Source organism: Bacteroidia bacterium (assembly GCA_016218155.1).
Lineage (GTDB): Bacteria > Bacteroidota > Bacteroidia > Bacteroidales > GWA2-32-17 > GWA2-32-17.
Genome location: JACREQ010000032.1, coordinates 115,344 through 173,014, shown reverse-complemented (window position 1 = coordinate 173,014; position 57,671 = coordinate 115,344). Strand labels below are relative to the sequence as shown.

General features: G+C 30.0%; 58 protein-coding genes and 1 pseudogene (2 of these 59 cut by a window edge). 8 read left to right on the top strand and 51 right to left on the bottom strand.

What is annotated here, in order from left to right; all coding sequences use genetic code 11:
• The 3 genes from HY951_05455 to HY951_05445 form a co-directional block, all read left to right on the top strand.
• Nucleotides 1-321, top strand: partial view of a T9SS type A sorting domain-containing protein gene (locus tag HY951_05455; GenBank protein MBI5539484.1) — the 3' portion only. Its footprint begins 1,080 nt before the window's first position; only the last 321 of its 1,401 coding nucleotides appear in the window; its start codon lies beyond the left edge, outside the window; its stop codon occupies nucleotides 319-321.
• A 176-nt stretch (nucleotides 322-497) separates the two neighbouring features.
• Nucleotides 498-881: a hypothetical protein gene (locus HY951_05450; protein MBI5539483.1), complete on the top strand. Its 384-nt coding sequence runs from the start codon at nucleotides 498-500 to the stop codon at nucleotides 879-881.
• Nucleotides 878-3,712 carry a T9SS type A sorting domain-containing protein gene (locus tag HY951_05445; GenBank protein MBI5539482.1) on the top strand — a complete coding sequence of 945 codons (2,835 nt, stop codon included), beginning with the start codon at nucleotides 878-880 and terminating at the stop codon, nucleotides 3,710-3,712. The genes HY951_05450 and HY951_05445 overlap by 4 nt, the downstream gene beginning before the upstream one ends.
• Nucleotides 3,713-3,770: 58 nt before the next feature.
• On the opposite strand, the gene HY951_05440 is transcribed toward HY951_05445, so the two are convergent.
• Nucleotides 3,771-5,321, bottom strand: coding sequence for an Rne/Rng family ribonuclease (locus HY951_05440; GenBank protein MBI5539481.1), 1,551 nt, complete (start codon nucleotides 5,319-5,321; stop codon nucleotides 3,771-3,773).
• Nucleotides 5,322-5,542: 221 nt separating this feature from the next.
• Nucleotides 5,543-5,830, bottom strand: coding sequence for an integration host factor subunit beta (locus tag HY951_05435; GenBank protein ID MBI5539480.1), 288 nt, complete (start codon nucleotides 5,828-5,830; stop codon nucleotides 5,543-5,545).
• 391 nt (nucleotides 5,831-6,221) lie between these two features.
• Here HY951_05435 and ssb point away from each other — a divergent pair, with 391 nt between their 5' ends.
• From ssb to HY951_05415, 4 genes are all read left to right on the top strand, one after another.
• Complete coding sequence (gene ssb, locus HY951_05430; protein MBI5539479.1) at nucleotides 6,222-6,662, top strand: single-stranded DNA-binding protein; 441 nt, start codon at nucleotides 6,222-6,224, stop codon at nucleotides 6,660-6,662.
• A 112-nt stretch (nucleotides 6,663-6,774) separates the two neighbouring features.
• Entirely contained in the window at nucleotides 6,775-8,010 is a 1,236-nt protein-coding gene (gene gldE / locus HY951_05425) for a gliding motility-associated protein GldE (GenBank protein ID MBI5539478.1), read from the top strand.
• A 4-nt stretch (nucleotides 8,011-8,014) separates the two neighbouring features.
• Entirely contained in the window at nucleotides 8,015-8,584 is a 570-nt protein-coding gene (gene gldD, locus HY951_05420) for a gliding motility lipoprotein GldD (GenBank protein MBI5539477.1), read from the top strand.
• Between the two features lie 4 nt (nucleotides 8,585-8,588).
• Nucleotides 8,589-9,203 carry a 4'-phosphopantetheinyl transferase superfamily protein gene (locus HY951_05415; protein ID MBI5539476.1) on the top strand — a complete coding sequence of 205 codons (615 nt, stop codon included), beginning with the start codon at nucleotides 8,589-8,591 and terminating at the stop codon, nucleotides 9,201-9,203.
• A 160-nt stretch (nucleotides 9,204-9,363) separates the two neighbouring features.
• On the opposite strand, the gene HY951_05410 is transcribed toward HY951_05415, so the two are convergent.
• Nucleotides 9,364-10,323: a T9SS type A sorting domain-containing protein gene (locus HY951_05410; GenBank protein ID MBI5539475.1), complete on the bottom strand. Its 960-nt coding sequence runs from the start codon at nucleotides 10,321-10,323 to the stop codon at nucleotides 9,364-9,366.
• Between the two features lie 62 nt (nucleotides 10,324-10,385).
• Complete coding sequence (locus HY951_05405; protein MBI5539474.1) at nucleotides 10,386-14,066, bottom strand: T9SS type A sorting domain-containing protein; 3,681 nt, start codon at nucleotides 14,064-14,066, stop codon at nucleotides 10,386-10,388.
• A 357-nt stretch (nucleotides 14,067-14,423) separates the two neighbouring features.
• Between HY951_05405 and HY951_05400 the strand changes: the two genes are divergently transcribed.
• Entirely contained in the window at nucleotides 14,424-15,143 is a 720-nt protein-coding gene (locus tag HY951_05400) for a geranylgeranylglyceryl/heptaprenylglyceryl phosphate synthase (GenBank protein ID MBI5539473.1), read from the top strand.
• Nucleotides 15,144-15,424: 281 nt separating this feature from the next.
• Here HY951_05400 and HY951_05395 read toward each other — a convergent pair whose 3' ends face one another.
• The 47 genes and pseudogenes from HY951_05395 to HY951_05165 form a co-directional block, all read right to left on the bottom strand.
• On the bottom strand, nucleotides 15,425-16,315 hold the full coding sequence (locus HY951_05395; GenBank protein ID MBI5539472.1) for a J domain-containing protein: 891 nt from the start codon (nucleotides 16,313-16,315) through the stop codon (nucleotides 15,425-15,427).
• 60 nt (nucleotides 16,316-16,375) lie between these two features.
• Nucleotides 16,376-16,717 (bottom strand): hypothetical protein, encoded by a 342-nt coding sequence (locus HY951_05390; GenBank protein ID MBI5539471.1) that lies wholly within the window; start codon nucleotides 16,715-16,717, stop codon nucleotides 16,376-16,378.
• A 1-nt stretch (nucleotide 16,718) separates the two neighbouring features.
• Nucleotides 16,719-17,174: a universal stress protein gene (locus tag HY951_05385; protein ID MBI5539470.1), complete on the bottom strand. Its 456-nt coding sequence runs from the start codon at nucleotides 17,172-17,174 to the stop codon at nucleotides 16,719-16,721.
• Nucleotides 17,175-17,227: 53 nt separating this feature from the next.
• The gene (locus HY951_05380; protein ID MBI5539469.1) at nucleotides 17,228-17,716 is read right to left on the bottom strand and encodes a universal stress protein; all 489 of its coding nucleotides are present in this window, start codon (nucleotides 17,714-17,716) and stop codon (nucleotides 17,228-17,230) included.
• Between the two features lie 24 nt (nucleotides 17,717-17,740).
• Nucleotides 17,741-18,226, bottom strand: a complete 486-nt coding sequence (locus HY951_05375) for a universal stress protein (protein MBI5539468.1) — start codon at nucleotides 18,224-18,226, stop codon at nucleotides 17,741-17,743.
• Between the two features lie 30 nt (nucleotides 18,227-18,256).
• The gene (locus tag HY951_05370) at nucleotides 18,257-18,472 is read right to left on the bottom strand and encodes a hypothetical protein (protein ID MBI5539467.1); all 216 of its coding nucleotides are present in this window, start codon (nucleotides 18,470-18,472) and stop codon (nucleotides 18,257-18,259) included.
• A gap of 168 nt (nucleotides 18,473-18,640) precedes the next feature.
• Nucleotides 18,641-19,318: a hypothetical protein gene (locus HY951_05365; GenBank protein MBI5539466.1), complete on the bottom strand. Its 678-nt coding sequence runs from the start codon at nucleotides 19,316-19,318 to the stop codon at nucleotides 18,641-18,643.
• 24 nt (nucleotides 19,319-19,342) lie between these two features.
• Nucleotides 19,343-20,425, bottom strand: a complete 1,083-nt coding sequence (locus HY951_05360; protein ID MBI5539465.1) for an AI-2E family transporter — start codon at nucleotides 20,423-20,425, stop codon at nucleotides 19,343-19,345.
• A gap of 35 nt (nucleotides 20,426-20,460) precedes the next feature.
• Nucleotides 20,461-20,844 (bottom strand): hypothetical protein, encoded by a 384-nt coding sequence (locus HY951_05355; protein MBI5539464.1) that lies wholly within the window; start codon nucleotides 20,842-20,844, stop codon nucleotides 20,461-20,463.
• A gap of 8 nt (nucleotides 20,845-20,852) precedes the next feature.
• Nucleotides 20,853-21,194, bottom strand: coding sequence for a phage holin family protein (locus HY951_05350; GenBank protein MBI5539463.1), 342 nt, complete (start codon nucleotides 21,192-21,194; stop codon nucleotides 20,853-20,855).
• Nucleotides 21,195-21,295: 101 nt separating this feature from the next.
• A complete protein-coding gene (locus tag HY951_05345) occupies nucleotides 21,296-21,553 on the bottom strand; it encodes a YtxH domain-containing protein (GenBank protein ID MBI5539462.1) in 258 nt (85 codons plus the stop codon).
• Between the two features lie 23 nt (nucleotides 21,554-21,576).
• The gene (locus HY951_05340; GenBank protein MBI5539461.1) at nucleotides 21,577-21,735 is read right to left on the bottom strand and encodes a lmo0937 family membrane protein; all 159 of its coding nucleotides are present in this window, start codon (nucleotides 21,733-21,735) and stop codon (nucleotides 21,577-21,579) included.
• A 104-nt stretch (nucleotides 21,736-21,839) separates the two neighbouring features.
• Nucleotides 21,840-22,478 (bottom strand): PorT family protein, encoded by a 639-nt coding sequence (locus HY951_05335; protein MBI5539460.1) that lies wholly within the window; start codon nucleotides 22,476-22,478, stop codon nucleotides 21,840-21,842.
• A gap of 40 nt (nucleotides 22,479-22,518) precedes the next feature.
• On the bottom strand, nucleotides 22,519-22,947 hold the full coding sequence (locus tag HY951_05330) for a hypothetical protein (protein ID MBI5539459.1): 429 nt from the start codon (nucleotides 22,945-22,947) through the stop codon (nucleotides 22,519-22,521).
• 93 nt (nucleotides 22,948-23,040) lie between these two features.
• Nucleotides 23,041-23,226, bottom strand: a complete 186-nt coding sequence (locus tag HY951_05325) for a CsbD family protein (protein MBI5539458.1) — start codon at nucleotides 23,224-23,226, stop codon at nucleotides 23,041-23,043.
• Between the two features lie 106 nt (nucleotides 23,227-23,332).
• The gene (locus HY951_05320) at nucleotides 23,333-24,238 is read right to left on the bottom strand and encodes a YihY/virulence factor BrkB family protein (protein MBI5539457.1); all 906 of its coding nucleotides are present in this window, start codon (nucleotides 24,236-24,238) and stop codon (nucleotides 23,333-23,335) included.
• 12 nt (nucleotides 24,239-24,250) lie between these two features.
• Nucleotides 24,251-26,089: a hypothetical protein gene (locus HY951_05315; GenBank protein ID MBI5539456.1), complete on the bottom strand. Its 1,839-nt coding sequence runs from the start codon at nucleotides 26,087-26,089 to the stop codon at nucleotides 24,251-24,253.
• A gap of 37 nt (nucleotides 26,090-26,126) precedes the next feature.
• Complete coding sequence (locus HY951_05310) at nucleotides 26,127-26,855, bottom strand: MCE family protein (GenBank protein MBI5539455.1); 729 nt, start codon at nucleotides 26,853-26,855, stop codon at nucleotides 26,127-26,129.
• Between the two features lie 23 nt (nucleotides 26,856-26,878).
• Nucleotides 26,879-27,655 carry an ATP-binding cassette domain-containing protein gene (locus HY951_05305; GenBank protein MBI5539454.1) on the bottom strand — a complete coding sequence of 259 codons (777 nt, stop codon included), beginning with the start codon at nucleotides 27,653-27,655 and terminating at the stop codon, nucleotides 26,879-26,881.
• Entirely contained in the window at nucleotides 27,652-28,494 is an 843-nt protein-coding gene (locus HY951_05300) for an ABC transporter permease (GenBank protein ID MBI5539453.1), read from the bottom strand. The genes HY951_05305 and HY951_05300 overlap by 4 nt, the downstream gene beginning before the upstream one ends.
• Nucleotides 28,495-28,589: 95 nt before the next feature.
• Entirely contained in the window at nucleotides 28,590-30,611 is a 2,022-nt protein-coding gene (locus HY951_05295) for an OmpA family protein (GenBank protein MBI5539452.1), read from the bottom strand.
• A gap of 20 nt (nucleotides 30,612-30,631) precedes the next feature.
• The gene (locus HY951_05290) at nucleotides 30,632-31,573 is read right to left on the bottom strand and encodes a type IX secretion system membrane protein PorP/SprF (protein ID MBI5539451.1); all 942 of its coding nucleotides are present in this window, start codon (nucleotides 31,571-31,573) and stop codon (nucleotides 30,632-30,634) included.
• A 30-nt stretch (nucleotides 31,574-31,603) separates the two neighbouring features.
• Nucleotides 31,604-34,594 carry a DUF3494 domain-containing protein gene (locus HY951_05285; protein MBI5539450.1) on the bottom strand — a complete coding sequence of 997 codons (2,991 nt, stop codon included), beginning with the start codon at nucleotides 34,592-34,594 and terminating at the stop codon, nucleotides 31,604-31,606.
• Nucleotides 34,595-34,714: 120 nt separating this feature from the next.
• A complete protein-coding gene (locus tag HY951_05280; protein MBI5539449.1) occupies nucleotides 34,715-35,584 on the bottom strand; it encodes an LEA type 2 family protein in 870 nt (289 codons plus the stop codon).
• Nucleotides 35,574-36,527, bottom strand: a complete 954-nt coding sequence (locus HY951_05275; GenBank protein ID MBI5539448.1) for an MCE family protein — start codon at nucleotides 36,525-36,527, stop codon at nucleotides 35,574-35,576. The genes HY951_05280 and HY951_05275 overlap by 11 nt, the downstream gene beginning before the upstream one ends.
• A gap of 3 nt (nucleotides 36,528-36,530) precedes the next feature.
• The gene (locus HY951_05270) at nucleotides 36,531-37,316 is read right to left on the bottom strand and encodes an ATP-binding cassette domain-containing protein (protein ID MBI5539447.1); all 786 of its coding nucleotides are present in this window, start codon (nucleotides 37,314-37,316) and stop codon (nucleotides 36,531-36,533) included.
• A 4-nt stretch (nucleotides 37,317-37,320) separates the two neighbouring features.
• Nucleotides 37,321-38,114 (bottom strand): annotated as a pseudogene (locus tag HY951_05265) (ABC transporter permease).
• 20 nt (nucleotides 38,115-38,134) lie between these two features.
• The gene (locus HY951_05260; GenBank protein MBI5539446.1) at nucleotides 38,135-38,329 is read right to left on the bottom strand and encodes a general stress protein CsbD; all 195 of its coding nucleotides are present in this window, start codon (nucleotides 38,327-38,329) and stop codon (nucleotides 38,135-38,137) included.
• 193 nt (nucleotides 38,330-38,522) lie between these two features.
• Nucleotides 38,523-38,993 (bottom strand): hypothetical protein, encoded by a 471-nt coding sequence (locus HY951_05255; GenBank protein ID MBI5539445.1) that lies wholly within the window; start codon nucleotides 38,991-38,993, stop codon nucleotides 38,523-38,525.
• A gap of 38 nt (nucleotides 38,994-39,031) precedes the next feature.
• Entirely contained in the window at nucleotides 39,032-39,844 is an 813-nt protein-coding gene (locus tag HY951_05250) for a DUF4239 domain-containing protein (protein ID MBI5539444.1), read from the bottom strand.
• A 54-nt stretch (nucleotides 39,845-39,898) separates the two neighbouring features.
• Nucleotides 39,899-40,042, bottom strand: coding sequence for a lmo0937 family membrane protein (locus HY951_05245; protein MBI5539443.1), 144 nt, complete (start codon nucleotides 40,040-40,042; stop codon nucleotides 39,899-39,901).
• Nucleotides 40,043-40,049: 7 nt separating this feature from the next.
• Nucleotides 40,050-40,196, bottom strand: coding sequence for a hypothetical protein (locus HY951_05240; protein MBI5539442.1), 147 nt, complete (start codon nucleotides 40,194-40,196; stop codon nucleotides 40,050-40,052).
• Nucleotides 40,197-40,468: 272 nt separating this feature from the next.
• Nucleotides 40,469-42,085 carry a DUF3494 domain-containing protein gene (locus HY951_05235; GenBank protein MBI5539441.1) on the bottom strand — a complete coding sequence of 539 codons (1,617 nt, stop codon included), beginning with the start codon at nucleotides 42,083-42,085 and terminating at the stop codon, nucleotides 40,469-40,471.
• 138 nt (nucleotides 42,086-42,223) lie between these two features.
• Complete coding sequence (locus HY951_05230; protein MBI5539440.1) at nucleotides 42,224-42,727, bottom strand: response regulator; 504 nt, start codon at nucleotides 42,725-42,727, stop codon at nucleotides 42,224-42,226.
• A 121-nt stretch (nucleotides 42,728-42,848) separates the two neighbouring features.
• Nucleotides 42,849-45,761 carry a response regulator gene (locus tag HY951_05225; GenBank protein ID MBI5539439.1) on the bottom strand — a complete coding sequence of 971 codons (2,913 nt, stop codon included), beginning with the start codon at nucleotides 45,759-45,761 and terminating at the stop codon, nucleotides 42,849-42,851.
• Nucleotides 45,762-45,798: 37 nt separating this feature from the next.
• On the bottom strand, nucleotides 45,799-46,548 hold the full coding sequence (locus tag HY951_05220) for a DUF3494 domain-containing protein (GenBank protein MBI5539438.1): 750 nt from the start codon (nucleotides 46,546-46,548) through the stop codon (nucleotides 45,799-45,801).
• A gap of 300 nt (nucleotides 46,549-46,848) precedes the next feature.
• A complete protein-coding gene (locus HY951_05215) occupies nucleotides 46,849-47,994 on the bottom strand; it encodes a response regulator (GenBank protein ID MBI5539437.1) in 1,146 nt (381 codons plus the stop codon).
• A 44-nt stretch (nucleotides 47,995-48,038) separates the two neighbouring features.
• On the bottom strand, nucleotides 48,039-49,370 hold the full coding sequence (locus HY951_05210; protein MBI5539436.1) for a response regulator: 1,332 nt from the start codon (nucleotides 49,368-49,370) through the stop codon (nucleotides 48,039-48,041).
• A 24-nt stretch (nucleotides 49,371-49,394) separates the two neighbouring features.
• Nucleotides 49,395-49,772, bottom strand: a complete 378-nt coding sequence (locus HY951_05205; GenBank protein MBI5539435.1) for an Hpt domain-containing protein — start codon at nucleotides 49,770-49,772, stop codon at nucleotides 49,395-49,397.
• Nucleotides 49,773-49,776: 4 nt separating this feature from the next.
• Nucleotides 49,777-51,141, bottom strand: a complete 1,365-nt coding sequence (locus HY951_05200) for a response regulator (protein MBI5539434.1) — start codon at nucleotides 51,139-51,141, stop codon at nucleotides 49,777-49,779.
• A gap of 41 nt (nucleotides 51,142-51,182) precedes the next feature.
• Nucleotides 51,183-53,117: a PAS domain S-box protein gene (locus tag HY951_05195; GenBank protein MBI5539433.1), complete on the bottom strand. Its 1,935-nt coding sequence runs from the start codon at nucleotides 53,115-53,117 to the stop codon at nucleotides 51,183-51,185.
• A 226-nt stretch (nucleotides 53,118-53,343) separates the two neighbouring features.
• Nucleotides 53,344-54,129, bottom strand: coding sequence for a DUF3494 domain-containing protein (locus HY951_05190; protein MBI5539432.1), 786 nt, complete (start codon nucleotides 54,127-54,129; stop codon nucleotides 53,344-53,346).
• A gap of 215 nt (nucleotides 54,130-54,344) precedes the next feature.
• A complete protein-coding gene (locus HY951_05185; protein MBI5539431.1) occupies nucleotides 54,345-55,142 on the bottom strand; it encodes an OmpA family protein in 798 nt (265 codons plus the stop codon).
• Nucleotides 55,143-55,302: 160 nt separating this feature from the next.
• Nucleotides 55,303-56,046 (bottom strand): DUF3494 domain-containing protein, encoded by a 744-nt coding sequence (locus HY951_05180; GenBank protein MBI5539430.1) that lies wholly within the window; start codon nucleotides 56,044-56,046, stop codon nucleotides 55,303-55,305.
• Nucleotides 56,047-56,250: 204 nt separating this feature from the next.
• A complete protein-coding gene (locus HY951_05175; GenBank protein MBI5539429.1) occupies nucleotides 56,251-56,667 on the bottom strand; it encodes a hypothetical protein in 417 nt (138 codons plus the stop codon).
• A gap of 21 nt (nucleotides 56,668-56,688) precedes the next feature.
• Nucleotides 56,689-57,264, bottom strand: a complete 576-nt coding sequence (locus tag HY951_05170; protein ID MBI5539428.1) for a hypothetical protein — start codon at nucleotides 57,262-57,264, stop codon at nucleotides 56,689-56,691.
• Nucleotides 57,265-57,460: 196 nt separating this feature from the next.
• Nucleotides 57,461-57,671, bottom strand: partial view of a DNA starvation/stationary phase protection protein gene (locus HY951_05165; protein MBI5539427.1) — the 3' portion only. 263 nt of this gene lie beyond the right edge of the window; the window shows 211 of its 474 coding nt (coding positions 264-474); the start codon falls outside the window, past its right edge; the stop codon is at nucleotides 57,461-57,463.

The window sequence follows — 57,671 nt, the reverse complement described above, 5'->3', positions numbered from 1 at the left end:
CAATACGATTTAGATGGTCAAGAATCATTTTCTAATATAGTTAGTTTAAACTGCAAATCAGATAATTTCAAAGAAGATATACTTCCAGTTTCACCTTCAAACAACAATGTAGATGCTATCATACAAGGAATTCCCGGTACTTCATATGAAATTAAATTAACTAACCTTTTAGGACAGGTAATTGCAAATAAAACAATTAATTTAGTAGATTTCCAGCAAACTGCACGAATTTATGATACTAATTTAGCTATTGGTATGTATTACCTAGTAATGCAAACCGAAACAAAAAATATAAGTAAGGCTTTAATTATAAATCATTAAATATTAATTATAAAAATTAAAGCTGAATAAATACAAATTAAAAGAATACATCTAATTTATTTAATATTCTGTCAAAAAAACAACAAAATACTTGACTTCCGGTTTTTTATAGTGTAAATTTGTTAATACTCGTATTTCGCCAATCTCATACAACTAAAAATTTAAAAATATTTATTATGAAACCTCCTTTTTTAATTTCAATATTAATAATTTTTAATTTTTATAATGCTATTGGTCAAACCATAGAGCAAAACAATGCAAATACTGAAGTAAAAGAAACAATAAGTGTAATTATAGATGACAATTCATCAAAGATATCACCAAACAAATCAAATAACTCTAACACACAAAATAATACAATTACATTAAGAGAAAAATATTTAACATTAGAAGAACTATTGGAAATTGATTTGAATAAAATTGAGATTGATGTTTTAACTAGAAATACTCTTAATGAAATTTTACTTGAACGAAAACAAACATTAAATAAAGGATTATCAATAGAAGACATAGATAAGAAAATATCAAACTATCTTATTAAACTCAAAATAAAAGCATGAAATCTATCATTTTAAACATTTTATTTGTTTTAATTGTCTCATATGCTTTTGCTCAACCTGCAAATGACGAATGTGCTGGTGCTATTCCTTTAACAGTTGGAGCTACCTGCTCATATACTGCAACAACAAATGCTTTAGCAACTGCATCTGCTGGTGTTCCTGCTCCTGGTTGTGCAAATTATCTTGGCGGTGATGTTTGGTACTCAGTTGTAGTACCTGCTTCAGGACATTTAATTTTTGACTCGCAAGCAGGTGTTGTAACAGATGCAGGTATGGCAATATATTCTGGAGCATGCGGAAGCCTTAGTCTTATTAATTGTGATGATGACAATAGTAATAATGGATTAATGGCTATGATTGATCAAGCAGGCTTAACTGCTGGATCTACAATTTACATAAGAGTATGGGAATATGGAAATAACAATAATGGTTCATTTTCTATTTGTGTATACGATCCAGGCTTAGGTGCATGTGCGAGTGTAACTTCTATTGCAACTTGTGGAACTAACCAAACTGTTACTTCAGGTGGCGGTAGTGGTATTTGGAACTCAGGTTTATGTGGAAGTGGAACACCAGGCAAAGAAAAAATTTATAGCTACGTAGCTCCATCAACAAATAGTTATTATATTTCTGTTACTACAGATGGAAGTTGGATGTCTTATGCCTTTCAGGAAGGTACTTGTGAGTCATCTGGCTGGAATTGCATTTCAAGAATAAGCACCTCTGGTGCATATGGTCCTTTTAATTTAACTGCCGGATTAACTTACTATTTTTTAGTTGACGATGAGGATGCTGCTAGCTCTACTCATATTTTCAACATAGTTTGTCCAGAAACGCCTGGCAATTATCAACATTCTACAACAAGCCTACAAGGCACATATTTAGGCGACTGTATGGTAAATACATGTGCTGGTGTTTACACAGATGACGGATTGGGAGGTGCTGGTTATTATTCACCTAATATAAACGGAGTTTATAGAACATTCTGTCCGGATGCACCAGGCAAATGTTTACAGGCAACTATTACATCTATGGATATTTACTATAATGCTGGTTGGACTGATTATCTATTTATAAAGGATGGACCTACTCAGGGAAGTCCAACATTATGGGTTGGAGCCGGAACATTAGCAACTCCGATTACCGGGGGTGGTACATGGGCAAATCCTATTGTTTCAACTGATCAAAGTGGCTGTCTTACTTTTCAGTTTTATTCAAGTGCTGTAAACGAAAGACCAGGATGGTCAATAAACTTAAGCTGTAATGACTGTGGAACAACTCTTACTAATAATGACTGTATCACAGCAACACCAATCTGTGGAGCCACTAATATGTCATCCGCAAGCACAGGACCTGGAATCACATCAGTATGTGGTGGCTGTAATTTAAGTGAGAATTATTCAAGTTGGTACTATTTTGAAATTACAAATAGTGGAAGACTTTCTTTAGATTTAAAACCCGAAGATTTTTTCGAAGATTACGACTTTGCATTATACCAGGCAACAAATTGCACTTCGCTAGGAAATCCTGTAAGTTGTACTTATGCTGCTTCGCCAACATATTGCAATAATATTTCAGATGGAGCTTCTTATTATATCTCTAATGTGAGTTTTAATACTATTAATAATACATCAACTGAAAATACCGATAATCATTCAAACTACACATCAATAAGTACTAATGTAAATTCTGGATCTTCCTACAATTTAAGTGTAACTGTTGTTGGTAATGGGATGGAAGTTGTTGCTTGGTTTGATTGGGATAAAAGCCTTACATTTGATGCAGGCGAATATTATGTAATTGGAACAGGAGGGCCAGGTGTTATTGGACCAATTAGCATAACAATACCTCCAACTGCGCGGGCAGGCAAAACTGGATTTAGAATTTATACTGCTCGAGGTGGTTATCCACCAGCTGCTAATGCTTGTACTTCATATGCAAATGGCGAAATTGAAGATTATGCCATATTTATTAATGACGGTACACATTGTTCCAACAACGTTAAAGATGCTGACGAAACCGGAGTAGATTGTGGAGGTGTAGATTGTGTTTCATGTGCAGCAAGCAACTGGCCAACAAATACAGGAACTAACAATGTAGCAACAGATGTTTCTGAAGATGTAACTGGTAATAGTTGGGTATCTAGTATGCCTGTAAATGCTGGTGAATCGTATTATTTAATGGTTAATAACTGGTCACCAGGTGCAGCTGGTTTTGATTTAATTTGGAATTTTAGTGAAGGTGGAGCTATGGATTGTGCTATTACACTACCTATTGAATTATCATACTTTAATGCATTTAAGAAAAATAATTTTGTTCAGTTAGAATGGACCACAGTTTCTGAAACTAATAACGATTACTTTACTGTACTTAAATCTTACGATGCTAATATTTATAAACCTATTAGTAAAGTTAATTCTGCAGGAAATTCAAATACTGCACAATACTATTCTGCAGTTGATTTAGAAGCACTAAATCAAACTACATATTACAGATTAAAGCAAACTGATAAAGATGGCAAATTTTCTTATTCAGATGTTAAGGTATTAAATCCTGATAGTTTTACTGAAACTTTAAATTCTTTGAATGCATACTATGCAAGCTCAACACAGGAAATTTTTGTTTCTTTTAATGGTGTACCTAACGAAAATTATTATTATACAATATATGATATGACGGGTAGACCAATAAAGAAAAACGTAATCAAAGCAAGTAATTCTGCAAAAGGATATGTTGTAATAGGCACTAATGATATATCTCAAGGAATATATAGTTTTATATTAAATGACAAACAAACTGTCATTCAACAGAAACTTATTATAACAAAGTAAAAATAAAAAGAGCGATTGTTTTCACAATCGCTCTTTTTATTTAATTCCTAATTAATTTTTATATTTCAATCTCTTCCCCACCCGACTCAAAAAAATGATACTCTAAAAAGGTATATGATGGGTCTGATTTAATCTTTATTATTTTCTTATATTGTAAACTCCATTTAAATCTTTGTGACATTAGTCCTTTTCTAAGGAAAGCCGACACAAACGGATGAGTTTTTAATACTAATATCTTATTTGTTATTTTCTTAACAAGGTACTCAATATTGCTTTCAAGCTGGTCAACAAAAACTACAGATGGCGCAATTTCACCCGAACCATTGCAGGTAGGACATTTTTCTATTGTTATAATATTTGTTTCGGGGCGTACACGCTGACGTGTAATCTGCATTAAGCCAAACTTACTTAAAGGAAGGATATGATGTTTTGCATGATCTTTCTCCATCAATGTTTTAACATGATCAAAAACCTTTTGTCTGTTTTCGGAATCATGCATGTCTATAAAATCTATAACAATGATCCCACCAATATCACGCAATCTTAATTGTCTGGCTATTTCATCAGCAGAAAGCAAGTTTACCTCAAGTGCATTACGTTCCTGATTTTGCTCACTAACTGATCTGTTTCCGCTATTAACATCGATAACATGCAGTGCTTCGGTATGTTCAACAATAAGGTATGCACCAGATTTCATTGAAACTGTTTTACCAAAAAGCGACTTTATTTGTTTATCTACGCTAAAATGCTCAAAAATTGGTTTTGTGCCTGAATAATATTTAACAATCTTTTCTTTTTCAGGTTCAATACTCTTAATATAATCTTTAACCTGAGTATATAAATTTTCTTCGTTTATATGAATATTACTAAATGATGGATTTAGCATATCACGAAGTATAGCTGAAGTTCTATCAATTTCACCAATAATTAGCTTTGGTGGCTGAACTTCTTTAATGTTTTTAAAAGCATTTTCCCATTTTTGTATTAATTCACGTAACTCATTATCCAGTTCTGATAATTTCTTACCCTGAGCAACAGTTCTTACTATTACTCCGTAATTATTGGGCTTTATGCTTTGAATCAGCTTTTTTAATCTATGTTTTTCTTCGGCTGATTCAATTTTCTGCGAAACAGATACTTTATTTGAAAATGGTATCAGTACAAGGTTTCTGCCTGCTATTGAAATTTCTGAAGTTAATCTTGGTCCTTTTGTTGAAATTGGCTCTTTTGCAATCTGTACTAAAATTGTTTGGCCCGATTTTAAAATATTTCCAATTTTTCCATTCTTATCAATATCCTCACCTACACGATATGTATGTAATGAAGTATGAACTTCATTACTTGTTAATGCTTGATTTACATATTTCTGAAGGGTTAATACCTGTGGTCCTAAATCCAAATAATGCAAAAAAGCATCTTTATGATAACCTACATCAACAAAAACTGCATTAAGTCCAGTCATAATACGCTTTACACGACCAAGATAAATATCACCTACCGAAAAGCGTAAATTATTTTTTTCTTTATTTAATTCAACGAGTTGCTTATCTTCTAAAAGTGCAATCGATATCTCATTTGAAGTAACGTTTAAAACAAGTTCTCTAGTCACATCTTAATTATTAATAATACTAACTAATATAAATACAATAAACCTATAGAACAAAAGTACTATAGGTTTATTATATTAACTTAACAAACACAAGTAAATTACTAACGAATTTTCTTCTTGTGTCTATTTTTCCTTAAGCGTTTTTTACGCTTATGAGTAGACATTTTATGTCTTTTTCTCTTTTTTCCGCTTGGCATAACAAATTTTCAGTAAGATACTGATTATTTTTTAATATGAGATTTAACTTTGCTTGAAAAAGATTTAGCAGGTTTGAAAGCAGGAATAAAATGTTCTGGAATAATAATAGTTGTATTCTTAGAAATATTCCTAGCTGTTTTTTTAGCTCTCTTTTTAATAATAAAGCTACCAAAGCCTCTTAAATAAACATTGTTACCTTTTACCATTGATCCTTTTAAGGTATCCATGAATGATTCAACTGTTTTTTGAACAGTTACTTTTTCGATTCCAGTGTGTTTGGAAATCTCGTTTACGATGTCTGCTTTTGTCATTTTAAAATAGTTTTTATTTTTACAACTGTTTACTAATAATATTTTTCAGTCGGCAAATATAGCAGTAAATTTTAATTCCAAAAAATATAATTAACATTTTTTGTTTCATAATTTTTTAATTGTCTGATATATGTTGACCAATGCTTAATATTCTGTGACGTATTAATTTGCTGGTATATAAACATTAAAGTTAAGCTATTATTAAACTAGCAATGTATAAAAGTTAGTAATAACCAAAATAGCTTAACATATGCCTTGTGTATCTAAACCCTTATCTACAAAGGCTTTTTAATTACAATACAATAATGCCTATAATTAATATGAGAATAAATACATTTTTATGATTCATTAAATTTTATTTATCTTTGAATATAAAAAATTCAAACTTAATATGTCTGTAAATAAAGTAATTTTAGTAGGTAATGTAGGAAAAGATCCTGAAGTTCGTTATTTGGAAAACAATGTTGCAGTTGCCCGTTTTACACTTGCTACAACAGAATCTTATAAAAAATCAACCGGAGAAGTAGTTAAAAACACAGAGTGGCATAATATTGTATTATGGAGAGGTCTTGCGCAAGTTGCAGAGAAATATGTAAAAAAAGGCAGTCAATTATATATTGAAGGAAAAATCCGTTCACGCTCTTATGATGATAAAGACGGGAATAAAAAATATTTTACCGAGATAACAGCTGATAATATGACGTTATTGGGGAAAAGAGAAAATTCTGATGATTTTCAGAATAATGGCACTAACTCTATTGTTCAAAATGATGTAGCAACAAATCAGATTGACATTAACCAGGGTGCTCCTACTGACGATTTACCTTTTTAATTTAAATATTATTTAATTGGAAGCCGACCCATTTCCTTCGGCAATGTTAATTTGTAACATTGTGCTGAATAATATCACTTTCGGACAAATATCCGGAATAATTGTAATTATAATTTTAATTATTCTTTCAGGAATGATGTCTGCCAGTGAGGTTGCTTATTTTTCACTTACTCCTTCAGAAATTGAAAAATTAAAGAAAAAACCAAATTCTAAAGGCAACAAGATTCTTAAATTGCTTGACAATCCTGAAAAACTTATTGGAACTATTTTAATTGCAAATACCTTTGTAAATATTGGAATTGTTATTATTTCCACATGGGTTTCTACTGCAATTTTTAATTCCTATTTCCCAAGAGCATCAAATCTTGTAATATTTATTTTTCAGGCAGTAGTTATTACATTAATTATATTATTTTTTGGAGAAATTTTTCCCAAAGCATTTGCAACTCAATTTAGAATGAGAACTGCGAATTTTATGGCCACAACTATTACATTTCTATCCAAGCTACTATTTCCTATCACATTCCTTCTTGTTAAAAGCTCAGATGTAATAAAACAAAGAGTGCAAAGGCAAACAGCTGTGTCAATAAACGACTTATCACACGCTATTGACCTTGCATCAACAGAACTTAGGGATGATGAAAAACTTTTAAAAGGTATTGTTAACTTTGGTAATACTGATGTAAAGGAAATAATTATTTCCAGAATGGATGTAGTTACCGTTGATATGAAATATCCATTTTCTAAGGTAGTTTCTATTATTATTGAATCAGGTTATAGCAGAATTCCAGCAATATCAAATAGTTTTGATAATGTAAAAGGAATACTATATATTAAGGATTTGCTACCACATATTCACAAAACTGAGTTTCGCTGGCAATCTCTTATAAGACCTCCATATTTTATACCCGAAACTAAAAAGATTAATGATTTACTTGAAGAGTTTCAGCTTAAAAAAATTCATATGGCAGTTGTAATTGATGAATATGGTGGAGCATCTGGTATTGTTACATTAGAAGATATTTTAGAAGAAATAGTTGGTGATATTGATGATGAATTCGATAAAGAAAATACAAGTTTTGTAAAAATCTCTGAAACAGAATATCTTTTTGAAGGAAAAACACTTTTAAATGATTTTTACAGAGCTGTTAACGTAGCCGACAACTATTTTGATAGTATTAAAGGAGAAGCAGAAACTCTTGCCGGATTAATTCTTGAAATTAAGGGAAGCATTCCTCAAAAAAATGAACTAATTAAAATTGAAAAAATAAATTTTAAAATAAAATCTGTTGATAACAGAAGAATAAAACAGCTAATTGTAAATCTTGAAAAAGATTCAACAACTTAATTTTATGAAAACACTATACTTGTTTTTAGTTTCAACTTTATTACTGCTCATATCATGTAATCAGGACTATATTCCTAAACCAGCCGGATATTTCAGAATAGATTTACCCGAAAAAAAATATCAGGTTTATGATAAAGACTGTCCATACACTTTTGAATATCCATTGTATTCACAGGCTCATGTCAGCGATCAGACAAACGCACTACCTTGCTGGTTAAATTTAAATTTTCCGGATTTTAAAGCCAAAATACATTTAAGTTATATTAAAGTTACAAGCGACTTAAATGAAGCTATAGAAGAATGTAGAACTCTTGTATATAAACATGATATTAAAGCCGATGCCATAAAAGAAGTTCCATATTCAGATTCAATTAACAAAGTGTACGGAACCTTATATGAAATTAAAGGAAATGCTGCCTCCAGCATACAATTTTATGTTACCGACAGCTTAAATAACCTGGTAAGGGGAGCATTGTATTTTGAGGTTAAACCAAATAAAGACAGTCTGGCTCCAGTAATAAATTTTCTTGAGGAAGATATTACTCACATTGTAGAAACCATACGCTGGAAATAACAAAATGCCTAAAGTTGAATACATAAAAAATGATTCTGATTGTATAATTGCCCTCTGCCCTATTATTTCTGAGGATTTATCGCTAAATTATTCTGATTTTTATACCCAGATATTTAAAAGTATAAAAAGAAAAAAAGAATGGCAAACAACTCATTTTATATTAGAAAATATTTTTCATGCTAAAACTACATATAGTTATAACAATATTTTAAAGCCGGTATTAATTGATAAATCTGATAACATTAGCATTTCACATTCTCAAAATTATGCTACTGTTATTACCAGTAAAAATAAAAAAGTAGGAATTGATATTGAAGAAATAACTCCAAGAATTCATAAAATAGCTCATAAATTTCTTCACACTTCCGAAAAAGAATATTTAGAAAATGAAACTCAGAAAACCGAAATGCTCTATTTAATATGGTGTGCAAAAGAAGCCATTTATAAACTTTCCGATAGTTTTCTGGAATTTGACAGAGATATTATTATTGAAAAATTTACAATTTTTAATAAAAGTAAATTAAATGCTAAGGTAATATTTCAAGATTCTTTTATAAATATTGAATTACAATATATTGTTAATGATAAATTTGTTATTGTATGGGTTGTAGAAAGTTAACACAAAGACACAAATTTCACAGAGATACACAAAATTAATAAAACTTTTTTTAGTTCTCTATTTTAAAATGGCCGAAGAATGTGGAAGCTTACAAACCCACCACCGTCATTCCGTTCTCCGCCGCGAATTGTTTCAGAATCTTCACACCACTCAATACATTTCACTCTTTTGTAAACTTTGTTAGCAACACATTATCTCCACTCTCCTGCTTTACCAAATATAACCCCTTTGCAAGTTTTTCGGTATTAAAAACAAACTCATTTTCAGTTGTTTTGGTTTGTAATATTGTTTTGCCAGTAATATCTATAATGCTTAAAGTATTTATTGCGTTAGGCTCTTTGTTAAACTTTAAATTAAGTTCGTTAAAACATGGATTTGGGTATATTGTTATAGTTTCATTTTTGTTTTCATAAAGTGCATTTATTCCAGTCCAGTTCTCATTAAATAACGAATCCGTTGTTACGCATACATCATCTATAAAATAATATGCCATAATTCCATCTTTGTCAATCAAAATGTATTCTGTGTTTGAATCATCAAAAAAATTGCCAATCATAATATAATTATAAGCAGAATCGGCAACAAATGATCCTGATATTTTTGTCCAGTTAATAGTGTCGGTAATAATACTATCTGTATACACATGAGCAGAATTTGTAATGGGCACTGGAGCACCCCATGAATATGGAACAGTAGAAAACTTAACTCCCATTTTATTAATTGCAACTGTGGTCATGTAACTATTAACCTCACCTCCTAAATTAATAAATAATGAGACATAATATTTTTGCCCAATAATTAACGTAGATATTAAATTTGAGCCAATATATTCTCTAGCATTTGATGCTAATAGATACGCTGAATACATTCCTGAATAAGCACTGCCCGTATGTGGAAATTGAAACCCTGCATAATTATTTGGTGGCATGATGATTTGGTTTGAAGAACAAGTATTAAAGTAATCTGGAGTTTCTCTAAACGAATTCCAGTGATTACATAAATACATTAAACCTGCATCATATGGACAAGTAAGATTATCTTCAAAACTTGGATTGATTACTATGTTTTGAGAAAAAGAATTGCAGGAGATGAAAATAAAAACTAGAAGAAACAATTTCATGATATATTATGAATTTAATATTAAAAGGAACCTGCAAAAGCAGGCTCCTAAATTAATGTAGTTTATTTAATAATAACAAGTTTTTTGTAAGAAACTTTATTGTTAGAAGTAAAAATTGAATAATATGTACCTATCGACAAATCAGACAAGTCAATTTTTATAGAACTACTTACAGGTCTATCATTATAAACTATTCTTCCTGTAATATCGCTTACAATAATATTATCAATTGTTGCATTACTTTCTGTAGTAATTTCAAAAGTACCATTACTTGGGTTGGGGTTAACCTTTACCAAATCATTATTTACCACAGAAATAGAATCGTTTATCAACTGAGGGTTTACCGGTCGCAAGTATGTTGCATTGGTTCCGTTATCTCTAAAGCGGGCAACAAATGCATCGGTAGTTCCTGTGGTTGAAACCATTTGCTGCGATCCGTTTTCAAGGTTAATAGTACCGTTAAAAGCTCCACCAATATAAAACATATTATGTGTATTATCGAAAACCACTGCATTCGCTGATGAAAAGCTACCGGAGATTCCGCTAAAGATACCCTTATTCCAAATGCCACTTAAGTTTGAATTGAACTTTGTAATAAATTGATTTTGTGTTGTACCTATAGCAAGACTAATTTGAAAAGGGATATCGAAGTAAAATGCAGAAGAAGCAAAAGTACCTGAAACAAAAACATCACCGGTTGTAGTATTTACAGCCAGCTTTGTGGCCCAGTTTGCAGGATCAGCTTGTGGTGATAGTTTAAGATTAGAAGTATTCCATGTTATGGCAGTAGAAGGGCTAGGGTAAACATATACAAATGCCTGCTTGTTTGCAGTACTATTCTGGTTATAAACCGACTGATAATATCCACTTAAAAACAATTTGCCACTATAGGTAGCCATATCAGTTACTCCGAAGTATTGTGTTCCGGTGCCCAGTCTCGAATAATTCTGATATGCACCTGTGGTAGCATTTACCCACCATAAAAACGATACATTACCATAAGTAGAATTGGCGGTCATTGATGTAAAATATAATTTTCCACCATTGATGTCATTTATAAACTTCATATTAAATCCCCAATCGTTCAAGGTATTTGGCGCTCCATTATAATTATTAAAAGCCCATTTTAATTCGGGTTTACTTAAAGTGGTGTTCCAATCATATTTTGCAATAAATAAATCAGCATAAGCCGATGCATTAGTCAAAGTGGTGTTTGTAGCAGTTACCGGATTTAAAAAGTTTATGGATGTGCCCATAAAATCACCAGTAATAAATGCTGTCTGCCCTTCGGTCGAGAGCCCTAATGCATAATCTAAGGAATTCCCACTCGAAAAAGAAATCTGATCACTTCCATTACTGCAATACAAATTGCCTGGATCAAGATATGCTAGGAATATATCTGAATAATTCGTATTTGGTAGAGCCGGTAACCCATTAGTGAAATTCATTGAATAATCGTAAATACCTGCAACAACAATTTTAGTTAAATTTCCACTGCCATCAACTAATTTATCAATTTGAAATCTACCCGTTTTGACTGGCGAATTATTAGCATAAATAGGATCATATAAATACCCATAAATTTTTCCATCTATTGCATGTCCACAATAGTCTAATTTTACAACGTAAATCCATCTATACCAATTCCAATAAGGGCTAAATGATGTGCCAAGATTATATGTAGTTGTACCCAATGTAAAATCTCCATTTGCCATACCAATTGCATAAATATAATTGTTGTCGTAAACCATATCACAAATTTCCTGATAACCGGTAGTGTTTACCATTTCCCAAGGCCAACCACTAGTTGATGAATTTGTTAAATTGGTTAATGATGAAACAGTGCAATTATTTTGATCTGTTATCGTAAAACCATAAGAACCAGCACACAAGTTAGTTGCTGTAGCTGTTGTTTGTGGAGGTGTGGTGTTCCATAAATATGTATATGGTGGAGTGCCACCAGTTGGATTAAGGGTAATCTGCCCATTACAAACTCCATTACAACCTGGTTGAGTTTTGGTTATTGTATAACCAATATTAGTTGGCTGAGTAATTGTTACAAAACTAGATTTAGTACATCCTACATCATCTCTGACTGTAACAAAATAAGTACCGGCGCAGAGGTTAACAGCTGGATTTGTTGTTTGTGAATTGCTCCATAAATATGTATATGGTGGTGTTCCACCAATAATAGGTGTATTAACCGTAGCCTGCCCATTACATTGTCCATAACATTGTACACTAGTTGGAGAAGTAACTATTGAACTCATAGGATTCGGTGTTACATTAATTGTTACAGTTACAGGCAATCCGGTACAACCGTTAGCTGTTGGAGTAATAATAAAAGTAGCTGTTCCTGGAGAAGAACCAGTTGTATTTAAAGTTTGAGTAATCGGGTTTGATATACCTGATGCCGCACCACCTGTTACAGAATTATAGGTTGCAGTCCAACTAAATGTTGTTCCAGGCACATTGCTATATAAAATAATATTGGATGTACTACCTGAGCAAATGTTGCTGAAGGCATTAGTTGTTACTACTGGTATTGGATTCACTGTTACATTAACAGTTGATGAACCTGTACAGCCAGCAGGATAAGTCGCAACAACAGTATATGCTCCAGACGATGTTGGAGTGACAGTGGTATTCTGACTATTTGCCTGAAACCCTCCCGGACCTGTCCATTGGTAGACATATGATGGTCCATACGTTGATGTTAGATTTACACTTGCTCCCAAACAAACTGTTGATGGAGACGCAGAAGCTGTAATTAAAGGTGAGTTTAATTGATAAAATTCAATCTCATCAACAAGCAAATCATCTCCACTACCGCTAATAGGTGGCCAGATCCACAAATCAATATTTGCTGTAGATGAAGTTGCAATCCATGTTCCGCATAATTGGTACCAGACATTAACAGAATTATTTCTAGGGATCAATGTCCCTGGAATAACATCTATGCCGTTAATTCGAGCTTTAAATTCAGGAATAGAATATGTAGTAGACGCTTCCGTATTTGGATTTCTGACTTTTACAAGTAAATAATACCTCCTGTTAATTGTTAATCCAGTTATAGTTTTCCTTAAAAAATATGATAAAGGACTACTTCCATTTACACACAAGAAAGGGGCTCCAGTTGTAGTATTATTCCAAGAAGTTACTGCAGCATTTGAGTTATTTACAATAGTAATTGCGCCTGTGCTAAGCAGCCCACTAGGTGTTTCATATGCATATGTGGATTGAAAACCAGTGGTAGTACCAGTAGAGAAATTCCAATTCTGACCTACAAGATTACCTGAAGAGTAAGGGCAAGTATTATTACAATTAGAAACCGGTGGTGGTGGATTTACGTCATCAATTGATTTAAATAGATTTAAATTAATATTAGTATTAATATTCGAACTAATAATTTTCAAATAATACTGATTACCAGAAATAAAGCTTCGATAATTAATAGATAGACTATCAGTTTTACTTACAATTACTGTTTGCTGTGAGCAACTACCAGAAATTAAATCAAGGGACTGTACATTTGGTCCATTAAAAATGTCAATATTATATGAATCTGATTCAGGAATAAACGAAATCCAAAATGGCGAACTACTAATTAGTATACTTCCTGTAAATTCTCCCTCGCTATTAAGCGATAGCAAATATGGGTTATTGCAACTAGACCCCGTTTGTGCATTAATGTTAAGTATAATCATTAATGCTGTAAAAAAAGTTAGAAATAGTTTTTTCATTTTTGCTGTTTTTAATTATTACATATAAACATTATTTTTTAAAACACATACCGCTTTCGTCAGACATTTGATATTTGTTACAATAAAATTATGTTGACGCACAAATTGCCATTTACCTTGAATAGCTTGATTTGTTATTTATTTTTCTTTATTCTTTTAAATGATTAATGATTTTAGTTTTTTAATTATATGCATTTAACACCCCATAGTCGAATAACTTTAATTTAGTAACCACAAATAGTTAATTATTTTTTATCATACATTATATGTGCCTGTATACATGCGTAATAGAATAATTATATTTTTTATCTACTAACCTTTTATTTATATATTAAAAAATACTTGTAGGTTTGTAAAATGAATCTATATTCTAAGTTTACTACAAAAAACAAAAAGCTGGCTTTGCTTATTGATCCTGACAAAACATCAGGTATAGAGGCGGCAAAGCTTGCCAAAGAAGCTGAAGCAAATTGGTTCAGTTTTATTTTTGTAGGTGGTAGTTTAGTTACCGAACCGATTGACGAATTAGTTGAGAAAATAAAAAAATCATGTAATATTCCTGTTGTTTTATTTCCCGGAAGTCCGTTTCAGCTCACACCAAATGCTGATGGCTTATTACTTTTGTCGTTAATTTCAGGAAGAAATCCCGAATATTTAATTGGTCACCACGTTAATGCTGCACCGGTAATTAAAAAGTATAAACTGGTAACAATACCCACAGGATATATATTAATTAATGGAGGAAAGGTTTCTTCAACAGAATACATGAGCAATACAAAAGCAATTCCTGCTTCAAAAATTGACATAATAAAGTCAACTGCGTTAGCGGGAGAAATGCTCGGGTTAAAACTTATTTACCTTGAAGCAGGAAGTGGAGCTAACAATTCCGTTTCAGAAGAAATAATTAAAGAAGTAAAAAAAACTGTCTCAATACCTTTAATTGTTGGAGGTGGAATTAACGATGCCAAACAATTAAACTCAATTTTTAAAGCCGGAGCTGACATTGCTGTAATAGGCACTGCAGTAGAAAAAGATAAAACTGTTATAAAAAAACTTGGAAAGGTTTTAAAAAACTAGAAATAAGCAGTATGTCATTCTGAGCAAAGCGAAGAATCTAGACACGTACCAGATTCTTCACTCCGCCGCAGCGGAGTTCTGAATGACATCATACTTTTTGCCATCTATTAACTAATAAAATCCAATTTCCAGTCCTACACTTAGCTTAGGCAATTCGAATTTCGAATAAATAAACATTTAACACTCTGCCTTCCTTCGAATCCAATCAGGAGTATAAGAAGCGCTTATTGATTCCACTTATTTCCATTTAGTCCTTATATAAATTGTATATGTAACTTCAATCAACTTTTAGATAACTCTTCAAATAATGCTTTTTGCTGATCTGTTAAGTTTGTTGGAATTTTAATGTTATATGTTAAATATAAATCTCCAAATTGCCCCTCATTTTTATAAACAGGAAATCCTTTTCCTTTTAGCTTTATAATACTACCATTTTGAGTTTCTGGTTTCACATTTAGTTTTACTTTTCCATCCAATGTGTCAATTGTTATTTCACCACCTAAAACTGCAGTAAATAAATCTAAATCTTCAGAAGCATGTAAATTATTTTCAATTCTCTTAAACTTTGTATTATTTACAATTAGAAATGTTATGAATAAATCACCATTTGGTCCACCATTAACCCCATTACTTCCATGTCCTGTAATTTTAATTGTTTGTTTGTTTTCAATACCTGCCGGAATTGTAATTCTTATTTTTTCCTGGTTAACAGTTAATGTTTGTTTATGAGTCCTATATGTATCGATAAAATCTATATGCAATTCTGCATTATAATCTTCTCCTTTGTATTTTGCCTGTCTACCTCTACCCATACCACCTGACGACCCGCCAAACATTGATTCAAAAAAATCTGAGAAATCAGCTCCAGATTGATGTCCTTGATTTCTTTGTCCACTAGTATTTGCATATTGTTTTTGACTTCGTTTTGTATTTTCAAATTCATCCGCATGCTGCCAATCATTTCCATACTGATCATATTTCTCGCGCTTTTTGGGATCACTTAGCACCTCATTAGCCTCGTTTACCTGCTGAAAATTAGCTTTTGCCTTTTTATCATTAGGATTTAAATCAGGATGATATTTTCTGGCCAATTTTCTGTAAGCATTTTTAATGTCTTTAGGAGTTGACGTTTTTGTAACACCTAATACTTTATAATAGTCTACAAAGGTCATTTGATTATTGTATTATGTTAGAATGGCATTCTTTGCTTAAGTTTGAAAAGCTTATATATCTCAAACCAAATGATACTTAATAATCCAGTTAAACAACAGATTATCCTTTAATGCATCTAGAGTTTTTTCAGTTTTCTTTTCTTGAAAAAACTCAATTCCCATTATTACAAATACGAAACCTAAAAGCATTAATCCTTCTTGCACATCACCCAAAAATAGATAAAGAGCTCCACAGGCAACTAAAAGTATAAACATAGGCTCTTTAACTACTTTAAGAGCTATTGAAAAAAAGTTTTTTGGTTTTGAAGATGGTAAATTGTTATAACCTTCTGCCAGTAGCTTTTCTCTAGCCTTACCGGCACTAAGTCCCTTGTACTCCTTTAATGCAATATTAGAGTTCAATTTACCTGTTATTTTTAGTCGGAATTATAAATAGAGGTTTAGTTGTATGACGTAAAACCTTTTCTGTTACACTTCCCATAACAAGGTTCTCCAACCATTTCTGACTAAGAGTACCCATAACAATTAAATCAGCATGCGATTCTTTTGCAGCCAGTAAAATAGAATCAGCAAAGTCGCCTTCTTTTATAATAGTTTGAATTGTATCATCACCTAAATGCTTCTTTGTTTTATCAAGAAATTTTTGAGACGCTTCATTCAATTCACCAATACTGTCTAATTGCATTGGACCCATACTCAGATATCCTATTGAATAGTAAACATATTCAACTACAACATGAATCAAAATTATTTCGGCTCCAATTGATTTAGCTAATGAGAATCCGGTCTCAGCAACCTTTTTAGCAGTTGGACCATAATCAAGAGCTATCAACACTTTTTTTATTTTATTTACTTTCATATTTATTGTTGTTGTAATATATTTGATTAATTAAATATTCTTTATTAATGTTTTTAATCAAACAAATTGTGTTTTTTTGTAGGAATAATATAAAGAGGAATGGTGGTCAGTCTTAATAATTTTTCAGTTACACTTCCCATAACAATATTCTCTAACCATTTCCGACTATGAGAGCCAATAACAATAATATCAACATCTTTTTCTATTGCCGTTTTTAATATTGTTTCTGCAAAATCTCCCTCCTTTACAAGTATTTGAATAGTTTCATCTGCAAGATGTTCTTTTGTTTTTTCCAGAAAATGTATCATTGTTTTTTTAAGACCATTTTTTTCAAATAAATCACTTGTATCTGCCATACTGAAACCCATTAGTTTTTTGATGGGGGTATATTCAAGAGCAGTATAATATGTTTTATCTGTAATTAAATGCAGAAGTATTATTTCAGCACCCATTTCTTTTGCCATGACAAATCCGGTTTCTGCAATTTTTTGAGCTGTAAAATCATAATCCAATGCAATTAATACTTTGCTATTTATTTTCATTGTATTTTGTTTTAATCATTTTTTTTATTTCTGCTTTTTTGTAGGAATTATATATAATGGAATTAAAGTATTACGTAATACTTTTTCTGTAACACTTCCCATAACAATATTTTCCAACCACTTTTGACTATGTGATCCCATTACAATAACATCTACTTTTAGATCTTTTGCTGCTTTTAATATAGTTTCAGCAAAATCACCCTCCTTTATTACAGTTTTAATTGAATCATCACCAAGATGCTGTTTTGATTTATCAAGAAAATGTTGCGACGCTTTTTTTAAACCTTCAACACTATCCATAGGTATTGATGCTATATCCATATTTCCGGCAAACCCCATTATTGTTATATGTCCTGTTGATGTATAATTTACAGCATCTAAAATCACATGAATTAAAATGACTTCAGATCCAATAGTTTTTGCTAGTGCGAATCCTTCTTCTGCAACTTTTTGTGCAGTATCATTATAATCTAAAGCAATTAAAACCTTTTTCATTTTATTTGTTTTCATAATATTTGTTTTTGAGGTTAATTTTCTTTATTATGTTAAAAATTTTTTAACTGTGTCAAACTTAAAGTATTTATACTTTCTTATTTTACTGATTGAAAATTCGCTGTCAAATCCAATTCTAATAATAACCATAATGCCAGCAATTAATAGTAAAAGATGAATACCATTATTGGTATTAAATCCGAGAAATAAAATAAGCCATAAAAAAATAGTGAATACAGCAAGAAAGTAAAATGAATTTTTCATGTTTTTAAAATTTGATTAATCATATATGTTTTAATATATTCTTAAACAAACCTACCAGATTTGGAAGGAAAAAGCATTACATAATTAAGGAAAATAGTTACATCATTCACACATTTTAATGTGAAACAAAATTTTAACTAAAGTTAATTTTTAATAATTGTTATGCTTTTAAAATGCTAACCTTTTCATAAGATAACTAATTGCCGATCCAGCCTCCTGATTTAGATGCATATTTGCATTTTCAATGTTAAAACAATATGTACAAGAATTATTTATTTGATATAAATAAATCTTTATTCCAGGAACATCATATTGGTTTAATAATATTTCAAACGAAATATTATTAAATACTATTATGGATTCACAAACATCTACTATATTTTTAATTTTTGATTTTAATTCTTCGTCTGGGTTTGGTAATACAGTATGAAAAAAAATAATAACTGGTTTTGATACCTCGTATAGAAATTGAATAAAAGCTTTTTCCTGTGCTATAAATAATACTAATTCATATTGTAATAGAATAATTTTTAAATGTTCTTCATTATTTATATTTATTGCTAATTTTACATATTCTTCAACTAAAGAAGTATTAATTATGTACTTAACCTCATTGGAGTACAAATGTTTTTTATTCCCTATTTCTAACGCACAAACCTGAACAGAAATTAAATTAATAAATTTTTCGTTAATAATTTTAATTAAATTACGTGAATATAGTGCTATATCAGACTCTTCATTTGAATATGGAGTTACGACTAGAACTGCTGGAAGGTCACTTGAATCAACAAAATGCTCTTTTGAAACATTATTATCAAATTCTGACGAAACTATTATATTTTTCATTTGTTATGCATATATTATTATATACTATTTAGCTGTTTTTTTCTTAAAAATTGGTTTAATTTTTAAAATTGGAGGCATTGTATCTCCTAACAAAAATCCCCAAGGCTTTAATGGTTCAATATGATCGAAAATTAGTTTTATAATAGCAAGGAGTGGAATTGATAAAAACATACCAGTAATACCCCAAAGAGCATTTCCTGCAATTACAACTATTATTGAGAATAGTGCATTTATTTTTACTTTTGAAGCAACAATTTTGGGCACTAAATAATTATTATCAATTAATTGAATTATATAATAACAGATAAGAACGTAAATAGCATACCATGCGGTATCTTTTGTTGCTAAGGCGATCGTCATTGGCAATGCTACTCCAACTAATCCTCCAACATAAGGAACAAGATTAAGCAAAGCCCCAATAATACCTAACAAAATGGCATAATCAATACCAAGTAATAATAGTGCAATAGAATTTAGTATCGCTACAATAACAAATTCTATGACTAATCCTATAAGGTAGTGTTGAATTACTGTTTTAATTTGTGAGATTATTTCACTGAGTTTACCTTGATTAGTGGATACGAAAAGCTTACGAATAAAATCGATTAATAAAGGATGATAAAATAATAACATAAAAACATAAACAGGTACCAAAAACAATACTACTATACTATTACCTATTGTTAGTAATGTTTTTCCAATTGCTGCACTACTTGAATTAACTAGTTCTGCTTTTGTTTTTAATATCCATTCCTGAATTTTTATTGGGTTAATATCAAAATAACCTGATGCCCAGGTACTGGTTTGATTTAAAAGCAATGTTATTTTATCAACTAATACAGGCCACGAATCGCTAAACCTACTTAATTGTGAAAATATAAGAGCACTAAATGCAGAAATTATAATAAAGGTAAAACTTAAAGTTATAACAATTGCTAAAACTCTGTTAAATTTTTTAAGAACAAGAAAATTAACTATAGGGTGTAATACTATAGCAATAATTAAAGAAAATACAATAGGCACAATAATGCCTTGAAGGATATACAATATGGCAATTAAGGCAAATAAGCCTATTAAAAATATTGTTGCCTTAATATAAAAAGGCATTTTAAAATCTTTATCTATATTCACATTAAAAGATTTTACTGCTCTCTTTTTTTGAAAACACTATTTATCAAATTCTGACCTACTGATTTTATTGCATCCGAATTTTTTGAAACAACAGTTGTTACTCCAAATTGTATCAAGGAACCTAATAGGTTTCTGAAAACATTACCTGAAGTACCTATAAATATTTTTTTTGAAACATATCCGGTAGCCATGCCGATAACTGTACCTAATACATTTTCAACTAAATTAGGTGACTTAACAACGTCCCTTATTGTATTTTTAATAATATTTACTGGCTTTAAACTTTCATAAGTAATATGAAATTGTTCTTTTAAAAGTTCTAATTTAATAGTTTGCTCAAATTCTAAAAGTTGAATGGCATCCTTAAGGTCAGTAGTTGAAGTTCTTTTTTGCATAATAACAATTATTTAAGCGCTTGTTTAATTATAAAATTGCGAATACGTTTTTTTAAACATTTATTAAAAAAGATTTGTAATATTATTCCTATTAAAACATAGAAAGCCGCTACAACAAAGAACCCATAATATATTTTACCTAAAATTTCTCCTAACCAAAATGAAATTCCAAAATTTAAAAATATCAGGAAAGAGGCAAAAAATAACATTACTGATGAATTTACTATTAAAATAGATGAAATATCTGAAATCTTATCAAGTGCTTTAAGTTTAGCTAATTCATAACTTGTTTTAGCATATTCTGTCGCTTTTTTTAATAGTGTTTCGACTAATTTTGCATTATCTTCCATATTTTTTTTATAATTGGTTAAAACATCGTTGCTTTTACTAACAATAATAGCAGCTAGAATACCCTGAGAAAAAAAGTCTCAGAGTAATTCTAACTATTATATTATTCAGATTTTGCCTTTTGTTGTTCAGCATAATCCGCAGCATCTTCCTTTACTTTTTCAAATTTCTCAGTGATCTCTTCAATAAATTCATTAAATTTATCTTTAACTTCATCTGTATAATCACCACCCTTTTTTAAAATTTTTTTACGAGTGTCTGAACCTTTTGCTGGAGCAAATAAAATACCTAATGCACCACCAACTGCAGCGCCTATCAATAACGCTCCAATTACTTTGATTGAACTGTTTGAATTTTCCATTTTTAAATTGTTTTTTTATAAGATTATTTGTTAAAATTTTTACCTCTAATAATTTGTAGGATTACTGAAATAAGTGCAATAACGAGGAGTATATGTATTATGCTTCCTACACTGAATGCAAAGAACCCGATCACCCAAAATATTAGAAGAATTACTGCTATGAAATAAAGTAGGTTTCCCATAATGTTTTTTTGTTATTACAATTAATTTATCTTTTCTGTTTTTTGCTTAATAAACATTTGCTTTTCCAACTAACAATTTTCGCAAATGCTCATTAAGCTAGGCATTAAAACCTGTAACCAAAAGTTGCCTGATACCAAACATTTTTATATCGAGGAGTTGTTGATGTTCCATCTCCGATGTTATTCTGAAAATCCCATCCAGCCCTAGCACCTATAACAATATGTTTTATTGTAAAATCAGCTCCAATTAAAATGCACATAGTGTTTTTGCGAATGTTATCGTTCTCAAATTCTTGCTCTTGAGCAATACTTGTTGTAGCATTTCCAAATACATCTCTTTGTTTTATTAAGTACGAATATTGTGGACCGCCAAGAATTGTAATAAATTCACTGGGCTTAAATGCAAAAAATATAGGTATATCAATGTAACTTGTTGTTCTAGTAAATTTATAAGTACTACCTAAAATTACACCTGTTGCCTGAAATCCTTTTTGAGAAAATAAAACTTCAGGTTGAACACCTAAATATTTTCCTAATGGAATAGACACAAATCCACCAGCTGCTAATCCAAATTTTGCATCAGCATTAAATTCTTCTCCCCTTGCATCATATACGTTTGAGTAATTTAAACCTATTTTGCCACCAAATTGGACTTTTTCACGAAAATCAGTTTCGTTTTCCTGTGCAGTACCTAAATAAGACAAACCAGCAACTACTGCGAATAATAAAAATAACTTTTTCATTTTGTTTTTATTTTAATAATATATTTATTCTATCGTCAAATTAAAACTGCAATTCTTTTAACGCTTTTGCCATTTCATCCATCTCGTTATTAAATTCGGCTTTAAATATTTCCCAGTTTTCTTTACCCTGATCTGTATATTCATCCATTTTCTTTTTCATATCACTGTTTTTTTGCTCTAGCAAAGCAATTTTCTTCTTGTAATCAGATTTTGCATTTTTCTTGTCTTTTTCAATTCTTGCTTTAAATTCAGCAATGTTGTTTTCGTTAGCAACAATGTTTTCAGCTGTTATTTTTCTATAGCTTTTAATATCCTCAAGATATTCTTGATTAGCTTTATTTAATTCTTCGTTAGCTTTAATAACGTCATCTTGTGCGTTAGCTACTTTTTTTGCTGATGATTGGCAACTTGTTAAAATTGTTCCTGCTATAAATGCTGTTATAGCTAAGATAAAAATTGTTTTTTTCATTTTGTTTATATTTAAGATTTAATTTATTTCTAATTTAAAATAACTAATGTTTAACAATATTCATATTAAACAATACTATTTAAAAACACAAGATTATAGACTTTCAATAATTTTATGCATTTCTTCTTTTGACTTGCCTAATTTTATTTGAAGTCTACCTAGCATTTCTTCTTTCTTGCCTTCAATAAACATTAGATCATTGTCTGTTAATTCTGCGAATTTCTGTTTAAGCTTGCCTTTTTGCTCATTCCAGTTTCCTTTTAATTCTGTTGTATTCATTTTCTTAATTTATATTTTAGTGAATAAATTTTCACTAAGCAAAGTTGAGCAACAAAGGATTAGAATGTATTACAGAATTTTTAAATTAATTTACATGATTCACACATTAACTATAAATTATTTTCTCAATTTTATAAGAATAATTGTTAGGAATTATTTTTTTTCCATGTGTATGCGCATACACTTTTGTAAATTCGGCACCGAAATATAGAATAATTGCTGAATAATAAATCCAGACAAGTATTAGGATAACAGAACCAGCAGCTCCATATGCTGATATTATGCTTATTTTGCCTATATAATATCCAATAGCAAATTTGCCAATCATAAATAAAAAAGAAGTAAAAGATGCACCAATCAAGCAATCATTGAGTGCAATTCTTCCATCTGGTAGTGTTTTAAATATTATAGTGAATAAAATAGTTATAACAATAAAGATTGTAAGTAAATTTATAACATAGAATACAATAATTGAATCATATGTAAAAAACGCGGATAATTTTTTATTTAGAATTTCAATAAATGAATTTATAATTAAGCTAACCAACAATAAAAAACCAACTGAACCAATCATAGAAAATGACATTAGACGATTTTTTATAAATTTTATAAAACCACGTTTAGGCTTTGCTTTTATTCCCCAAATAAAATTTATAGAATCTTGAATTTCAGAAAAAACTCCAGATGCACCAATAATTAGAATGATTATACCAATTGATGTAAAAAACGCATTACTGTTTGAAAGTTTTACATTTTTTATTGTATTCTGAATTTGAAGTGCAGCATCGTTTCCTATAACTCCATTTATTTGTCCGAATATTTCACCATTTACAGCATCTGCACCAAAAATATATCCACATAAGCTTATTATAATAATGAGCAAAGGGGGTAATGAAAAAATAGTGTAATATGATAACGCTGCACTTAATTTAAGGGCATTATCATCAATAAATTCATTTGTTGTTTCTTTTAAAAGGTAAATTATCTTTTTGGGAACTATTAATATTTTCATAACATTATATAATTATTGATATCTGATTGCATCTGGTTTTCCGATTTCAAAATCTCTTAAACCAAAATCATTTGTTTTGAATGAGTTTGTTTTAAATATATCTATTCCATTTCCTGGAATGATAGGATAAAATGATACAGAAACATGAAAGGTATTTAACACAAGATTTTCATTCTTAATTAAAACACCTATTCCAATTTGAGTGTAAATTTTATTATTAATAAACCCTTTTGTTTCATTACCTAACATACCAATTGAATAATTAAGATATGGGCCAAAACAAAATCCAATAAAATTCCAGGGGGCATAAGATTGTGTTTGTAATGTGAATAATATACGTTTAGTTCCTATTAGTTCAGGACTATTAAAACCATCAATGCCATAGCCATCATTGATTGTTATATTTTCATTTGGTAAACGATTTACTCCAATGGTAACTTGTGATTTTACAAATTGTCTGATTTTCCAATTTCCAATTTCAAGAATTCTTGTAAAATAATTTACATTCGCATTAATTATACCTTGTTCGGCATTAGATGCACGAAAGAAAGTTCCGTATTCTATGTTACAACTAAGATATCCCCAATTAAAATAATTACCTAATGAAAATCTTGATCCTACATAAAAGCGATTTGTATTCTTTTTTTGATAACCTCCAGTTAGACTAAAAACCTTTCCTATTGGAATATCTTCAGTAACCCCAAATTTAAATATATATTTATCTTGTACATATTTTCTCATTGAAATTCCAACACTTGTTAAATAAAAGTCCTCATTCGAAAATACCCTAAGTGAATCGTACAATCCTATCGGTTTTTCTATATACCGTGTTCGTAAAAAACGAATAGCAGTAATAAAATTTGTTGTACGATTAGTCTCTGATTTTCCTTTAAATATTTGCATTGCATTACCTGCCCAATAATCTTGTATGTTTAATTTAAGTTTCTGCCAAAATAAAAGTGAATCGCCTGAATTTATTATATATTCGCTATATTGTTGTGCTAAATTAAATCCTGCTGCCCACTTTGTAAATGAGGAAAAAAATGGTCTGTCAAGTGCAAAACTTTTGCTGTAATTCCTAAATTCATCTGAATTATAATGTAAAGTTGAGTTTATAAATGTATTATTGATATTAGGAATATAATAACTTGTATTATAGGAATTTTTACCTGTTGTATGATACCACGTAAAAGCATTTTTAAATTCGTGGCCTAATCCTAAAAAGTTTTTTTCTACTATGTTTATTTTTAGTTTTGAGGAAGACAAATCAATATTCGGTATAATACTCCACTTATCTAATTCACGAATATATATATCAATTGAATCGGATAGTTTTGATGTTGCAATAACAAATACCGAAACATCCCTAACAAATCCACTACTTCTAATTAATCGTTCCGACTCTTTTAAAAGCAGTGAATCGAATATTTGATTTTTACGAATTAGCAATAAATTGCTTATTGTTAAATGCCGGGATTTTATATGTAATTTATTTCCTGCATTAAAAATAATATTTTTTGATTCTACTAATGGTTTTGAAATCGAATATCCAAACGGATCCAGAGTTTGAATGTAAATATGTCTTATTATTTTTCCTTCAAAATTGACAAATGAATGTTGTTTCACTATTACAAATTCTTTTATAAAAACTTCTGGTATTTGAGAACTCGAAACAACAGGTCTAAAAACTATTTTATATAAAAACTTTGTAAAATTGTGACGTTTAGAGTAGGTTTCAATTTTGTTATAAATATTAGAAGAATCAGAGTTAACAGTAATATTTTGTGCAACAACATAATTATAACATAATGTTGAAATTAAAACAATAATAATCTTTAACCACTTTTGCATTTAATATTATTGAATGAATAAACATTCTTATTACAAATTATTTCTTGTTTGCTTTTCTTCTGCTTTGTTCAGCCTCTTTTCTAAGTTTAGCGGCTTCTCTAGACTTTTTATTAAAAAACCCTTTTAATAGAAAATTATGCTTAACCGCATCCATGTTTTCGTCTAATCCTTTACTACTCTTTTTAAGATTAACAATTGTCATGTTAATGTTTTCTGCAATAGTAGAATCTTGAATTAATCGACCAAGCGTACCTTTGCCACTATTTATTTTGGACATAATTTCTGATAATTGTTGCGAAATAATTTCAGCATTTGATGCAGTCACAAGCAAACTTGTTAAAATAGCATCAGTCTCGACTGGCTCGATAGATTCTAGTTGTTGGCCTGTTATAGCTAAAGGGGCATTAAAACTTCCCTGTGTAATTATTAAAAGCTTGTCGCCAATAATGCCCTCTGATCCAATTACAACTTCACAGTCAGATTTAATAAACTGTTTTACTTCTTTTTTTATAAGCATATCAACCTTAACGGTTGAATCATTAATAATAATGATATTATCAACTGTGCCAACATTAACACCCGAAAAACGAACGTTATTTCCGACTTGTAATCCACTAACATTATAAAATGTTGCATTAAGATTAAATACCGGATTAAACAAATTCTTTTGTTTTCCAATAATAAATATTGCCATCATAAATATTGCAAATCCTATTGCAACAAATAGTCCTAATCGTATTTTAAATTTTTGTGTATGCGTATCCATAATTTATATTGTTAATTACTTCTTTAATTAAAAAATGATTTTACTAATGAATCCGATGAATTTTCGAAAAAGTCTAAATTTCCCTCCAGATAGACTTCACCATCTTTTAACATTATTATTCTATTTGCTGTGTTATGAGCACATTTAATATCGTGAGTAATAATAATGGATGATGTTTTATATTTTTTCTGAACATTTAAAATAAGCTCACTTATTTCATCAGAGGTAATGGGATCAAGGCCTGTTGTTGGTTCATCATAAAGCATTATCAAAGGATCAACAACAATAGTACGAGCTAAACTTATACGTTTTCTCATACCTCCCGAAAGTTGAGAGGGCATTTTATTTAAAGTGTCTGCTAAACCAACGTGTTCTAATACTTCATTAACTTTTTCTGAAATTTCTTTTTCATTTAAATTCTTTTTTAATCTTCGTAATGGAAATTCAAGATTTTGCTTTACAGTCATTGAATCATATAACGCACCAGATTGAAATAGAAAGCCTATTTTCTGCCTCATTTCACTTAATTCTTTTCTATTTAAGGAAGCAACATTTTGTCCAAAAACATTTATTGTTCCACCTTCAAATTTTAATAACCCAACTATGCACTTTATTAAAACCGATTTCCCACTTCCTGATTTACCAAGTACAACAAGGTTTTCGCCATTATATAGTTTTAATGAAACATTAGTCAGTACATTTTGTTTGCCAAATGATTTCTTAAGATCAATTATTTCAATCACTACATCATCATCATTTAAAGTTTTTAAAGATGATTTATTTACACTTTCTATTTTCATATTACAAGCATATCAGTAATTTGTACTGCAATTAAATCAACTATAATAACCATTAATGAAGCTAACACCACAGCAGAATTTGCAGCAATACCCACACTTTCTGTTCCACGCCCTGCATTGTATCCTTTGTAACAACCTACCAAACCTATCACGGCTCCGAAGAAAAATGATTTAATAACAGCTGGTAAGAAATCTAAAAATGTGATATGACTAAATGCTTGTGAAAAAAATAAATAAAATGAAACATCGCCTTTTATATTTGCTCCAGCCCAGCTGCCAAATATTCCTAGTGCGTCAGCATATAATATTAATACAGGTATCATTAATGTTGCTGCCAAAACTCTTGTAACAACTAAGAAACGCATTGGGTTAGTTGAGGACACTTCCATTGCTTCAATTTGTTCGGATACCTTCATCGAACCAAGTTCAGCACCCATACCAGATCCAATTTTGCCTGCACAAATTAGTGCTGTTATTACAGGACCCATTTCTTTTATTAAAGATTCAGCAACCATTCCGGGGAGCATTGTTACTGCACCAAAATTTATAAGTGTTGGTCGTGATTGGATTGTAAGAACTAATCCCATAATAGTTCCTGTAATTGAGATGAGTGGTAAAGATTTATATCCAATTTGAAAACACTGACGTAAAAATTCTTTGAACTCAAAATTTCGCGAAAATGTTTCTTTTATTATTTGTGAAATAAACAAAAACACATCTGCAATATCAGTCAAAATATTACTTGCTATTACTGTTTTGGCTATTGTTTTATCACTAAGTTTTATTGATTGGGTTTTTGCAAAAACTTTAGCTTTTATAACAGGAGTAAATTTTTTCATATGTTACATAATTTTCATGTTAAGTAACTTTTCATAGTTATTATTAAAAAAAAACGCCTATTCATTAAGAATGGCGTTTTTTAATATTGTTATAATTATTTTACAATAATTATAAATTCTGTACGTCTGTTATTTTGGTGTTCTTCTTCTGAACATTCTGAAACAACAGTACCTTCGCAAGAACATGCATTTACTAATTTAGTTTCACCATATCCTTTGCCATAAATACGTTCTGGCTTTGTTATTCTCGATTTAATATAGCTAGCAGATGATTTAGCTCTATTTTCAGATAATGTTTGATTAAATTTTTCAGTTCCTCTACAATCAGTATGTGATCCCAATTCAATCGTCATTTCTGGATATTCATTCATTACCCTAACAATTTCATTTAAATCAGCCACAGCATCCTGACGAATGTTATATTTGCCATAATCAAAATATATTGTTTTAGGATCAAACTCTAATATCTTACCCAAATCCTTACCTACTTCAAGTTTTTCTTCAAATGTTTTAGGTATAATAGTTTCTTCTTTTTTAAGAAGAATTACATCAGCTTTTACAATAAACTCTTTTCCAAATGTACTTGCAATACTATCACCTTCTTTATAATTCTCTTTTTTTCCAAATATTTTATAATTTTTATTTGATTCCACTAAAAAACTAAATGCAGCATCACTTCCAGTTGTTACAGTATCAATAAAATTACTTTGCTCATCAATTAATTTGATAAAAGTATTAGATAACAAATTACTATCAATATCTAATGCATTTCCAATTATTTTTTTTCCAATTTCTAACGAATTAAAAGCAACAGAATATATATCATCGCCACCACTACCGTAACTTCTGTTAGATGTAAAATAACCCTTAGCTAAATTATTATCTGAAATTACTGCAAAATCATCATATTGTGAATTTAATGGAGCACCTGCATTATATACTTTACCTTGTTTTGAGCCAATCATTGGGCACATAAAAATATCCAAACCACCTAATCCATAAAGTCCATTTGATGCAAAAAATAAAACTTCATTTTTTTCTTCAAAAAATGGAAACATTTCATCGCCTTCTGTATTTATTTTATTTCCCATATTTACTGCATTTCCCCATTCGCCTTTTTCATTTTTTGTTACTTTATAAATATCTGAACCACCGAAACCACCAGACATATCACTTGTAAAATACATTGTATTTCCATTAGAAGTTAAAGAGGGTTGACCAACCGAATAATCAAAGCTATTTAGAATAAAAGGCTCAGGTTTTGACCATTTTTTATCTTTAAAATTGCTAAACCAAATTTGAAGTTCTACCACTTTGTCTTTACTTTTATCATTATAATGATTTCTAGTGAATGCCATAGAATTACCTTCGTTACTAAAACTAGCTGGGCCATCATGAAATTTTTTATTTAAACCTCTATCAAATTTCTTTGGTTTTTTTAATTGTCCATCTTCTACATCTGAAACATACATATCCCAAAATGGCTTTCCTGTCCAATTATATTTTCTAACAATCATTTTAGGTTTTGATATTGTAGACGAAAACACGATACCATTTTTATAATAAACTGAACCAAAATCATCGGCAAGAGTATTAATATCCATATGTGTTATAAGATATCTACTACTGTCATTTATCAAATTAGAATAAGTACCTGAATTTTCAGTAAAACTAATAGCTCGCAAATCTGTCGGTTTTAAATCACTAAATTTTATCATCCATTTATTTGATTCTTCATATTTGCCATTTGCTTTTAAAACCATAGCATAATTATAATAATCCTCTGGAAACAGTTCTTCGTTTCTATTAATCAACTTAGAATAAGCTATTTCTGCCTCTATGTTTTGCACAGTATTATGATATGCTTCAGCTAGCCTTCTTTGACCCTCAACACTTAAATTTTTAGTATGTGTATATTTCTCAATAGCTTTATCGTATGAGTAATTGAAAGATTGCTTATCGCCTTTTAATTCTTTGTGAGATTTTTCTACATTGTCACTAATAGAATATTTCATTAAGTTTCTTTCTCCATAAACCTCTTCTACTGCCTTTTCTTGTGCGCTTATGTTAATGCTAATCCCTGTAAAAACAACTAAGGGAATAAATATATTTTTCATTTTGTTTATATTTTAATTTGTTAAAAATTTCTTGGAGAATGAATTTGCTTTTTACTTGAATAGATAAAATCATATCGTAAAACTATTTCATGACTGCCCTGATTATACTTAAATGTTCTAAGACCATAAGACCAATCATATGAATAACCTAAATGTAATTGCTCGGTAACATCAAATCCAATTAGACCTCCAAAAGCATCTCCAGTACGAAACATTACACCTAATAATAATTTCTTAGCTATTACAAAAGATGCAGTAAGATCGGCTTGAATTGGAGCAGCAGGAGTTAATTTAATAAACGCTGTAGGTTTAAATGCCAGGTTATTTGATAAATTAAACAATGCACCGGTAATAAAGAAATAATGTCTTTGTTCCTTTGCTATCATTATATTCTCGCCTGATTGATTTGCTACTGTATAACTATTTTGGATCAAATTAGGTGCAGATACACCTGCATAAAAACGATCTCTGTAGTAATATGCACCAAAACCGAAATTTGGAGTTATTTTATTATTTATATTAGTCTGAAATACTGGATCAAGTTGTTGATCTAACTGCAGTGTATTTAAATTTGCCTGAAAAACATTAACTCCTGCACTTAAACCAAGTGCTAATTTTGATTTTTCATTAAGTTTCATAATATAGGCAAAATCGACAAGTGCTGTTGTATTATTAACAGGTCCTATTTTATCATTTAAGACAGACATTCCAATTCCAATATGCTCGTTTATTAAAGGAGTATGTAATGTTAATGTTTGAGTTCTTGGAGCACCTTTAAAATCAACCCATTGGGAACGATGAAGCGCAGTAACTGTTAATGCATCTCTACTTCCGGCATAACCAGGGTTGATCATTAAAGTATTGTACATATAGTGAGTATACATTGGAGCTTGCTGAGAATAGGCAGTTAGACTTCCAATGGATAAAGTCAATACTACTAATATTTTATTTAATGTTTTCATTTTGTTTTTATTATTAAATTTTATTTATTGTTACCGATTAAGATAAATTGTTCCTTTGTAAACATTAGAGCCATCACCTAAATCAAGTACATAAAAATATGTTGCAATAGGCAATTTATCTCCACCTACTCGTATTCCAAATGTGGTTGTACCATCCCATGTATTTAAGTAAGAATTTGCTTCAAATACTTTGTTACCCCAACGATTAAAAACTTCAAATGCATTGTTAGGAAATCTATCAATTCCTCTTATAACAAATAAGTCATTAATGCCATCACCGTTTGGAGAGAATCCTTCAGGAATAAAGAAATCAACAGTATCACAATCATTAACTACAACTGTAATATTTAATGGGATTGAAGAACATCCGTTATTTGAAACTACCAAAGTGTAAATACCTGCATCGGTAGCTAAAGCGGAAGAAATTATTGGATTTTGGCTTACTGAAGTATATCCATTAGTATTTATCCAGCTATATGTAGCTCCAGCAATTGATAAAGTACTTAAATTAATTGCACTACCAATACATACAGGAGAATTACTACTTGCAGCAGAAACAGGTATTTGATTTACTGTTAACTGAGTTACAATAATACTATCACAGCCATTAACAGATAAAAGAGTATCATTATAGTTCCCTGTTAAAGTGTAAATATTTCCATTAAATATATAACTAACTCCATCGCATATTGCTTGAGGATTATTTGTAGTGAAAAAAGGAACAACAGAAAGTTGAGTTACAATTATACTGTCACAGCCATTTATAGATATAAGGGTATCATTATAGTTACCAGCTAAAGTGTAAGTATTTCCGTTAAAAATATAACTTCCACCATTACATATTGTCTGGGGATTATTAGTAGTATAAAAAGGCACAACAGAAAGTTGTGTTACAATTATACTATCGCAACCAGCAATTGAAATAAGGGTATCGTTATAGTAACCAGTTAAAGTGTAAGTATTTCCGTTGAAAATATAACTTCCACCATTACATATTGTTTGTGGATTATTAGTAGTATAAAAAGGCACAACAGAAAGTTGTGTTACAATTATACTATCGCAACCAGCAATTGAAATAAGGGTATCGTTATAGTTGCCAGCTAAAGTATATGTGTTTCCATTGAAGATATAACTACCACCATTACATATTGTTTGTGGATTATTAGTAGTATAAAAAGGGACAACAGAAAGTTGAGTTACAATTATACTGTCGCAGCCAGCAATTGAAATAAGGGTGTCGTTATAGTTACCAGCTAAAGTATATGTGTTTCCATTGAAGATATAACTACCACCATTACATATTGTTTGTGGATTATTTGTTGTAAATAATGGAGATACAGAAAGTTGAGTTACAATTATGCTATCACAACCACTAATTGAAGTAAGAGTATCATTATAATTGCCAGCTAAAATATATGTATTTCCATTGAATATATAGCTACCACCATTACATATTGTTTGGGGATTATTTGTTATTAATAAAAGAGAAACTGAAAGTTGAGTAACAATTATACTGTCACAACCATCTATTGCTGTTAGTGTATCATTATAATTACCTGCTAATGTATAAATGTTTCCATTAAATGTATAACTTCCTCCATTGCATATTGTTTGAGGATTATTTGTAATAGTTGGAACACAAGGAGCTCCACAACCAGGAGTCATAGCAGCAGCTAAACCTGCAGTAGTAATTGCACCATTTATAGAAAGAGCTCTGCCTTCAAGTACAACTCCAGTATATCTTAAATTTATTGCACCAGCCGACACAACAATATTTCCTCTGAAAATAGAATTATCACTAATCTCAACTGCGCCATCAATCATCCAAAATACGTTTTTAGCCTGTGCTCCGTTAATTAATTTAACTCTTGAGTTAACGCTTGTTGTAAGACCACCACCTGTAATTTTTATAACAAAAACTGCATTTGAATTTCCTTGAGCATCAAGGTAAAGTGAATCAGTTAATGTTGCAGGTCCAAATGCACCACCTGAACTCATAAGGTAAACATGAGGTGTAAGTACTAAATTACGTCCAAACAAGACGGGATAAAGTAATTCAATATCAGGAATCATTGCATTTAAAGTATTATATACATTTGTTAAATCTGTAGCAGCTAACATTGTGGAAGGATCACCGGTAGGGTGAAGGGTACCTGTTACATTACCCGCTGTCCATCCAGTAACAGAGCCACCGCCGGCATTTCCAACATCACCAATGGAAGTAGATGATAAATTACCATCTAATGCACCAATACTTGAAAATATTGTATAACAATATAGAGAAGCAAGATCGACCGCAGGTGGTCCTGTAAGAATAGGGCTACCGCAGCCAATAGGCATATATGCTGTAATTCCATCAATAGTAATAGCTCCGGCAGGTGTTGAGAAAGCCCTTCCTTCTAAAGAATCACCAGAACCCATATTTATTAAGCCACCACTAATAATATTTCCTCTCATAGTAGTTAATGACGCCATAGTAACAGCACCATCAATTTTCCAGAATACATGACAAGCTTTTGCACCATTTATTAATCTCACTCTGGATAGAGTATTGGTTGAGAATGTTCCTGCAACTTTAAAAACAAATTCGGCATTTGCACTTCCTAGCCCATCTAAAATAAGATCTAGTGTAAGTGTTGCATTTCCTGGGATTGAATAAATTCCAGGAGTTAAAGTTAAACCGCTCCCTAACGCAAGAGGACCAACTAAAGTTGCAGGGTTACTATTTAATTGAGCAATCGTAGCTTGTAAATCTATTTCACAAGCAGTAGTTGCAGGATCAACACCAGGATGCATTATACCATCTATATTGCCAAACCCTGTCATAGGACCAGCCGTAAGCGTTCCAACATCACCAGTAATATGTGAATGTGCACTGGCATTGTCACCTACTGCCCCAGAGGAAGTAAATAGTACAAATTTTGAGGCATCAGGACCTAGGCTTATCACCTGTCCGAAATTTACTTTCGGAAAAAACAATAGAGTAACTACTGTTATAATAAGTAATAAATTGAGTTTCATTTTTAATGTTTTAATTAGTGAAAATATTTTCACAATACAAAGGTGAGTAAGTTGAAGAGGTAATGTGTTACAGAACTTTCGAAATAACTTATATAATTCACACGTTTAGAATATAAAACATTATTTCTTCAATTCCATTTGTCCAGTCTTAACAATATCTAAAGAAAAGGACTGCTTAATTGGATAAGTAGATTCTAAAATTGCATTAAGAGTTAATGTATAATCATAATTATCATTATTAAAAATTACTTCAAAAAATATTTTCCCTATATTTTTGAGATTGACTTCAATTGGAAGATTAATAAATGTAGATCTGTTTGGTTTAATATTAACTTGTTGTTTAAGATTTCCGTTTAATTTACCACGTTTTAAAATACTCATAGTATAACTAATATCTTTTATAGATAAGTTTACATTGCTATAGTTAATTATTTCTACTTTCGCATTAGCTAGAATAGATTTCATTCCAATTTTACTATATGTTATTTCAATAATATTTATTTCTGGTGGTTGTGGTATTTTAATCAATGCTGATTTTTCTATTGGAATTTCTACTTTACCAAGAACTGTTGAATATTGAAGAAAAATATTTATTTGATAGCTTACACTATCGCCTTTTTTTCTTTCTATACTTAAATCATTTAAAATAGCTTTATAAGGTATTTTTAACGAAAAATTAATACAATCTACTCCCTTTGCTTGTAATGCTACTCCTAAATATTTTTGATTGTTCAAATACACTTTATCGAATAATGAAACTTTGTATTTTATCGAATCAATTTTGATTTTATAAAATGATTTATTCCTAACTACAAGTTTTGAATTTATATAAGCAGTATCATTTTTAACAACAACATGTATTTCACCAATCTGTTGAACTGTTGGTATAAAATGCTCAACAATCTTTTTTCTGAACACAAAAAGAACTGTACCACAAATAAGTAAAAAAGCAATTATTATAAGTATAGTAATTATAATTTTATTTTTCATTTGATTTCTTACTTTTTTTCAATTCTTTCTTAAAATATCTACGTAATAAAAAATTATGCTGAAGCGCTTCAAGGTCTTTGTCTAATTTTTCAGAACTAGTTTTTAAATTACTGATTGTAGATTTTAAATTATCACCTGATTGCTCATCATACAATAATACTCCAACAGGGCTTTTAGTATTATCACTTGCTCTTTTAATATTATTCACAAATATATTTGCAGTATCAGTTATACTATTCAATTTAAAAACAGATTTTTTTAATGAGTTAAACACTGTTGTATCTGTTGTTAATTCATTTACCAAGGTACCTTTCTTATTCATGTTTTCACTGAATTTTTCTAAAGAAGCAAGGAGTTTTTGTGCATTAACCGAAGCTTTTTGAAGAGCATTTGTAGTAGCATAAATACTGTAATAGATTGAATCATTATTCATAAGTTTCCCAATAGATCCTTCACCTTTTGCCATTTTATTTGTTAAAGCCAAAACATTAAGATTATTTTGCTGAAAAGTTGCCATTATATCATCTGTAGATAACATTGTTTCATTATTAAGCATATCGCCTTCGGCTATCTCTGCTGCAGATGAAGTTCCTCCATAGATTACAAGAATTTTATTTCCAATTAACCCATCTGTACTAATTTTAACTTTTGCATCTTTTCGTATATATTGTTTGGATTCGATGTTGATATGCATAATTACTTTTACCTGTGATTTTCCGTAGAACTCAATTTTTTTAACTGTCCCGATTTTAACTCCGGAAAACCAAATATTATTTCCAGAATGCAAACCATTAACATCACCGAAAACAGTTGATATGGACATCTTCTTAGTAAATGTTGAATGCAAATTACCAACAATCATGATTCCACCTATAAGGAATATAATTCCAATAAAAATAAAAACACCAACTACTACGGGTCGACTTTTAGATAACTCATTCATGACTTATTGTATAAAATTATAATTATAAAAACTTTTTATTTGTTCGTTGTTTTCCCGATTGCTATCGGGATCAAATACTTCATTGAATTTGCCTACTTTAACAAAGCTACCATCTAACAACATAGCTACTCGGTTACTAGTTTCTTTAGCACAAGTAAGATCATGAGTTATAATTATGGAAGTTGTATTGTATTTTTCCTGAACTTCATTTATTAATTTATTTATTTCTGCTGAAGTAATAGGGTCCAATCCAGATGTAGGTTCATCATATAACATTATTTCTGGTTTAAGAATTAATGTTCGAGCTATTCCTATTCTTTTTCTTTGTCCACCTGAAAGATCTGATGGCATTTCATTAATTTTATCGAGTAAGCCAACTGCATCTAATACTTCTTCTACAGTTTTATCAATTACCAATCTTGTTAATTTTGTTCTATTAATTGTTAACGGAAACTCAAGATTTTTTCTAACATTCATACTATCGTATAATGCACTACTCTGAAACGAAAATCCAATTTTTAAACGAAGAATGTCTAATTCTTTACCTAATAATTTATCTACTTGTTTACCAAAAACAGTAACAATTCCTTTATCAGGAAACAATAAGCCAATAATAATCTTTATAAGAACAGATTTTCCTGCACCTGAACGACCAAGTATAACAATATTCTCACCTTTAAAAACATCAAGGTTTATATCTTTTAAAATATCTAATTCACCAAACGATTTATACAATCCTTTGATAGAAATAATAGCTTCCTGATTTGATATTGTAATTTGCTTTTCCATTTTGTTAATAATATCTAATCCAATTAGCCATTTGAACAATTACAACTTCTTCTATAAAAATCAAAAACATTGCAAGCACAACTGCTTGATTTGCTGCTCTACCAACTCCCCATGTTCCTTTAATTGCATTATATCCTTTATAAGTTCCTATTATTCCAATAGTAAATCCAAAAACCATGGATTTTAAAAGTGATGATAAAAGATCTAAAAATGTAATTGTAGAAAATGCATTATTAAAAAAACTAATTATACTTGTTGCCTCAAATGAGTGAACATTAAAATATGAGCCCAAAAGTGCAACAACACTACAATATAAGCCTAATATAGGAATAGAAATAGTTGTTGCAATTACACGTGTTACGACTAAATATTTAAATGGATTTATTGCCGAAACTTCCATAGCATCTATTTGTTCGGAAACTCTCATTGAACCTAATTCGGCACCTATGCTTGAACCAACTTTCCCGGCACAGATTAATGCTGTAACTAAAGCCCCAAGTGCCCTGACAATTGCAATAGACACTAACGAAGGCAACCAAGAAGTGCACCAAATTCTGATAAAGAAGGTCTTGATTGTTGAGTAAAGACGATACCTATTATAAAACCCGTAAGAGTTATTAATGGAAGGGATTTTACACCTATTTCAAAGCATTGATTTATAATTTCACGTAAATAAAATGGAGAATTAAACGCTTCCTTAAAAAAGCGAAGTACAAATTTGTATGTATTGTTAACATCAATAAAGAATTGATCAATACTTTTGGAAAATAAATATTTATTTAAAAAAGATTTTCTCACAATTTCTAATGCAAATTAATTTAAGAAGAATGAAGTGCGTTAATGATTTTTTTTATTTCTTCTTTTGATTTACCTAGTCTGGCTTGAAGTTTTTCTAGCCTTTCATCATTTTTCAATTCCTCCTGCTGTAGGTCATTCTCCTTTGTTAGAAAAACTTTTTCATCAAGCTTTTCATTTTTCTCGATAAAGCTTTCTTCTTCTAATTTCGTGTTCATTTTTTGAATATTAGATCCCTAAAATAATGGGATATTACTATAAATTTGATATTACAAAGTTGCAGTACTTTCAACTCTATTGTATTATATAACTATTGAAATAACTTACAACATTCACACATTTATTTAACAAATAATAGATGTTTTAATATAATAATTTCATTTTCTAAATACCTTAACATTCTGACTGTTTCTATTTTTCAATACCCTCTGAAAGATTACTTAGCTCTAATCTTATATTATCAACATCAGAATTGATAAGTAATTTAAATCTTTTTAAGTTAGCATTTACTTCCTCATTATATATTTCCATTTGATTTCTCAAATCATAATTATCTTTCTCTAAACTTATAATTTTTTTGAATAGATATTTACTAGTACCAGTAAGGCTTTTAATATCTTTAATCAGCTTTACATTAATCATGATTCTCTTTTCAATTTCATTTTTAAATTTTATCCACTCATCATTATTTGCATTTTGTTCTATTTTAATTGGCACTTTAATTTTTTCTTTACTAAAAATATAGTTATCATTTGAAAGCATTTTTTCTTCTTTAACCATATCAAATGCATCATCTTTATTTTGTTCGCGTGACTCGCATGAAAGCAATGTAATTAAGAAACAACTAACTAACACTACTTTCGGGAAAATATATTTATTCATTTTCTTCTTTTTTAAAATTTTATTTTTTTAGATTCTATTTATTTTTCTAAAGAATGTTCATTTGCTAACTGTTCCATTGTAAATATTTGCCTATAAGATTTTGGTTTAAGGCTCAAGCTACCTGTAAATGGATGATCAAGTATAATAATTATAAAAAATAACATTCCAATAACAATACCCAGAAATGCATTGAGTGACACATGCATGCGAGCGTGTTCAATGTCAAGTAGCATTGCACACAATAAAGTTATAACTGCTCCTAATATAATTGGGAACCACATAGGTGGGGGTATTTCTGTTTCCATTGATGAAATTCTAAGTCCCCTGTATGTTGCAAGTTCGTTTAAATGATTAAACATTTGAGCTACCAACTGTATTTGATATTGATTTTTAGGATTAAGATGTTCCATCTTATAAAACACTTTATTAAATGATTCTGGTGTTTTACGACTTAGCTTCATATGTTCCATATCAGGAAACTCTTCATCAATAACATTGTATACAAAATCTAGATAAACCATCATTAACTGTTTTGATTCAACTGTATCAGGATAAAATTTAATATCTCTGTATAAGCTCATGGCAGAACTACCCTCTTTGCTAACATTACTTCGTGTTGAGTTTAATTGATCCCATACAACAAATACTGTAAAGCTAAGTAACAATGAGTAAAAACTAGAAATAGCTAAAAAGAGAAAGCCTGTTACTTCGTTGTGTGACCGTAATATTTTTACTCTTATATATTTTCGGAATAAAGAAGTAGTCAATGCAGCAAATATTCCACCAAAAGAAACAATTAAAATAAAAAATAAAAATGGAGGTATCTGAAGCATGTAGTAAGTAATAGCCATATTAAAATTTTACGTTTTGTAAATAAATGAGACAGAATTTATTATATAATATTTTTAACCTTTAATAATTCTTAATATTACAGAGATTAAAGCAATTACTAATAATACATGTATAATCCCACCGACGTTGTAACCGAAGAATCCTATTGCCCATATAATAACTAATATTACTGCTATTAAATAAAGTATATTTCCCATGATTTTCTTATTTGTTTTTTTCTGTTTCTGGAAATTTTTCTTTTTTTGTTTTATCAGCTTTAGTATCTATACCTGTGGAATCAGGATTTATTTCTAATTTTGTTTTCTCAAAACTTTTTCTTTTAACTGTTTTGTCTGCATCATTATCTGACACTGTTTTATCGGTATTAATTTCAGGATCGGTAAAATCCGCTGAATTTTTACGTTTAATTTTATTTCCTCCTTTTTTTTAAAGAGTCTTTATTTTTTTTTGTTTTCATTTGAGTTATTTCAATAATAGTTTGTTGTTACAAAGTTCTGGTTTAATAATTTTAATACGTTACACAACTTTAAATATTACTTATATTATTCACATATTAATTTATAAAATAAAAAATCCTCCATCCTTATAAAATAAGAACAGAGGATTTATAATATTAGATTTTATTATTGATTTGAGATTAACTTACCTGATTGAATAATTTTATTTTCATTTATAACTTTATAGAAATAAATTCCAGAAATTAAATTACCAGTTTCAATAACGGTTAATTGCTTTGTAACATTAATGTTTAAAACTTCAGCTCCTAATACATTATAGATTCTTAATTCTGCATTATTTATTTTCGATAATTCATTTATCATAATTGATGTTGAAGAGCTTATAGGATTTGGGAAAATTGTTACAATTTCATTGCTGTTATTTAATTCTAAAACATCTATTCCTGTAATACATCCTGGAGTCATATTTACAGTTACAGATGCTGTTGTTAAAGTACCAGTAGTAGTAAGAGCTCTACCGTTGATATGAACTCCGGTTGTTAAGTCAATTGCACCATTGTTACAAATAATTGTTCCGTTAAAAACTGAATAATCACTTATACTTACTGCGCCATCAACTTTCCAGAAAACATTCTTTGCCTGTGTTCCATTAATCAAAAGCACTTTTGAATAAGTACTTGTAGAAAGGGCTCCGTTAATCTGGATAACAAATACAGCATTTGCATTATCTCTTGCATCTAAATAAAGAGTATCCGTAAAAACAGTAGCAGCATTCATAATATATGTATGAGGTGTTAATACTAGATTGTTTCCAAACTGAGCAGGGTATAATAGCTCAATATCATAAGGCAAAGTGTTAAGATAAGTGTAAAGATTACCTAAATCTGCTGCACATGCTGCTGTAGAAACGTCTGGAATTGGGTGAATAGAACCTAAAACGGTTAATGCATCAAATCCAGTTGTGAGACCGACATTTGTACCAACATCACCAGTAAGATTTGTTATACCCGAATTTGTAACAGAGCCGTTAGCTGAAAACACTGCATAGCATGCTGTAGATCCAAGATTAGCTGCAGATGGACCTGTTAAAACAGGACTTCCACAACCGGTTGGAGTATAAGCAAGAACACCATCAATATTAATTGCACCAGCTGTAGTAAGAGCTCTACCTTCAAGGGTATCGCCACTGTTCATATTAATAGCTGCATTGTTTGCTATAACTGTTCCTCTCATAGTTGTTCCAGAAGCCATACTTACCAAACCTTCAACTTTCCAAAAAACATTGCATGCTAATGCACCATTAATTAATTTAACTTTTGCATCTGCATTTGTTGATAAAGGTCCCTGAATTTGGAAAATAAATACAGCATTTGCATTACCTTGTGCATTTAAAGTAATGTCTAAATTAAGTGTTGCTGCTCCAGAAATTGAATAAACTCCAGGAATCAAAATTTGTCCATTACCTAATAAAGGAGCAGGAAAAAAAGTTGGAACAGTGCTGTTAAGTTGATTATATGCAATCAATAAATCAGCAGCACATTGTGCACTTGCACCATTTGCGTTATTCATAACACCATTCACATTTCCGAATCCACCAATAGAACCATTATTTGTTCCCACATTACCGGTAAGCTGAGAAATGCCAGTATTCACTAATGCTCCATCAGTAGAAAAAAGCACAAATTCAGATGCAGTTCCCAAAGGAGGAGCTTGTGCAAAATTTATTGCAGGAATTAATACAAGCATTAATAAAATTAATGCATTTAGTAGTTGAGTTTTCATTTTTTGATAGTTTAATTAGTGAATGAGTTTTCACTAAACAAAGTTGCTTTACTTCACTAACTATATTGTTACATAACTTTATTAATTAGTTACATGATTCACACATTGTTTAAATAATTAAAAATATATTTTTATTATTTAAACACCCAAAACTATTAATCCTCCTATTAATAAAGCAAGACATGCGAACAAAATAATTGCAATAAACTTATATTTTCTTGTTTCATTTTTGGCTTCTATTAAATTAAAAAAATTAAATAATGAATAAATTACTTTTCTGAATTGCGTATCAGTTTTAACAATGTAATCTGAAGCTCCATGCTTAAATGAATTTAATGCTATATCAACATTATCATCGCCTGTTAAAATTAAAACTTTAGTATCAGGGTTTTCCTTTATTATCAAATCTAAAACTTGAATGCCATCTGAAGCTAATGGATTTTTAGTATTTAGATGATAATCTAAGATAACTATCTGAGGATTTTTTTCATTAAATCGTTCCATACATTCTTCACCGGTTGCAAAGCTGTATATTCGAATAGGCATATTTACAAAAGTATTTTCTATGTCAGCTTTTAATGTGAGAAGAAATAATTGATTATCTTCTACAATAAAAATATTAATTTGATTTTTTAGTTTCATAATTTGTTATAATTGCAAACATTGTTAGATTAAAAAAATTTAAACCAATTCGTTCCCTTTAGGTTATAGAGTTTACGAATTGATTCTGATGTTATTTAAATTCTAAATAACGTCTTTCGATTTAAGTATAATTTTGTCTTTCAATTTTTACTTCTTCAATTGCCTGCTTATATATTAAATTTAGTGTCTGATTAAGCTCATTTATCTTAACAATATCCATAGCCTTCCCACCTAGTTCTTCCAACTCCTGTAAAACAGGTATAAGCATAGAAATACTCATTATAGAAACAGAAGATTTCATCTTATGGGCAATATCCTTAATAATTGCATAATCAGCTTTAGCTACTGCCTCATTAATACAATGTAGGTCGGCAGGTGCTTGCCTTAAAAAGACATCCATAAATCCTTTAAAAACATCCAATTTACCATTTGCTATTTTATTTGCATTAATAAAATTACAAACATTTGAGATAGTAATATTCGGTTCGTTTTTTAAAATTTCAGGAAATGTTAAGTCATTTATTTTCTCAAAAAGTAATAGTGAATTAATTGGTTTTGAAATATAATCATTCATTCCCATACCTAAACATCTTTCTCTTTCTCCTGCCATTGCATGTGCCGTCATTGCAATGATAGGAATATTGTTATTTAGTTCTTTTCTGATCTTTGTTGCAGCTTCATATCCATTCATTACCGGCATTTCCATGTCCATTAGTATAATATCAAAAATATTAGTTTTAAGTTTTTCTAAACAAACACTTCCATTTTCTGCAATCTGTAATTTTAAATTATTTTCAATAAATAAACTTTGTATCAATTGCACATTTAATAAACTATCCTCAACTAACAATATGCTCAATTTACTTAATTCTTGCATATTACACTTTTTATCAATTGTTTCTGGACTCAAATGAATTTGAGATGTTTTTTTGTAACTAATAGAAAATGTAAAAATAGAACCTACATTTATTTCACTTTTAACGGATATATTTCCACCTTGTAATTCTACCAGTTGCTTTGCTATACTCAAACCAAGCCCGGTTCCACCATACATTCTTGTTGTATAATGTTCTGCTTGTCTAAATCTCTCAAAAATATTTACTAGTTTTTCTTGAGGAATTCCTATTCCTGAATCTTTTATTGAAAATTCAATTAAATAAGTATCGTTAACATTATTGATAACATTTGCAGATACCTGAACTTTTCCTTTTTGTGTAAACTTAATAGCATTATCTACAAGGTTTATTATTATTTGAGTAAGGCGGGTATGATCACCAAGCAAAACATTTGGCACAGATTCATCACAGGTAAATAACAATTCAATATTCTTATCTTTTGCTTTACCCATAAGCAAAACATTTAGCGACTTCAGCGTTTCCTTAACACTAAATACTTCTTCCTCAAAAGACATCATACCTGCTTCAATTTTAGAAATATCAAGTATATCATTTATTATTGTCAAAAGCTTTTCACCTGCTGATTTTATTATTGTTACATAATTAGTTTCTTTTTCTCCCAGGCTCTTTTTTGATAACAAATCAGAAAAACCCATGATTGCATTCATTGGCGTACGAATTTCATGACTCATGTTAGCAAGAAATGCTTCAATTAATTTAGTTGACTCTTCAGCTTTTATAGTAGCTTGTTCTGCTTTACTTTTTGCATTAATCAGTTCAGATTCAAAAAGTTTTTGGCTTGTTATATCTCTTGCAACAACTACAACCCCTAATACGGCATCGGAATCATCTTTGTATACCGAACCATTGAATAGCACTTCAGTGTGACTGCCATCTTTATGACGAAGTGTGAGCGGATAATCTTTTACAAATCCTTTGTTAAAAACTTCCTGATAAACCTCATTGGCTTTTTGTGACTCTGTAAAATATTCAAAAAAATCAGTATCTGTCAATTCTTCACGAGAAATGCCGGTAATTTTAACCGTTGCTTCATTCATGTCTGTTATTTTACCATCAGAACTTATTGTTACCAATGGGTCAAGACTTGCTTCGATAAGACTTAAAGCATATCTTGAAGCTTTTTTTTCTGCATTAGATTTTGCAAGTAATAATTGTTCTTTAAATCTCTTAACTCTTAAAATATCATAGTATATATAATACGAAAATATAAGCACTAAAATTAAACCCAGCGATGTTAACCAATAGCTTATTAAACTTATTTGTCTATTAGTTTCTATTGATGCTATTTTTACTCTATTTATTCCTTCCAAAAGTTCTTTTTCTTCCATGTTTTCAAGGATGGAAAAAATATTATTCATTACAACATATTCTCTTTGAGAAATATCTATTTCATTTAATAATTTGTTACCAGCATTAATCTTTTCTTCTCTTTGTGTTTGAATTATTATTTTAAGTATATTTTTTTGTAATGAATCTGATGATATTACAGGTAATTCAACATTTACTTGCTCTTCATTTTTCTTCTTTGAAGAAAAGATTTGTGAAAAAAAAGATTTTTTGGGAATTTCAATATTTTGCTCGTTACTATTTTTTACTTCTTTTTTATTAATTTTTATCTTATGAATCAATTTTAACAGTTCGTTCTGAGAATTTTTGCCAGTTTTTAATTCAATATATTCATTAAACAAATCAATTCTGTTTTTAATCAGCTTTCTTAAAGTGATAATCTGTGCTGAAAATAAATGATTGGACTTTGATTGATTTTCGTCAACAATTTTACTTTCTTTTGACAATAAATATAAAGTATCTAACCTTGAGTTTAAATTATTAATATAATATTCATAATATAACAAATAAACTGTATCCTTACTAATGACGTAAGCTTTTACATTAGCTTCAGCATTATAAATACTCACAGATATTTGTTTTAATTCAACAAGTTTAATATTAGGTTCTAATATAGATGAAACCTTCTGAGATAACTTAGAAAATTTTTCATGTGATATTTTTATAGCAATAAAAAACAAACCTGCAATAATCCCAAATACAAGAACTATTTTCAGAATAATTTTTCGGATGTTGAGAAGATTAATTCTATCAAGATTAATTTGCTTCATTTGTTTGCCTTTCAATTATATTTTAAATCATGAAATTTTATTGTTTTACAATAGTGTTACCAGCTAATACAACAGCACCATTTATTGCAAATATTTTTCCATTAAGTTTTGCACCTGTATTTAATGTTATAGAATGCATTGATAAAACAGACCCGTTAAACACAGAATTAGTTTCAAAAGTTGCCGAGCCGCCTACTTGCCAAAAGATATTTGAGGCTAAAGCTCCTCCAGCCAGAATCACTTTTCGTCCTATTCTAACAATTAATGTTGTAGCAATCTGAATAATAAAAACAGCATCTGTGTTCCCTTTAGCATCAAGAATTAAATCACCTGACGAAAGAGCTATTGACGAAAGAGATTTATAAAGTCCGGGAGTTAATGTTAATCCTCCAATATTTCCAGATAATTTTACTAAATCTTCGGTCATTCGCCCTGCAGCATCATAATATGCAGTAGATAAATCATTTTTTGCCTGATTTGCACTTTCATCATTAATATGTTCACTCCCGATTAATATTCCTGAAGGAAAACCACCAACAGAAGTACCAGGGCTTAATCCAAGATTACCGGTAATTACAGTTTTACCTGTATTTCTAACTGCTGAACCTGCAAGTATGGCATAACCTGAAGCAGTATTTAAGATTACTGAAAGTTGTTTGGTAATTTGAAATGGAATTAAAATAGGAGTTGTTCGTGAAGGCAGAAGTTTATTTTGTTTTTTTTTATAACCAATCATTTCATACATTGATCCAATTGCTTTGTTAAATAAGTCTAATTGTGTTTTCATTTTTATGTTTCATGGTGTGAATGAATTTTCACGAAATAAAGGTCTTTCATATTTCTTCAGATTGTTTTACATAACTTTTGAAAAAAGTTACATGATTCACACATATTACTGCTTAAATAATACCAACATAATTATAAAATAGTACAACCAATTGCCTGCCTGCCGGTAGGCAAGTCCCTCTTTTTGAAGAGGGTTTCTTGCAGTCATGGTCTTTCGACCTGACTGCCATTAATAAATTGCAAAATCTTAATTTTTAACAATGTCAGGTCGAAAGACCTGACATCAAATAAAGCCTAATAATTAATCCTTATAAACAAAATACATTTTTATTTTTCCTTTATTCTTAGCTGCTATCTCGCCCCTATAAGTTACTGAAATTTTATTTTCTACTAATTTGTTTTTAATAAGCTTAAATGTAGTATTAGAAATATTAACCATATTTTCTTCTCCGCTGGATTCCATTCGCGAAGCAATGTTTACAGTATCACCCCAAATATCATAAGTAAATTTTTTGGTTCCAACGACTCCTGAAATAACAGGGCCTGTATGTACCCCAATTCTGATTTGCCAATTAGGTATATCTGAGTTATTTTTGAATTTTGTTGTACGATTTTCTATAAATTCTTTCATTTCCAAAGCAGCTAAAACAACATCCATCGAATTAGTAAAATTTGGTGTAGGCAAACCACCTGCACACATGTATGAATCACCAATTGTTTTAATTTTTTCAATTGGATATCTGGAAATAATTTTGTCAAATTCCGAAAATATTAAATGTAATTCTCCAACTAGATGTTCCGGAGTCATTTTCTCCGAAACCTGCGTGAAACCCTTAAAATCTGTAAACAAAACAGTAACCATTTCAAATTTTTGCGGCAACGATTTGCCAGTATCTTTTAACTCTTTGGCAGTTTCGTATGGAAGAATATTTAATAACAATTCATCTGACCGATTTCTCTCTTTTTTAATTTCAATATTTGCTTCTATAAGTTCACTATTCTTATTTTGAAGTATAGTGTTTAATGTTTCAATTTTTGTCTTTTCTTCTTCAAGATTTTCTTTAGCTCTCTTTAGTTCAATATGAGTAGCAACACGGGCGGTTAGTTCTAAAAAATTAAATGGTTTAGTAATGTAATCAACTGCACCTAACTCAAAACCTTTTAACAAATAACTGGTTTTAGTATTAGCAGTTAAAAATATAACCGGAATATCTTTAGTCACATCATTTTTCTTTAACAACGTACATACTTCATATCCATCCATTCCTGACATTTGGATATCAAGTAAAATTAAATCAGGAGTTTTTTCTTTTAAATATTGAAGAGCTTCAATGCCAGAAGTTGCGAAAGAAACTTTATAGCCATTTTGTTTCAGAACACTTTTAAGTACCTTTATATTTAAAGGTGAATCGTCAACAATTAATATTAGTGGTTTAGTATTTATCACTTATTTATTTTATTATAACATTTTATTTATAATTAATACACCTATCACAATCTAACACCAATGACAAGGATATCATCCACTTGCTCCTCTTCAGCTCTCCAGTCCTCTACAAAATCATTTAAATGTTTTTCTTGTTCATTCATTGTCATATCCTGAATTTCTAGTAGAATTTGTTTAAATTTTTTGGTCATTAATTTTCTCCCTCTTATTCCACCAAACTGATCAGAATATCCATCTGTTGTTATATAAAAAGTGTCACCTTTTTTTAATTTCAAGTCATGACTTTCAAAATGCTGGTTATCATCAGTAAAACCACCAATAGCTTTTTTAGTTCCTTTTATTTCTTCAATTTCATAGTGTCCATTACGAATAATCCAAAGCGGTCTGTTTGCACCGGCAAACTTAACTATACGCTTTTTAATATCAACAGAACAAAGTGCAATGTCCATTCCATCTCTGGTAGAATCATAACTCTCTGATTGGCGAAGTGATTCTTTAATCCCTTTATTTAATTTCTTTAATATTTCAGATGTATCGGTACTTAACGAAACTGCAGTTGCCAGCTTTTCTGATCCTATCATGCTCATAAATGCACCAGGTACTCCATGACCGGTACAATCAGCAGCGGCAATAAAAAGAGATAAATTATTTTTATAAAAAAAATAAAAATCGCCACTAACAATATCCTTTGGTTTAAATAGTACAAAACAATTAGACAGTGCCGAATAAATTTCTTCCTTCTTGGGTAGTTTTGCTTGCTGTATACGTTTTGCATACCTTATACTATCAGTAATATCTTTATTTCTTTTTTCAATTACTTGTTTTGACTTCTCAACTTCTGCTTTTTGGTTGTTTACTATAATTAATTCAGCAACTCTTTTTTCTTCCTTGTTTTTAAAATCAAGCTCTTTATTTGAGATTATTAGTTCTACCTCTCTTTTTATTCTTCGTTCATTTTGTAAATCAAGTTCTTTATTTGCAAAATAATTTGAAATTGAAATATTAATATTTTTAAATTGGTTATTTGTTTTAACAACGTAATCTGAAGCTCCATGATGAAATGATTTTAATGCAATATCAATATTTTCATTACTTGTTAGCATAATAACGCTTGTATTACTATTGCTTTTTTTTATTTTATCTAGAACCTGAAGCCCATTAGCTGCATTTATTGATTTACTATTTAAATTATAATCTAGTATTACTAACTCAGGCAAAACATTTTTAAATTTTCTTAAACATGTTTCACCTGTTTCAAATGAGTGTATTTTAACAGGCAAATCCTTAAAAGCAATCTCAATTGATGCTTTAAGTGCCATTGTATAGACTTTGTTATCTTCTACAATAAAAATATTAATTTGTTTTTTAGAATTCATAATAAAGTAACTATTGTTAGCTATTTAAATATACATTAATTTTTCTTTCTCTATTTCCTCCATTGCCTGTTTACATATTAAAATAACTTTACCATTTAAGAATTTTATTTCTTCAATATCAGTTGTTATTTCAGCTAAGTCTTCCATTTTTTGTAAAATTGGTTCCAGTACAGAAATTCCCATTATTGAAACAGATGACTTCATTGTATGAGCAAATATTTTAATAGTAGGGTAATCTATTTTTAAAATCGCATCATTTATATGCTTAAGATCCTCAGGGACCTGATTAAGAAAAGCATCCATTATACCCTTTATTAAATTCTTTTTGCTTCCCATTAAATCGATAAGGTATTTAAGGTTACATACATTTTCGTTGCTATTTATAATTTCGTTTTTTAACATAATGTTATTTATTTATGGTTAAGTCATATATTTTTTCAAAAAGAAGATTTGCATCTATGGGTTTTGATAAATAATCATTCATTCCCAAGCTCAAACATCTTTCCTTCTCACCAGCCATTGCATGAGCAGTCATTGCTATTATTGGAATATTATTTTTTAATTCATTTCTAATTATTGTAGCAGCTTCATATCCATTCATAATAGGCATTTCCATATCCATTAGAATTATGTCATAATTATTTTCTTTAATTTTCTCGATACCAACTAATCCATTTTCAGCAATCTGTAATTTTAAATTGTATTCAGCAAATAAACTCAGAATTAAAACAACGTTCAAATGACTGTCTTCAACTAACAAAATATTTAATTTGCAAAGTTCTTCCATATTGTACTTTTTAACAATTATTTCAGAAACTAGTAAGATTTCCTCCGACTTTTTATATGGTATACAAAATGAAAATACTGATCCTTTTTTAAATTCACTTTTAACAGACAAAGCTCCTCCCTGAAGTTCAACTAACTGTTTTGCTATGCTTAAGCCAAGGCCTGTACCACCGTATTTTCTTGTAGTGTGAGATTCTGCTTGTCGGAATCTTTCAAAAATTTGTTCAAGCTTATCTTTCGGAATTCCAATACCAGTATCTGTCACAGAAAATTCTAACATAGAAATTGCATTGTCATTATTAAGAACCTTGGCATGCACATTAATAACTCCACTATGAGTAAACTTAATAGCATTTCCTGCAAGATTTATAATTATTTGTGTAAGGCGAGTGGTATCTCCTAACAGGCTTTCCGGAACATCGTCTTCACATGTAAAAACTAATTCCAGATTTTTTTCTTTTGCCTTCTCCATCAACATAACATTAAGCGATTTAAAAATTTCTTTCACGCTGAATATATGATCTTCAAAAGTCATCATTCCTGCTTCAATCTTTGAAATATCTAATATGTCATTAATAATAGTAAGCAAATTCTCTCCTGCTAATTTTATTGTTCTTACAAATTGTTTTTCCTGTTCACCTAAATTTCTTTTGAATAATATATCAGAAAAGCCAATGATAGCATTCATAGGTGTACGAATTTCATGACTCATATTAGCAAGAAATGCCTCTTTTAATTTTGTTGATTCCTCAGCTTTTTCCTTAGCTTCAGTATAATCTTCAAGTATATTTAGAACTGCGCTCTGTGTATTTTCCATATTGATTTTTTCTTCGCTATAATCTTCAAGAATATTCAATAAAGCTTTTTCAGTATTCTGTAAATCAACTCTCTCCTCAGAAACAAATTCTTCTTTTCTTATCTGAGCTTTATTAATTTTTCCCAGATTTATGCTAATTCTATTTTTTTTAAAAGATGATACCTGCACTTTGTTTAATTGTTAAAGAGTTAAATATTTTTTTGTAAAATTTAAATTTTACTTTTTAATTCTTGAATTTCCTTTTTTAATTCAATCATTTTTAGTTCTCTTCCTACAGTTAATTTCCTAAATCTTTCCAATTCATCAATTCTCATTAACTCCTTTTCCCTTCCTGCTATTTCTCTTTCTGCAAGTTGTTTTTGCTCTGTTATGTCTCTTGCTACAACAACTGCACCCAGCACATTCCCTCTGTCATCTTTATAAACCGATCCGTTAAAAAGCACATCGGTTAATTTATTGTCTTTATGGCGTAGTATTAACGGAGAATCTGCAATTGATCCTTTTGCAAAAACTTCCTGATAAACTTCACGAGCTTTTTGTGGCTCTGTAAAATAATCAAAGAAATCTGAACCAATTAATTTTTCACGTTTTATTCCGGTAATATTAACAGTTGCCTCGTTCATATCTGTAATCTTACCTTCTGTACTTATAGTAAACAATGGGTCAAGACTGGCTTCAATAAGGCTTAAAGAATATTTGGAAAGTAATTTTTGAGCAGTAACATCTCTTGCAACAATAACAACTCCCAAAACATTTCCTTTATCATCTTTATATACAGATCCATTAAATAATACATCTGTAAGCTTTCCATCTTTATGACGTAGTGTTAGCGGTGAATCAGCAACAGAGCCTTTTGCAAACACTTCCTGATATACTTCACGTGCTTTTTGTTGTTCAGTAAAATAATCAAAGAAATCTGAGCCAATAAGTTTTTCACGCTCTATACCTGTAATATTAACCAATGCCTGATTCATGTCTGTAATTTTTCCTTCCGGACTAATTGTTACCAATGGATCAAGACTGGCCTCAATAAGACTTAATGAGTATTGAGATGCTAATTTTAACGAATAACTAAATTCTTCAAGTTCTTTGTTAGCAGTTTCACGTTTTTCTTTTTCTTCGTTTTGAAAAACAAGTTCTTTATCAGCAATTACTAATTCTGCTGCACGCTTCTCTTTTTCATCATTTTGAAATGCCAGTTCTTCATTAGCAATTACTAATTCAGCAGCACGTCTTTCTTTCACTTCATTTTGAAAAGCAAGTTCTTTGTTTGCAATTACTAATTCAGCTGCACGTTTTTCTTTCTCATCATTTTGAAAAGCCAGCTCTTTATTGGCAATGACTAACTCTGCAGCACGTTTTTCTTTCACTTCATTTTGAATAGCAAGCTCTTTGTTTGCAATTACTAACTCTGCGGCACGTTTCTCCTTTTCATCATTTTGAAAAGCCAGTTCTTTATTGGCAATTACTAACTCAGCAGCACGTTTTTCTTTCTCATCATTCTGAAATGCGAGCTCTTTGTTAGCAACAACTAATTCTGCGGCACGCTTTTCTTTTACTTCATTTTGAAATGCAAGTTCTTTGTTTGCAATAACCAATTCTGCTGCTCGTTTTTCTTTTTCATCATTCTGAAAAGCAAGCTCCTTATTAGCTACGGCTAATTCTGCTGCTCGTTTTTCTTTCTCATCATTCTGAAAATGGAGCTCTTTGTTAGCTACACTTAATTCAGCAGCAAATTTTTGTTCTGCAATATCTCTTGCTACAACAACTGCTCCAAGAACATTTCCTTTATTATCTTTATATACAGATCCATTAAATAAAACATCTGTAAACTTTCCGTTAATATGTATAAAAGTTAAAGGAGAATCAGCTATTGAGCCATTTTTAAATACTTGTTTATATACTTCCATTGCTTTTTCTGGTTCTGTAAAATAATCTATAAAATTGGAGTCAATAAGATCTTCTCGCGAAACACCTGTAACGTTAACTTTTGCTTCATTCAAATCTGTAATCTTACCTTCAGTATTGATAGTTATTAAAGGATCAAGACTGGCTTCTATCAAACTACGGGTATATTCGGGTAACTGCTTATGCGCAGAAATATTATTATTTATAACCTTACTTGACTTATCGTTTTTTTGCATTTTCAGTTTATTTATTATTGAATTTTCCGTTTAAACAAATCACTTTATTTTTTTCTGTCAAGCTTTTCAACTTATTAATATATTTAATCAAAGATGCAAAACTTAGTAAGCCTAATTGTTATATAAAGATTCTAAAATGTTACATGATTCACACATATAGCTATACTCTAAAAAAAATAAAAAGAGCGCTGCTATGTAAGCAGCGCCCATTTATGATATCAACTAATTATAATGGTTTTACAATAGTATTACTTTTTAATGTTACAGCTGCAATTCTTGCTAACAATCTACCTTCAATAACAGCACCCGTATTCATCGAAATTGATTGGTCGGCCATTATAGTTCCTTTAAATATTGAAGTAGTTCCAAGACTTGCTGATGTACCAACCTGCCAAAAAATATTAGAAGCTTTTGCCCCACCACTTAAAATAATCTGACGCCCAGAGGTTGTATTTAAAGTCGATGCTATCTGAATAATAAAAACTGCATCAGAATTACCCTTTGCATCAAATGTTAAATTACCAGAGGATATTTCAAGTGATCCACTTGATTTATATAAACCTGGTGTTAAAGTAAGTCCACCTATATTTCCAGCAAGAAGTACTATATCTGTTGAAGTACGTCCAGCAGCATCATTATATGCAGTTGTCAAATCGCCTTTAGCAGCACTAAGCCCAACTGCATTTGGTACCGAGCCAGCTGGACCAGATGCATCTACGGTGTAAGTTGTTCCGGTTATTTCTCCTCCACCAAATCCAGTTATTTTACTGCCTGCAGCCGGACTCAATCCTATATCTCCGGTAATAGCTGATGTTGGAACGTTTGAAATTAACGAACCGGCAAGAATGACAAAATCTACCGTTGAGTTAAGATTAACGGTTGGCTGAATTATAGTCTGTAATGGGATTACAATAGGATTTACACCAGCAGGTGTTGAATCCTCTTTTTTACATCCGGCAAAAATAACAACTGATGCTAATGCAACAATAGTTAAAATAATTTTTGTTTTCATTTTATTTGTTTTCAAATTGTAAATGAATTTTCACAACATACAAATTTGAGAACTTATACAGTTATAATTATTACATAACTTTTGAAAAGAGTTACATCATTCACACATAAAATTATTTCCAAACAATCATTATTATAAAAATTCAATAAAAAAACACCATACACGTATATTCGTGCACAGTGTTTTCCTTACTCATTATTTAAATAACTATTATATTATTGATATAATAAATGATATAGTTCTTTTAAATCAGGGGATAAAATTATCTCTGTTCTTCTGTTTCCAGCACGTCCTTCAATTGTTTCATTTGATCTTACAGGATGAAATTCACCCCTACCTGATGCAGTGATGCGATTTGAATCAAAGCTATAGTCTTTTGTTAAAATACGTAGAATTGAAGTGGCTCTGGCTGTACTTAGATCCCAATTATCTTTAAATAAAGTTGTTTTGATTGGAACGTTATCAGTATGTCCTTCAATCATTACAGTAATATCTTTTGTGCTGTTAAGAACCTTGGCAAGTGAACTAAGTGCTTCTTTTCCTTTTGGGTCAATAACATCACTTCCAGATTTAAAAAGCAGTTTTTCTTCAAGTGAAACATAAACGTTTCCGTCTTTTATGTAAACTGACAGTTCATCAGTTTTATAATTCATTAGCGCATCAGATATTGAATTTTTAAGTTTTGACATTATATCCTTCTGCGATTGAATCATATTCTGAAAGTTTTTTAACAACTTTGCCTGATCGGCGATAGTCATTTTTGATTCTGTTGAAAGTGTTTTTAAATCCTTTTGAACTAAAGCATTTTCATTTTGTAAAGTGGCTTTTTCATCATTAAGAGTTTTTACTTTTGTATTACACTCATTTAGCTGACTTAGTGTAATTGCATTGTCTTTTTGTAATTTATCAGCTTTAGCTTCTGATGCTAAAAGTTTTTTACTTGGTCCGCATGATGTTAATAGCATGCTTAGGGCAAAGGATAAAAACGCAATAAAGTAGATTGTTTTATTCATTTTAGTTTTTTTAGTGAAATTAATTTTACAAAAATGCATACCTTTCATAATGTAATTATTACATTACTTTATTAATAATTTACATGATTCACACATGTTATTAGGTATAAAAAGTGCATTACTAAATAAGTAACACACTTTTCATATAACAATTAATTGCTTATTGTTTTACAATAGTATTTCCAGCCATTGTAATTCCTCCAATTCTTGCTAATGCTTTACCATCAAGTGTAGCACCTGTATTAAAAGTAATTGATTGCATTGCCATTATTGTTCCTTTAAAAACAGAGGTAGTTCCAAAAGTTGCAGAACTACCAACCTGCCAGAATATATTTGAAGCTAAAGCACCTCCACTAAGAATTACTTTACGTCCGGATGTAGTAGTTAGTGTTGATGCAATTTGAATAATAAAGACTGCACTTGAATTTCCTTTTGCATCAAAAGTAAGATCACCAGAAGAAATAGCTAATGTAGAAGTTGATTTATAAAGTCCGGGAGTAAGTGTTAACCCACCAATATTTCCCGACAATGTAACGATATCTGTACTTGTTCTTCCAGCAGCATCATTATAAGCAGCTGTTAAATCTAGTTTTGCCTGATTAGCAATTGCATCATTTATATGTTGTGTTCCTACTAAAATACCTGGAGGAAAGCCACCAATTGAAGAACCAGGACTTAACCCAAGATCACCATTAATTATTGTTGCGCCTGTACTTGTAATTGCAGATCCTGCAAGAATTGCAAAGTCAGCTGAACTGGCAAGTGGAACTATAGGCTGAACTATTGTTTGAATTGGAATAACAGTTGGATTAGTACCAGTAGATGTATTATCCTCTTTTTTACATCCAGCTAATATAACAACTAATGCAAATGCAATAATTGTTAAAATGTTTTTTGTTTTCATTTTTATTGATTATTGTTATAAATGAATTTTTATAACAAAACAAAGGTGCTTTGTTTTTACATTTTAAATGTTACACAAATAATTCGAAGACTTACATCTTTCACACTTTTACCTAGCTATTTTAACCAATTACAAACATACCTTTATAACATGACAAATGCGGGCAATAGGCCCGCATTTGTTGTCATTGATTAAAATAACATATTACAATTGAATCATATGATATTCCTTTTTATCTGTTCCATCCATGTAATAATACCAGAATTGTTTTTCTTCGAGTTTTATGATGAACAATGTTACAGTTGACTGATTGTCAATTCCAGTAATTTTAATTTCAGCATCTTTATTTTGAAAAGCCCATGTTCCGGTTCCAGAAATAGCACTCCAGTTATATGAATAGTTTCCATTTTTCGTATAAGTTTCGGTATAATTTGTAACCAATGAAGTGTAGTCATTTCCGTTAAACTTATAGTTATCTACTTTCCAAGTATTAGAAACACGCTCAGTTCTTGAGATTAAACTAAAAAACGGGCCTTCTGAATATTTCTTACAACTAGGCACACTAAATATTGTTATTGCTAAAAAGACAATGATTGCAATTGATTTAAATAAATTATTCATGTTGTTAATTTTTAAATATTATTAATGAATTGCAAGACCAATAGTAGAAACACCGCTTGACAAATCAAGAAACAAACCAAGTCTTTTAGTCATATGATATTCTGCTCCAATATGAGCATCAAGAAATAAAGAACTCGGATGATGATAATAATTTTTATCTCCATAATATCCATTTTCCCATGTTGAATTTACTATAGCAAATCCTAATGAACCTGCAAGATAAAAATCCCATTTTGTACCAGCTTTTAACAATTTATCAAAATAATATGTGCCTTTAACACCTACTGGAATTACTGTTTCGCGATAAGAATAATATTGATAAGGATAATTGTTATTTCCCCAATAGTAACTATTGCTATAAGTGTAAAAGCTTACAAAAGGTGCCAACGTAAAACTATTTGCTATGTCAAATTCATAATCAGCATGTAAAACAGGTAATGTGTGCCCTACATAACCATAAAAACCAGAATATCCTCCAGCACCTAATCCTAAGTTTAGAGTTTTTCCAAATTTTTCATTTGTGTTTGCGTCCTGTGCTAAGATATTAAAACTTAATATCGTTAAAAAGAACAATGTAATAAAAATTATCTTTTTCATGTTTTTAGTTTTTAAAAATCGTGAATGAATTTTCACAAAGCAAAGATGATAATCATTCTTTTTTTAATGTTACATAACTTTAATAAAGAGTTACATCTTTCACACATTATGTTATAACTTATTAAATAATATTATTCTCAGCATCCTTTAATTCATTGGAGCTGAGAATAAATATAATTTATTGAGATGTAAAACTCTATTTAAGATGCGACCTTAACATCCAGGCCATTTTCTCGTGATCTTTCATAATGCCAACAATAAATACACTTGTAACAAGATCTTTATATTCATTTGCAAAAGTGTTTACGTTTTCTCTTAAATATATTATAACACTATCATGATCAGCCAATAACTCCTTTATAAAACCTTGGCTATTATTTAATTCTCTACTTGACTCTGAAAGATGT

Bases quoted from the DNA above. Each gene is read 5' to 3' on its own strand.
- HY951_05450 (MBI5539483.1), top strand. From the start codon at position 498: ATGAAACCTCCTTTTTTAATTTCAATATTAATAATTTTTAATTTTTAT.
- HY951_05445 (MBI5539482.1), top strand. From the start codon at position 878: ATGAAATCTATCATTTTAAACATTTTATTTGTTTTAATTGTCTCATAT.
- HY951_05435 (MBI5539480.1), bottom strand. From the start codon at position 5,830: ATGACAAAAGCAGACATCGTAAACGAGATTTCCAAACACACTGGAATC.
- ssb (MBI5539479.1), top strand. From the start codon at position 6,222: ATGTCTGTAAATAAAGTAATTTTAGTAGGTAATGTAGGAAAAGATCCT.
- gldD (MBI5539477.1), top strand. From the start codon at position 8,015: ATGAAAACACTATACTTGTTTTTAGTTTCAACTTTATTACTGCTCATA.
- HY951_05415 (MBI5539476.1), top strand. From the start codon at position 8,589: ATGCCTAAAGTTGAATACATAAAAAATGATTCTGATTGTATAATTGCC.
- HY951_05410 (MBI5539475.1), bottom strand. From the start codon at position 10,323: ATGAAATTGTTTCTTCTAGTTTTTATTTTCATCTCCTGCAATTCTTTT.
- HY951_05405 (MBI5539474.1), bottom strand. From the start codon at position 14,066: ATGAAAAAACTATTTCTAACTTTTTTTACAGCATTAATGATTATACTT.
- HY951_05400 (MBI5539473.1), top strand. From the start codon at position 14,424: ATGAATCTATATTCTAAGTTTACTACAAAAAACAAAAAGCTGGCTTTG.
- HY951_05395 (MBI5539472.1), bottom strand. From the start codon at position 16,315: ATGACCTTTGTAGACTATTATAAAGTATTAGGTGTTACAAAAACGTCA.
- HY951_05385 (MBI5539470.1), bottom strand. From the start codon at position 17,174: ATGAAAGTAAATAAAATAAAAAAAGTGTTGATAGCTCTTGATTATGGT.
- HY951_05380 (MBI5539469.1), bottom strand. From the start codon at position 17,716: ATGAAAATAAATAGCAAAGTATTAATTGCATTGGATTATGATTTTACA.
- HY951_05375 (MBI5539468.1), bottom strand. From the start codon at position 18,226: ATGAAAACAAATAAAATGAAAAAGGTTTTAATTGCTTTAGATTATAAT.
- HY951_05370 (MBI5539467.1), bottom strand. From the start codon at position 18,472: ATGAAAAATTCATTTTACTTTCTTGCTGTATTCACTATTTTTTTATGG.
- HY951_05365 (MBI5539466.1), bottom strand. From the start codon at position 19,318: ATGAAAAATATAATAGTTTCGTCAGAATTTGATAATAATGTTTCAAAA.
- HY951_05360 (MBI5539465.1), bottom strand. From the start codon at position 20,425: ATGCCTTTTTATATTAAGGCAACAATATTTTTAATAGGCTTATTTGCC.
- HY951_05355 (MBI5539464.1), bottom strand. From the start codon at position 20,844: ATGCAAAAAAGAACTTCAACTACTGACCTTAAGGATGCCATTCAACTT.
- HY951_05350 (MBI5539463.1), bottom strand. From the start codon at position 21,194: ATGGAAGATAATGCAAAATTAGTCGAAACACTATTAAAAAAAGCGACA.
- HY951_05345 (MBI5539462.1), bottom strand. From the start codon at position 21,553: ATGGAAAATTCAAACAGTTCAATCAAAGTAATTGGAGCGTTATTGATA.
- HY951_05340 (MBI5539461.1), bottom strand. From the start codon at position 21,735: ATGGGAAACCTACTTTATTTCATAGCAGTAATTCTTCTAATATTTTGG.
- HY951_05335 (MBI5539460.1), bottom strand. From the start codon at position 22,478: ATGAAAAAGTTATTTTTATTATTCGCAGTAGTTGCTGGTTTGTCTTAT.
- HY951_05330 (MBI5539459.1), bottom strand. From the start codon at position 22,947: ATGAAAAAAACAATTTTTATCTTAGCTATAACAGCATTTATAGCAGGA.
- HY951_05325 (MBI5539458.1), bottom strand. From the start codon at position 23,226: ATGAATACAACAGAATTAAAAGGAAACTGGAATGAGCAAAAAGGCAAG.
- HY951_05320 (MBI5539457.1), bottom strand. From the start codon at position 24,238: ATGAAAATATTAATAGTTCCCAAAAAGATAATTTACCTTTTAAAAGAA.
- HY951_05315 (MBI5539456.1), bottom strand. From the start codon at position 26,089: ATGCAAAAGTGGTTAAAGATTATTATTGTTTTAATTTCAACATTATGT.
- HY951_05310 (MBI5539455.1), bottom strand. From the start codon at position 26,855: ATGGATACGCATACACAAAAATTTAAAATACGATTAGGACTATTTGTT.
- HY951_05305 (MBI5539454.1), bottom strand. From the start codon at position 27,655: ATGAAAATAGAAAGTGTAAATAAATCATCTTTAAAAACTTTAAATGAT.
- HY951_05300 (MBI5539453.1), bottom strand. From the start codon at position 28,494: ATGAAAAAATTTACTCCTGTTATAAAAGCTAAAGTTTTTGCAAAAACC.
- HY951_05295 (MBI5539452.1), bottom strand. From the start codon at position 30,611: ATGAAAAATATATTTATTCCCTTAGTTGTTTTTACAGGGATTAGCATT.
- HY951_05290 (MBI5539451.1), bottom strand. From the start codon at position 31,573: ATGAAAACATTAAATAAAATATTAGTAGTATTGACTTTATCCATTGGA.
- HY951_05285 (MBI5539450.1), bottom strand. From the start codon at position 34,594: ATGAAACTCAATTTATTACTTATTATAACAGTAGTTACTCTATTGTTT.
- HY951_05280 (MBI5539449.1), bottom strand. From the start codon at position 35,584: ATGAAAAATAAAATTATAATTACTATACTTATAATAATTGCTTTTTTA.
- HY951_05275 (MBI5539448.1), bottom strand. From the start codon at position 36,527: ATGAATGAGTTATCTAAAAGTCGACCCGTAGTAGTTGGTGTTTTTATT.
- HY951_05270 (MBI5539447.1), bottom strand. From the start codon at position 37,316: ATGGAAAAGCAAATTACAATATCAAATCAGGAAGCTATTATTTCTATC.
- HY951_05260 (MBI5539446.1), bottom strand. From the start codon at position 38,329: ATGAACACGAAATTAGAAGAAGAAAGCTTTATCGAGAAAAATGAAAAG.
- HY951_05255 (MBI5539445.1), bottom strand. From the start codon at position 38,993: ATGAATAAATATATTTTCCCGAAAGTAGTGTTAGTTAGTTGTTTCTTA.
- HY951_05250 (MBI5539444.1), bottom strand. From the start codon at position 39,844: ATGGCTATTACTTACTACATGCTTCAGATACCTCCATTTTTATTTTTT.
- HY951_05245 (MBI5539443.1), bottom strand. From the start codon at position 40,042: ATGGGAAATATACTTTATTTAATAGCAGTAATATTAGTTATTATATGG.
- HY951_05235 (MBI5539441.1), bottom strand. From the start codon at position 42,085: ATGAAAACTCAACTACTAAATGCATTAATTTTATTAATGCTTGTATTA.
- HY951_05230 (MBI5539440.1), bottom strand. From the start codon at position 42,727: ATGAAACTAAAAAATCAAATTAATATTTTTATTGTAGAAGATAATCAA.
- HY951_05225 (MBI5539439.1), bottom strand. From the start codon at position 45,761: ATGAAGCAAATTAATCTTGATAGAATTAATCTTCTCAACATCCGAAAA.
- HY951_05220 (MBI5539438.1), bottom strand. From the start codon at position 46,548: ATGAAAACACAATTAGACTTATTTAACAAAGCAATTGGATCAATGTAT.
- HY951_05210 (MBI5539436.1), bottom strand. From the start codon at position 49,370: ATGAATTCTAAAAAACAAATTAATATTTTTATTGTAGAAGATAACAAA.
- HY951_05205 (MBI5539435.1), bottom strand. From the start codon at position 49,772: ATGTTAAAAAACGAAATTATAAATAGCAACGAAAATGTATGTAACCTT.
- HY951_05195 (MBI5539433.1), bottom strand. From the start codon at position 53,117: ATGCAAAAAAACGATAAGTCAAGTAAGGTTATAAATAATAATATTTCT.
- HY951_05190 (MBI5539432.1), bottom strand. From the start codon at position 54,129: ATGAAAACAAAAATTATTTTAACTATTGTTGCATTAGCATCAGTTGTT.
- HY951_05185 (MBI5539431.1), bottom strand. From the start codon at position 55,142: ATGAATAAAACAATCTACTTTATTGCGTTTTTATCCTTTGCCCTAAGC.
- HY951_05180 (MBI5539430.1), bottom strand. From the start codon at position 56,046: ATGAAAACAAAAAACATTTTAACAATTATTGCATTTGCATTAGTTGTT.
- HY951_05175 (MBI5539429.1), bottom strand. From the start codon at position 56,667: ATGAATAATTTATTTAAATCAATTGCAATCATTGTCTTTTTAGCAATA.
- HY951_05170 (MBI5539428.1), bottom strand. From the start codon at position 57,264: ATGAAAAAGATAATTTTTATTACATTGTTCTTTTTAACGATATTAAGT.